This is a genomic window from Latilactobacillus sp. VITA-14 (genome assembly GCF_046580785.1).
GTDB classification, from domain to species: Bacteria; Bacillota; Bacilli; order Lactobacillales; family Lactobacillaceae; genus Latilactobacillus; species Latilactobacillus curvatus.
The window spans coordinates 1-57,671 of the sequence record NZ_JBJKTM010000013.1 but is presented as its reverse complement, the minus strand read 5'-3'; the positions used below and the strand labels follow the sequence as shown (position 1 = coordinate 57,671).

49 protein-coding genes and 2 pseudogenes (1 of these 51 running past the window's edge) are annotated in these 57,671 nt (G+C 41.1%); 39 read left to right on the top strand and 12 right to left on the bottom strand.

Annotation, left to right across the window (positions count from 1 at the left end; all coding sequences use genetic code 11):
• The 3 genes from ACF1X7_RS06815 to ACF1X7_RS06805 form a co-directional block, all read left to right on the top strand.
• Positions 1 to 1,488, top strand: the 3' portion of a protein-coding gene (locus tag ACF1X7_RS06815; RefSeq protein WP_411162590.1) for an Nramp family divalent metal transporter. 81 nt of this gene lie to the left of the window's left edge; 1,488 of the gene's 1,569 nt are visible here — the last part of the coding sequence; its start codon lies off the left edge, out of view; the stop codon is at positions 1,486 to 1,488.
• Between the two features lie 15 nt (positions 1,489 to 1,503).
• Positions 1,504 to 1,938, top strand: a complete 435-nt coding sequence (locus ACF1X7_RS06810; protein WP_411162589.1) for a universal stress protein — start codon at positions 1,504 to 1,506, stop codon at positions 1,936 to 1,938.
• 238 nt (positions 1,939 to 2,176) lie between these two features.
• Positions 2,177 to 2,923, top strand: coding sequence for a class I SAM-dependent methyltransferase (locus ACF1X7_RS06805; protein WP_411162588.1), 747 nt, complete (start codon positions 2,177 to 2,179; stop codon positions 2,921 to 2,923).
• 3 nt (positions 2,924 to 2,926) lie between these two features.
• Here the strand turns inward: ACF1X7_RS06805 and ACF1X7_RS06800 are convergent, their stop codons facing one another.
• Positions 2,927 to 3,991, bottom strand: coding sequence for a hypothetical protein (locus tag ACF1X7_RS06800; protein WP_004270442.1), 1,065 nt, complete (start codon positions 3,989 to 3,991; stop codon positions 2,927 to 2,929).
• A gap of 160 nt (positions 3,992 to 4,151) precedes the next feature.
• Between ACF1X7_RS06800 and ACF1X7_RS06795 the strand changes: the two genes are divergently transcribed.
• Together ACF1X7_RS06795 and efp are read left to right on the top strand one after the other, a co-directional pair.
• Positions 4,152 to 4,943, top strand: a complete 792-nt coding sequence (locus ACF1X7_RS06795) for a hypothetical protein (RefSeq protein ID WP_064776868.1) — start codon at positions 4,152 to 4,154, stop codon at positions 4,941 to 4,943.
• A gap of 87 nt (positions 4,944 to 5,030) precedes the next feature.
• Complete coding sequence (gene efp / locus ACF1X7_RS06790) at positions 5,031 to 5,594, top strand: elongation factor P (protein WP_004270462.1); 564 nt, start codon at positions 5,031 to 5,033, stop codon at positions 5,592 to 5,594.
• 203 nt (positions 5,595 to 5,797) lie between these two features.
• Here efp and ACF1X7_RS06785 read toward each other — a convergent pair whose 3' ends face one another.
• Positions 5,798 to 6,112: a SemiSWEET family transporter gene (locus ACF1X7_RS06785; RefSeq protein WP_004270447.1), complete on the bottom strand. Its 315-nt coding sequence runs from the start codon at positions 6,110 to 6,112 to the stop codon at positions 5,798 to 5,800.
• 108 nt (positions 6,113 to 6,220) lie between these two features.
• On the opposite strand from ACF1X7_RS06785, the gene ACF1X7_RS06780 reads away from it, so the two are divergent.
• Together ACF1X7_RS06780 and ACF1X7_RS06775 are read left to right on the top strand one after the other, a co-directional pair.
• Positions 6,221 to 7,156, top strand: coding sequence for a nucleoside hydrolase (locus ACF1X7_RS06780; RefSeq protein WP_064776870.1), 936 nt, complete (start codon positions 6,221 to 6,223; stop codon positions 7,154 to 7,156).
• Between the two features lie 35 nt (positions 7,157 to 7,191).
• Positions 7,192 to 8,178, top strand: a pseudogene (locus ACF1X7_RS06775) (aldo/keto reductase).
• Positions 8,179 to 8,226: 48 nt separating this feature from the next.
• On the opposite strand, the gene ACF1X7_RS06770 reads toward ACF1X7_RS06775, so the two are convergent.
• The 3 genes from ACF1X7_RS06770 to ACF1X7_RS06760 form a co-directional block, all read right to left on the bottom strand.
• Positions 8,227 to 8,694: a DUF2798 domain-containing protein gene (locus ACF1X7_RS06770; RefSeq protein ID WP_064776871.1), complete on the bottom strand. Its 468-nt coding sequence runs from the start codon at positions 8,692 to 8,694 to the stop codon at positions 8,227 to 8,229.
• A gap of 74 nt (positions 8,695 to 8,768) precedes the next feature.
• Positions 8,769 to 10,265, bottom strand: coding sequence for a BCCT family transporter (locus ACF1X7_RS06765; RefSeq protein WP_064776872.1), 1,497 nt, complete (start codon positions 10,263 to 10,265; stop codon positions 8,769 to 8,771).
• Positions 10,266 to 10,496: 231 nt separating this feature from the next.
• Positions 10,497 to 11,030 (bottom strand): PadR family transcriptional regulator, encoded by a 534-nt coding sequence (locus tag ACF1X7_RS06760; RefSeq protein WP_004270471.1) that lies wholly within the window; start codon positions 11,028 to 11,030, stop codon positions 10,497 to 10,499.
• Positions 11,031 to 11,413: 383 nt separating this feature from the next.
• Between ACF1X7_RS06760 and rpsN the strand changes: the two genes are divergently transcribed.
• A complete protein-coding gene (gene rpsN, locus ACF1X7_RS06755) occupies positions 11,414 to 11,683 on the top strand; it encodes a 30S ribosomal protein S14 (protein ID WP_039098299.1) in 270 nt (89 codons plus the stop codon).
• A gap of 466 nt (positions 11,684 to 12,149) precedes the next feature.
• A pseudogene (locus ACF1X7_RS06750) lies at positions 12,150 to 13,218 on the top strand (multidrug effflux MFS transporter).
• Positions 13,219 to 13,262: 44 nt separating this feature from the next.
• On the opposite strand, the gene ACF1X7_RS06745 reads toward ACF1X7_RS06750, so the two are convergent.
• Positions 13,263 to 13,931 (bottom strand): TetR/AcrR family transcriptional regulator C-terminal domain-containing protein, encoded by a 669-nt coding sequence (locus ACF1X7_RS06745; RefSeq protein WP_064776873.1) that lies wholly within the window; start codon positions 13,929 to 13,931, stop codon positions 13,263 to 13,265.
• A 141-nt stretch (positions 13,932 to 14,072) separates the two neighbouring features.
• On the opposite strand from ACF1X7_RS06745, the gene ACF1X7_RS06740 reads away from it, so the two are divergent.
• Entirely contained in the window at positions 14,073 to 15,785 is a 1,713-nt protein-coding gene (locus ACF1X7_RS06740; protein ID WP_411162587.1) for an ABC transporter ATP-binding protein, read from the top strand.
• A gap of 3 nt (positions 15,786 to 15,788) precedes the next feature.
• Positions 15,789 to 17,582, top strand: coding sequence for an ABC transporter ATP-binding protein (locus tag ACF1X7_RS06735; protein ID WP_069468451.1), 1,794 nt, complete (start codon positions 15,789 to 15,791; stop codon positions 17,580 to 17,582).
• A 57-nt stretch (positions 17,583 to 17,639) separates the two neighbouring features.
• Here the strand turns inward: ACF1X7_RS06735 and ACF1X7_RS06730 are convergent, their stop codons facing one another.
• From ACF1X7_RS06730 to ACF1X7_RS06715, 4 genes are all read right to left on the bottom strand, one after another.
• A complete protein-coding gene (locus ACF1X7_RS06730; RefSeq protein ID WP_411162586.1) occupies positions 17,640 to 17,894 on the bottom strand; it encodes an ATP-binding domain-containing protein in 255 nt (84 codons plus the stop codon).
• Between the two features lie 158 nt (positions 17,895 to 18,052).
• Complete coding sequence (locus ACF1X7_RS06725; protein WP_411162585.1) at positions 18,053 to 19,306, bottom strand: UvrD-helicase domain-containing protein; 1,254 nt, start codon at positions 19,304 to 19,306, stop codon at positions 18,053 to 18,055.
• A gap of 12 nt (positions 19,307 to 19,318) precedes the next feature.
• Positions 19,319 to 19,690, bottom strand: coding sequence for a hypothetical protein (locus tag ACF1X7_RS06720; protein WP_411162584.1), 372 nt, complete (start codon positions 19,688 to 19,690; stop codon positions 19,319 to 19,321).
• 213 nt (positions 19,691 to 19,903) lie between these two features.
• Positions 19,904 to 20,845 (bottom strand): nucleoside hydrolase, encoded by a 942-nt coding sequence (locus tag ACF1X7_RS06715; protein WP_039098305.1) that lies wholly within the window; start codon positions 20,843 to 20,845, stop codon positions 19,904 to 19,906.
• Positions 20,846 to 21,019: 174 nt separating this feature from the next.
• Here ACF1X7_RS06715 and ACF1X7_RS06710 point away from each other — a divergent pair, with 174 nt between their 5' ends.
• The 4 genes from ACF1X7_RS06710 (at position 21,020) to ACF1X7_RS06695 (ending at position 25,675) form a co-directional block, all read left to right on the top strand.
• Positions 21,020 to 22,042, top strand: a complete 1,023-nt coding sequence (locus ACF1X7_RS06710) for a BMP family protein (protein WP_064776877.1) — start codon at positions 21,020 to 21,022, stop codon at positions 22,040 to 22,042.
• A 74-nt stretch (positions 22,043 to 22,116) separates the two neighbouring features.
• On the top strand, positions 22,117 to 23,640 hold the full coding sequence (locus ACF1X7_RS06705; RefSeq protein WP_411162583.1) for an ABC transporter ATP-binding protein: 1,524 nt from the start codon (positions 22,117 to 22,119) through the stop codon (positions 23,638 to 23,640).
• Positions 23,637 to 24,716, top strand: a complete 1,080-nt coding sequence (locus ACF1X7_RS06700; protein ID WP_411162582.1) for an ABC transporter permease — start codon at positions 23,637 to 23,639, stop codon at positions 24,714 to 24,716. Before ACF1X7_RS06705 ends, ACF1X7_RS06700 begins: the two co-directional genes overlap by 4 nt.
• The gene (locus ACF1X7_RS06695; protein ID WP_411162581.1) at positions 24,716 to 25,675 is read left to right on the top strand and encodes an ABC transporter permease; all 960 of its coding nucleotides are present in this window, start codon (positions 24,716 to 24,718) and stop codon (positions 25,673 to 25,675) included. The genes ACF1X7_RS06700 and ACF1X7_RS06695 overlap by 1 nt, the downstream gene beginning before the upstream one ends.
• A gap of 84 nt (positions 25,676 to 25,759) precedes the next feature.
• Here ACF1X7_RS06695 and ACF1X7_RS06690 read toward each other — a convergent pair whose 3' ends face one another.
• Positions 25,760 to 26,557 carry a tyrosine-protein phosphatase gene (locus ACF1X7_RS06690; RefSeq protein ID WP_039098310.1) on the bottom strand — a complete coding sequence of 266 codons (798 nt, stop codon included), beginning with the start codon at positions 26,555 to 26,557 and terminating at the stop codon, positions 25,760 to 25,762.
• Positions 26,558 to 26,806: 249 nt separating this feature from the next.
• Here ACF1X7_RS06690 and guaB point away from each other — a divergent pair, with 249 nt between their 5' ends.
• The 16 genes from guaB to ACF1X7_RS06610 all read left to right on the top strand — a co-directional run bounded on the left by guaB (position 26,807) and on the right by ACF1X7_RS06610 (position 44,498).
• Positions 26,807 to 28,288, top strand: coding sequence for an IMP dehydrogenase (guaB, locus tag ACF1X7_RS06685; RefSeq protein WP_004265151.1), 1,482 nt, complete (start codon positions 26,807 to 26,809; stop codon positions 28,286 to 28,288).
• A gap of 173 nt (positions 28,289 to 28,461) precedes the next feature.
• On the top strand, positions 28,462 to 29,148 hold the full coding sequence (locus ACF1X7_RS06680) for a response regulator transcription factor (protein ID WP_411162594.1): 687 nt from the start codon (positions 28,462 to 28,464) through the stop codon (positions 29,146 to 29,148).
• Positions 29,148 to 30,353 (top strand): sensor histidine kinase, encoded by a 1,206-nt coding sequence (locus ACF1X7_RS06675; RefSeq protein WP_039098312.1) that lies wholly within the window; start codon positions 29,148 to 29,150, stop codon positions 30,351 to 30,353. The genes ACF1X7_RS06680 and ACF1X7_RS06675 overlap by 1 nt, the downstream gene beginning before the upstream one ends.
• 4 nt (positions 30,354 to 30,357) lie before the next feature.
• Positions 30,358 to 31,683, top strand: a complete 1,326-nt coding sequence (locus ACF1X7_RS06670) for a serine hydrolase (protein ID WP_411162580.1) — start codon at positions 30,358 to 30,360, stop codon at positions 31,681 to 31,683.
• A gap of 130 nt (positions 31,684 to 31,813) precedes the next feature.
• Positions 31,814 to 33,355, top strand: a complete 1,542-nt coding sequence (locus ACF1X7_RS06665) for a UDP-N-acetylmuramoyl-L-alanyl-D-glutamate--2,6-diaminopimelate ligase (RefSeq protein WP_065825206.1) — start codon at positions 31,814 to 31,816, stop codon at positions 33,353 to 33,355.
• A 105-nt stretch (positions 33,356 to 33,460) separates the two neighbouring features.
• Positions 33,461 to 34,039: a hypothetical protein gene (locus tag ACF1X7_RS06660; RefSeq protein ID WP_039098314.1), complete on the top strand. Its 579-nt coding sequence runs from the start codon at positions 33,461 to 33,463 to the stop codon at positions 34,037 to 34,039.
• A gap of 273 nt (positions 34,040 to 34,312) precedes the next feature.
• Positions 34,313 to 35,200, top strand: coding sequence for a metal ABC transporter solute-binding protein, Zn/Mn family (locus ACF1X7_RS06655; protein ID WP_411162579.1), 888 nt, complete (start codon positions 34,313 to 34,315; stop codon positions 35,198 to 35,200).
• Complete coding sequence (locus tag ACF1X7_RS06650) at positions 35,197 to 35,877, top strand: metal ABC transporter ATP-binding protein (protein ID WP_004265149.1); 681 nt, start codon at positions 35,197 to 35,199, stop codon at positions 35,875 to 35,877. Before ACF1X7_RS06655 ends, ACF1X7_RS06650 begins: the two co-directional genes overlap by 4 nt.
• Before the next feature lie 34 nt (positions 35,878 to 35,911).
• Positions 35,912 to 36,688 carry a metal ABC transporter permease gene (locus tag ACF1X7_RS06645; RefSeq protein ID WP_411162593.1) on the top strand — a complete coding sequence of 259 codons (777 nt, stop codon included), beginning with the start codon at positions 35,912 to 35,914 and terminating at the stop codon, positions 36,686 to 36,688.
• Positions 36,689 to 36,837: 149 nt separating this feature from the next.
• A complete protein-coding gene (rpoN, locus tag ACF1X7_RS06640) occupies positions 36,838 to 38,151 on the top strand; it encodes an RNA polymerase factor sigma-54 (RefSeq protein WP_265678651.1) in 1,314 nt (437 codons plus the stop codon).
• On the top strand, positions 38,148 to 40,859 hold the full coding sequence (locus tag ACF1X7_RS06635) for a sigma 54-interacting transcriptional regulator (RefSeq protein WP_265678650.1): 2,712 nt from the start codon (positions 38,148 to 38,150) through the stop codon (positions 40,857 to 40,859). Before rpoN ends, ACF1X7_RS06635 begins: the two co-directional genes overlap by 4 nt.
• Positions 40,860 to 40,922: 63 nt before the next feature.
• Positions 40,923 to 41,336 (top strand): PTS sugar transporter subunit IIA, encoded by a 414-nt coding sequence (locus tag ACF1X7_RS06630; protein WP_265678649.1) that lies wholly within the window; start codon positions 40,923 to 40,925, stop codon positions 41,334 to 41,336.
• The gene (locus tag ACF1X7_RS06625; RefSeq protein WP_265678648.1) at positions 41,333 to 41,818 is read left to right on the top strand and encodes a PTS sugar transporter subunit IIB; all 486 of its coding nucleotides are present in this window, start codon (positions 41,333 to 41,335) and stop codon (positions 41,816 to 41,818) included. Before ACF1X7_RS06630 ends, ACF1X7_RS06625 begins: the two co-directional genes overlap by 4 nt.
• Positions 41,819 to 41,820: 2 nt before the next feature.
• Positions 41,821 to 42,624 (top strand): PTS mannose/fructose/sorbose/N-acetylgalactosamine transporter subunit IIC, encoded by an 804-nt coding sequence (locus ACF1X7_RS06620; RefSeq protein ID WP_265678647.1) that lies wholly within the window; start codon positions 41,821 to 41,823, stop codon positions 42,622 to 42,624.
• The gene (locus ACF1X7_RS06615; RefSeq protein WP_265678646.1) at positions 42,617 to 43,423 is read left to right on the top strand and encodes a PTS system mannose/fructose/sorbose family transporter subunit IID; all 807 of its coding nucleotides are present in this window, start codon (positions 42,617 to 42,619) and stop codon (positions 43,421 to 43,423) included. Before ACF1X7_RS06620 ends, ACF1X7_RS06615 begins: the two co-directional genes overlap by 8 nt.
• Positions 43,424 to 43,439: 16 nt before the next feature.
• Positions 43,440 to 44,498 carry an SIS domain-containing protein gene (locus ACF1X7_RS06610; RefSeq protein ID WP_265678645.1) on the top strand — a complete coding sequence of 353 codons (1,059 nt, stop codon included), beginning with the start codon at positions 43,440 to 43,442 and terminating at the stop codon, positions 44,496 to 44,498.
• A 70-nt stretch (positions 44,499 to 44,568) separates the two neighbouring features.
• Here ACF1X7_RS06610 and pepF read toward each other — a convergent pair whose 3' ends face one another.
• Positions 44,569 to 46,377 (bottom strand): oligoendopeptidase F, encoded by a 1,809-nt coding sequence (gene pepF / locus ACF1X7_RS06605; RefSeq protein WP_411162578.1) that lies wholly within the window; start codon positions 46,375 to 46,377, stop codon positions 44,569 to 44,571.
• Positions 46,378 to 46,573: 196 nt separating this feature from the next.
• Here pepF and ACF1X7_RS06600 point away from each other — a divergent pair, with 196 nt between their 5' ends.
• From ACF1X7_RS06600 to ACF1X7_RS06565, 8 genes are all read left to right on the top strand, one after another.
• Positions 46,574 to 47,782: an LCP family protein gene (locus ACF1X7_RS06600; RefSeq protein WP_411162577.1), complete on the top strand. Its 1,209-nt coding sequence runs from the start codon at positions 46,574 to 46,576 to the stop codon at positions 47,780 to 47,782.
• Between the two features lie 178 nt (positions 47,783 to 47,960).
• Entirely contained in the window at positions 47,961 to 49,199 is a 1,239-nt protein-coding gene (locus ACF1X7_RS06595; protein ID WP_080752751.1) for a NupC/NupG family nucleoside CNT transporter, read from the top strand.
• 375 nt (positions 49,200 to 49,574) lie between these two features.
• Positions 49,575 to 51,353 carry an aspartate--tRNA ligase gene (gene aspS, locus ACF1X7_RS06590; protein ID WP_221276755.1) on the top strand — a complete coding sequence of 593 codons (1,779 nt, stop codon included), beginning with the start codon at positions 49,575 to 49,577 and terminating at the stop codon, positions 51,351 to 51,353.
• A gap of 45 nt (positions 51,354 to 51,398) precedes the next feature.
• Positions 51,399 to 52,097 (top strand): aspartate/glutamate racemase family protein, encoded by a 699-nt coding sequence (locus ACF1X7_RS06585; RefSeq protein ID WP_126133149.1) that lies wholly within the window; start codon positions 51,399 to 51,401, stop codon positions 52,095 to 52,097.
• A gap of 140 nt (positions 52,098 to 52,237) precedes the next feature.
• Positions 52,238 to 53,491 carry a carboxylate--amine ligase gene (locus ACF1X7_RS06580; RefSeq protein ID WP_126133150.1) on the top strand — a complete coding sequence of 418 codons (1,254 nt, stop codon included), beginning with the start codon at positions 52,238 to 52,240 and terminating at the stop codon, positions 53,489 to 53,491.
• 273 nt (positions 53,492 to 53,764) lie between these two features.
• Complete coding sequence (locus ACF1X7_RS06575; RefSeq protein ID WP_411162576.1) at positions 53,765 to 55,363, top strand: bifunctional aspartate transaminase/aspartate 4-decarboxylase; 1,599 nt, start codon at positions 53,765 to 53,767, stop codon at positions 55,361 to 55,363.
• A 32-nt stretch (positions 55,364 to 55,395) separates the two neighbouring features.
• Complete coding sequence (gene aspT, locus ACF1X7_RS06570; protein ID WP_411162575.1) at positions 55,396 to 57,030, top strand: aspartate-alanine antiporter; 1,635 nt, start codon at positions 55,396 to 55,398, stop codon at positions 57,028 to 57,030.
• Positions 57,031 to 57,383: 353 nt separating this feature from the next.
• Positions 57,384 to 57,671, top strand: a 288-nt coding sequence (locus ACF1X7_RS06565; RefSeq protein ID WP_411162574.1) for a transposase, incomplete at its 3' end; no start/stop codon positions are given.

Genomic DNA, 57,671 nt, shown 5'->3' with positions numbered 1-57,671 from the left:
GTCGAAGTACCAGAGGGCAAAGGCTTTTGGAAGATGTTACTAGCGTATTCAGGACCGGGTGCATTGGTGGCAGTGGGTTATATGGATCCAGGAAATTGGTCAACATCGATTACTGGTGGTCAGAGTTTTCAATACCTGTTAATGTCCGTGATTTTGGTGTCTAGTTTAATCGCGATGTTATTACAATATATGGCGGCTAAACTAGGCATTGTAACTCAGATGGACTTAGCACAGGCAATTCGCGCACGGACGAGTAAACCGTTGGGCATTGTCTTGTGGATTTTGACAGAATTAGCGATTATGGCAACCGATATTGCCGAAGTTATTGGGGCGGCAATTGCTTTGTACTTATTATTTAAGATTCCACTGCTGATTGCAGTATTCATTACGATTTTAGATGTCATGCTATTATTACTCTTAACGAAAATTGGTTTTCGTAAGATTGAAGCAATCGTTGTCGCACTAATTGTCGTGATTTTTGTGGTTTTTGCTTATGAAGTAGCACTCTCAGATCCTGATTGGGCAGGGGTGATTGTTGGGCTAGTACCAACTGCTAAGACCTTTGCCACCGGGCCAGCTGTTGGTGGACTAACCCCATTGACTGGTGCGTTAGGGATTATCGGGGCAACTGTTATGCCACATAATCTATATTTACACTCTGCGATTTCGCAAACACGGAAGATTGATCGCAAGAACGAAGCACAGGTTGCACAAACAGTGCGCTTTGCCACTTGGGATTCAAACATTCAACTCACGATGGCATTTTTCGTTAATGCGTTGTTATTAATCATGGGGGTTGCAGTTTTTAAGACGGGAACGGTTAAAGATCCATCATTCTTCGGGTTATTTGAAGCTTTGTCAGATACCTCAACAATGAGTAACGGAATTCTTGCAAGTGTTGCCCGGACCGGAATCTTATCAACTTTGTTTGCCGTTGCATTGCTCGCTTCTGGGCAAAATTCAACGATTACCGGGACGTTAACTGGCCAAGTCATCATGGAAGGGTTCATTCACTTGAGAATGCCATTGTGGTTGCGGCGTTTGGTAACCCGCTTGTTATCGGTGATTCCGGTATTAATCTGCGTCATGATGACCAGCAATAAACCAGCCTTGGAAGAGCATGAGGCGCTCAATACCTTGATGAATAATTCCCAAGTTTTCTTAGCGTTTGCCTTACCATTTTCAATGCTGCCACTGTTGATGTTTACCGACAGCCGGGTTGAGATGGGGGATCGCTTCAAGAATAGTTGGTTGATTAAAAGCTTAGGTTGGTTATCGGTCGTTGGCTTGACCTATTTGAATATGATGGGGTTGCCAGGACAAATCGAAGCTTTCTATGGTGATCACGCAAGTGCTGCACAATTGGCTACTGCTGATCGCATTGCATATGTGTTGATTGCTGGTGTGATGGCATTATTGGTTTGGATGATTATTGAATTGTATAAAGGCAATAAGCGGTTTGAACAGCAATTAGCAACTGAAAATTAATTGGAGGTTGGTCACATGTCAGTTTTAGAAATTAAACGAATTTTAGTCGGGGTCGATGACTCAGAGGATGCGTTATTAGCGTTTGATTATGCAATTGAGCGGGCTAAACGTGAGGATTTAGAATTAGTCATTGTATCGGTATTGGAAAATGACGAAATGAACGTCTATCAAGCATTGAACAAGGATTTTATCCACGGCCAATATGAGGATCTTGAAAACCACCTACGAGAATATCAAGATCAAGCCTATGTGCGCGGTGTGAATCATGTGCGAACAGTAATTGCAGAAGGCGAACCAGGCGAAGCGATTATCGAAGATGCGATTCCTAAGGTTAAACCCGATTTGTTAATTGTCGGTTCGAAATCACAAAAGGGCGTTGCTAAATATTTCGGCAGCCAAGCCGCCTACATGGCAAAATACGCACCAATCCCAGTGCTGGTAGTGAGATAAAGAGTGCGAAAATCGCCGGAGATATTCTGAGGATTAGCCTAACAACGGAAGAATATGGCGATTGCAGCACGTTTAAAAAAGCGTGTGTTCGGTCGCGGATAGCAACTGAGTATTTTAGATTAAGCGGAGGTTGGTGCAACCAAAAAGCACGTTTCAAAAAGATGTCGATAATTTATTTTGTCGGCATCTTTTTTATATGCTAAGCTGAGAAAATAAAGGTTTAAGCGGAGGATAGATTGTGGATAATGAAGTCGCAGCTTTTTGGGATGATTTTGCAGCGGAATACTATCAGATTCAACAAGAGTCACAGGTGTCGATTGTCACTGACGTTGTGGCTTTTTTACAGGATCGGCGATTACTGCCTGTTGAGACAGTGGCTGACTTAGGTGGTGGTAGCGGCCGTTATTTGCCACCTCTAGCGCAAAACAGTCAGGCTTATACGATTATCGACATCTCGGCGCAAATGCTCCAGTATGCACAACAAGAAGCTAAACAGCATGTACCAGACCAACAGATTGCTTATCAACAGCAGTCTGTGGCTGACTTTATGGCGCAAACGCCACAAAAAAGCTATGATTTAATTTGGATGGCGTTAAATCCGGCAATCGAAGCCAATCAAGCATTACTGACGATTAGCGAAAAGAGCCGTCAGTGGTGTGCATTCTTACGGCTCACTAAAAACGAGGACGACTTGTTCACACCGCTTGAACGTTATTTTGGGATTGAACAGCAAGATCCCAACACTACACCGGAAATCATCCCAGCTGTGGAAAACGTGTTAAAAGATGCGGGCTACCAAGTTAGTCAACAAATTTTTCAATATCAAACAAGTGAAGTTTTCGACAGGCCATTTTTGGAGGCCTATTACGAAGAATTACCAACGGACCAACTGGCAGCTTATCTAGATCAAGTATTTGCAACTCAAAAAACACGGACCAGTACAACAACGCTTGAATATACGTTGCTGTATTGGCACGTGTTTTAAGAGTTAAATTCCCATCGCCACCAGTCCTGTCGGAATATTTTCAACTGGTACTGGGTAGAATGGCAGGCCGGTTTGGATGGCCGCAATCATCATGTGATTAAGATCCATGATTTGATCGGCGCTGATTGTTGCTGATGGTGCAAGTGCAGTTGGGATAATGAGTGCTGTTAGTTGGCGATTGTTAATGCGTGAAAGAATAATCTCAGGATCACCAAGGTTTGAATCGCCGTGATACGCACTAGCGGCCCGTTCTGCTAATCCGAGCGCTTTTTGTCGGAGTTCATGACGCGCATTTGTGAGTAACTTGTCGAGTAAGTCGTCATCTGAAAGAGAATCAGGGGAAGTTTGGATGGCTTGATCCATCCGGTAGTTTGGATTAACGACGAGTTCCTTGAAGAGATTTAAGTTGCCGGGTAATGTGACCACGTAAATCGGTGCTTTTTCAGGCAGCAAGTCATCAAGATAGCGGCCAATCACGCGGAAATAGTTAGTTTGATCGATAAGTTGTTCATTTTCTTTTACAACAAAACTGTGGGTTGGACTTGAGAAGCCTTGGACGACTTCGCCTTTACGCTCTGTGCCAATCCCAATTTCAATGGTTGTTGGGGCGTCTTTAGGTAAAGGATAATCCCGAATGACATTTTGTTGAATGGATTTCAAACTAAAAGTAGTCTTGTTGAGACAGAGAATGGTTCCGTTCAGACTCAGACTTAATTCCGAACTGAGTGGACGCAGGTCGGGTTGATCAGCAATTAGAAAATATTCAGTCGTGATCGGATAATGAAGGGGTTGGCTGTAGTGACCAGCAGCTGTGATGTAAAACGCAACTGACTGTATATGTGCTAATTCTTGGGGAGCGGTACTTAGTAAGTCCTCAAGTTGGTTGAGTAAGGTTTTTTCTTCAGGATAGTCGGTGGTTAACTGTTCACGGATTTGCTTAGAAAAACTATTGAGCTTAATCTTGTTCGCATTAATGGCTTGTCCGCCAGTCTCTAAGTTAATGAATAACGAGATGACTGGCTGATTTGAATCGGCGAGTAATTGAGTTAAACTTTCTGGATATAACATATCGACACCTCCGTTTGATTAACTTCACCTTATCATATTGAACAGCTACCTTTGAAGAAAGATGCCTTTGTAAAAAATAAGCCAACGAGGGACTTTTAATCAACTTGATGGAAACGGTATGCTAAAATGGTAAGTAGGTTAACAAGGGAGGATTTATGGTATGGGAGATAAGACGAACGTGGTAACACCCACGAAGATTAGCAAAAGTATTCGGACCCGTTTTTTTGTACTACAAATGGTTGTGATTCTAATCCTTGGCGCGCTCACAATTAAACTTGTGAGCGGCTTTAGTCCATTATTGACGGATTCAGAAATTCTAAAAAATACAATTTTGACAGCTTTTGGGGCAACCTTAGTCGCGCTTGTAGTGTGGTACCTATCGTATAAGATTATTGCAATGCGCATTCGGCGCCAAATCATGAATAAAGAGCTAGAGGATGGCTACACTTTTAGTTTGAATCATGCTGCTAGCAGTCTTAGCTTACATATTGTGTACTTTATCAGTATGTTGGTGATTGTCTGGTTGATGTTGAGTGCTCAAAACGTGCGCCAGTCGCTAGATGGTTTACACCTTTTCAAAGGTGATCAACCGATTGTCCGGCTGGTCGATAATCACAGCATGAAGCAAATCGAGCAATTCTATCAAGCTGATAAGCAACAAAAGATGACGTATCTTGGCAGCAATCGAGATGTTGCTTATTTCAAGATTAATAATGCAACGATTAGCTTACCATTAGCCAAGATTCAATTCTATGGTCAAGATGAAGCACCGACTGGCCATCAGAAACAAGTGATTCAACATTATCACTTAAAAGATGTGCAAAATAAGAAATACCTCAAACCTAATATTTATATTAGTGAATCAGGCTTACCTAAGGTGGCCATTACGAAGATGTACCAACATTATGAGCCACAACCAACGGATAATATTCATAAACTCGACATTAAATAGGATAACTACCACAGGAGGGCTGGATTAAACGGCTTTCATTTGGTACAGTTAGAGATGAATATTTTTTTAAATAAAGGAGATCAAGTCATGATTGAAGCAGTAAACCTCAGAGCAGGAATGACGTTTGAACAAGACGGCAAGTTAATCAAAGTTTTAGAAGCTAACCATCATAAACCGGGTAAGGGAAACACGGTTATGCGTGTTAAGTTGCGTGACTTACGGACTGGCTCAATTGTTGAAACAACAATGCGCCCAGAAGTTAAAGTTGAACAAGCAATGATTGATACAAAAGATGTTCAATACTTATACACACAAGATAACGTGGCATTCTTCATGGATCTTGAAACTTACGAACAATATGAAATTCAAACAGCTGCTATTGAAGCTGAATTAAAATACTTATTAGAAAACATGAACTGCAAGATTCAATTCTTCGGTTCAGAAGTGATCGGGGTTACTTTACCAACTACTGTTAACTTACGGGTCGTTGAAACACAACCTTCGATTAAAGGCGCAACAGTGACTGGTTCAGGTAAACCTGCAACGATGGAAACTGGTTTAGTCGTTAGTGTCCCTGATTTCATCAGCGCTGACGAAGTCCTTGAAATCAACACACAAGAAGGCACATACGTTAAACGAGCAGCAAAATAACAAGATTAAGGCCGACTAGTCCCATAGTCGGTACTTCAAAGTGAAGCCAAGATGGTTTTCTTTCGATAAAAGAAGGAATCACCTTGGCTTTTTATGTTTGGGTAAAGGGACAAAAAAATAACAGAGAAGCAACTTATGATGGATTGCTTTTCTGTTAGTTATCAAAAATTATTTGACGCAAATCGTGGCTTTAACAAACAATTTTAGTGAATATAAACAGTTATTACGGTAACGAGTCCGAAAATAACGCCAGGGATGTTAGAAATAATAACCGGCCAATCTTTATAGGTTTTATTCCAGCCATAGGCGGTCCATAGACACCCATTAATTGTTGCGACTAAGGGCTGTAAAGGTGAGACAGGTGACCCTGAAAAATTAGCGATAATTTGGGGGATGTATGAAACATACATCGTAATACAGGTGATTGTTGCAACCTTGCTAAGTAATTTTAAACGTTTAACTTTCTTAGGGTGGACGGCGTTTTCGCCGGTAGGGTATTCGCCAGTATCAATGCGCATAATAGACTCCATTTCATGATTGAATTTTATTATATATGGTTGACTTGAAATCGCTTAAATTCTATAGTGATAGTATGCACGAAGTGAAAGAGAGTGGAGGTTTTACGAATGGCAAAGAAAATAATTCTTGATTGTGATCCAGGCCATGATGATGCTGTTGCAATGATGTTAGCATACGGCAATCCAGAAATCGATTTGTTGGCAGTGACAACGGTGGCTGCCAATCAGACGTTAACGAAAGTGACGCGCAATGCCCTCGCAGTTGCGACCATGATCGGCATGCACGATGTACCGATTGCTGCTGGGTGTTCGCGACCATTAATTGAAGAAATTAAAGTAGCAGCTGATATCCATGGGGAGACTGGCCTTGACGGGGTTGTTCTTCCAGAACCAACGGTGGCGCTTGAAAAGAGTCATGCAGTTGATTTAATCATTGATTTAATTATGACGCATCCAGCTAATACAATTACATTAGTGCCAACAGGTGCGTTGACCAACATCGCAATGGCGGTACGCAAAGAACCTAAGATTGTTGAACGCGTTAAAGAAGTCGTTCTAATGGGTGGCGGTTATCACGAAGCGAATGCGAGTGCAGTGGCCGAATTTAACATTAAATTTGATCCAGAAGCGGCCAAGATTGTATTCAATGCCGGCTGGGATGTCACAATGGTTGGTTTGGATTTGACGCATCAAGCGTTAGCGACACCAGATATTGTTGAACAAATTGAAGGCATTCATACTGAAACGTCTCAGTTCGTGGTTGATTTGTTAGCCTTTTTCCGCGATATGTACAAGAAGGGGCAAAATTTCGATGTACCGCCCGTTCATGATCCGTGTGCCGTGGCTTACGTGATTGATTCAAGTGTGATGACCACTAAGAAAGTGCCCGTTGATATCGAACTCAATGGAACATTGACGCGTGGGATGACGGTCGCCGATTTTAGATTCCCAATTCCAACAGACTGTCACACATCAGTCGCTGTAAAACTCGATCATCAGAAGTTCTGGGGATTAGTGGAAGACGCAATTAAGACGATCGGCTAAATAGTCAAAATACTTGAGTAGAGAAGGCGTTGTACATGTATCACGCATTAGAAACCCGTTATCAAGGGATGCAATATAACCGCGTCGGACATTCTGGGTTGAAATTACCAGCGATTTCATTAGGGTTATGGCATAACTTTGGTGAAACCGATAAGATGGCGACTCAAAAGGAAACGATTTTTGGCGCGTTCGATATGGGCATCACTCATTTCGATTTGGCGAATAATTAGGGGCCACCAGCGGGCAGCGCCGAGGAAAACTTTGGGCGGATTTTACATGATAATCTGCGTCGCTATCGTGATGAAATGATTATTTCATCGAAGGCTGGCTATTATATGTGGCCCGGTCCCTATAGTGAGTGGGGCTCTAAGAAGAATATTATCGCTAGCTGTGATCAGTCACTAAAACGACTTCAGTCAGATTACGTCGATATTTTCTATCATCACCGACCAGATCCAGATACGCCGATTGAAGAAACAGCTCGGGCCCTAGATTTATTGGTGCAACAAGGAAAGGCGCTATATATTGGGATTTCGAATTATTCGGCAGAACAAACCAAAGCGATTACGAAGGTTTTCAGAGCGCTCGGGACACCCTTTATTATTCATCAACCACGTTATAACATGCTCGATCGATGGATTGAAGATGGACTAACGGATGTCTTGGCGGATGAAGGTATCGGTGCAATTACGTTTAGTCCGTTGGCACAGGGATTATTGACCAATCGTTATTTAAACGGGATTCCAGCCGATTCGCGGGTAGCTCGTCCAGATAGTCCCTTCCTATCACCTGAAAAGGTTGATCAAACAATCAGTACGGTTCAAGAATTGAACAAAATTGCGCAACAACGTGGGCAATCATTGTCTGAAATGGCGCTTGCGTGGAATTTACAACAGCCGACTGTAGCCAGTGTGTTAGTTGGTGCTTCGCGCTTGAGTCAATTACAAGACAGTGTGCATGCACTAGATAACTTAACGTTTACGGCCGAAGAATTAGCGGCTATTCAAAAAATATTAGCATAATTAAAACGACGACTAGCTACGTAAGCTAGTCGTCGTTTTTTTTTGTTTTTATTCAGCTGTTTCAGTTGCGGCTACGTTTGCTTGGATTTTACCAAGAATGGCGCGTGAGAAAGGTCCCACGATGATCAGTTGTAATGGTAATGCGACGATAACATTCATCAACCATGTGTGACGATAGACACTACCTAAGTGGTCAGGGATACCACCTTCGATGAGAATTCCGAAAAGTGACATACATGTGACCATGCCGAGAATCATTAAACATGAAATTGTGAGAATCATGACTAATTTATTTTCTTTGTTCAATGGTAAGCTAAATGCGATTTTTTTAGCAATTGTACCGACAACGAATACATCTAGAATAAATGCGACGATGAAACCTGGAATTAAACCGGTAGACAAAGCACCCCATGATAGACTATCATGTAAAACTAAGTTATAGATACTCATTCCAAGTACCATGCAAAAACACATTAATGTCGTAAAAATAATACCTTCTTTTTTATTGGTTGGCATTTTAAATTCCTTCTCTCTGAAAAGTTAACAGATATAACCGTATCACATAAAAAATTTCGGCGTAAGCTTTTTTTTCAGAAAATGAGAAGTTTCTTCTTTTTCAATTTCAATGGAATCTCGCCATCATGAACGGCGTGAAAAATCGAAACGAGCAATAATGCGCAGACAAAAATCAATGGGAACCCAGCAATCACGCAAACGGCTTGAATGGTTTGGAAACTACCGACAAGTACAATTCCAAGTGAAAATAGAATGAAAATGATCACCCAAGCCATCCGATTCCAACGATTAGGTTGTTCTCCGATTTTCAATTCAAGACTGGTAAATGATGAGACGATGAAGGCCGAAGAAGAGATCGTTGTCGCCAGGAAAATGAAACATGACAGACAGAAAATTGCTAACATGATAATTTTGAACGGTAAGGTCGTGATGACCGCCGCGATGACAGCGGCTTGTCCTTGGGTATTCAATAGATGAACAAGATCGATTTGACCGGAACGTTGTAAGAAGAGCGCATAACCGCCAAGTACAGCGTAAAAGCTCATACAACTAAATGCGCCGTATGTCGCCATTCCCAATAAAACTTGGCGAATGGTTCGGCCGCGTGAAATCCGAGCGATGAATAAGCCCATGACAGGCATGTAAGATAACCACCATCCCCAGTAAAAGAGGGTTTCGTGTTGTGCGAACGCACTGTGTGCACCAGTCTGATTTAAACTTAAACGCCCGAAGTTACCAAAGAGATGGAAGACATCGCGGCCTTCAGCGCCAATTAGCTTGAATGTCGGACCGATTAGTAAGACGAGTAATAAAAAGCCAATGGCAGTATAGATATGCCAAGCACTGAGCTTCTTAATGCCTTTATCTAAGCCGGCATATACCGTGAGGGTGAATAGCACCAGTAAGATAATGAAGAGGGCAAGTTTAAGCCAGATGGTATCATTCAAACCGGTCATTGTGCTCAAGACTTTTGAAATCACGGGAATTTCCATTCCGATTGATGAGCCGATGCCCCCCATAATGCCGAAAACAACGGTAAAGTCGATTAATTTGCGAATTATTTTTTTGTAAGGTTGTGGTCCTTCTAATAGGTCGATTGCAGCGCTTAAACGTTGTACCCGTAAGTTCTTAACATAGAGAGCGTAGCCAATTGCGACAGTCGCGGTGGCAAAAATCATCCATGCCATGGGTCCCCAGTGAAATTGCCCACAGACGTTGGCGTAGCGGTATGCTTCAGCCGAGAAAGGTTTAGCGCCAAATGGTGGGTTCTGTAAGTATTGCAGTGGATCAGTGGTACTAAGCATTAAGATGCTAGCGTCAATCCCAGTTGCAAAAACCATACTCCCCCATTGGAAGTCGTTATATTCTGGCTTTTCATTTGGTTGGCCGAGGCGGATATGGCCATAGTGACTACACCCCAACCAAAATAGGAAAATAAAATTAATGATATAAATACCAATGTAAAGCCATTTAGAATGTGCCGTCATCACATCAAGTAGTTGTGAAATCGACTGCTGAAGCGTGTCACCCCCCAACATTAAAAATGCGGAGACAATCCCGAACAGTAACATCGTGGGGATGAAGACGACTTTATCAACATTCTTGCGCTTTAAAATAATATTCCTCCTGAATTTGTTAAAGTCTAGGTTGCTGGATCAAACAAAAAAAGCGCCCATACAATTGGTCAACTGACCACCTGTACAAGCGCGTTATTATAACGTATACAAATGAAGAAACAGCCTAACTTGATTTACTTCTTACTAATAGGATAGCACTTATCTCAAATTTGTTAAGGGTCGATTTTACGGCCGTGCGGTTGTTAACCAATTAAGATAGTCTTGTTCGCGGTTAATCGCGTGTTCTAAAATAAGATAATGACCATAGTGCGCATCCACCGCAGCTTGTTGGCTGAAAAGGGTTTGACGCCGGTCGAGTAGGTGATCTAGTTTGGCTTGGTGTAAGGTTTTTTGTTCGGTGAACATTGCGTCTAAATGAGCATCATTTTTTGAGTCGATAAAGTATAGCTTCAAAATAAATTCGTCTTTGCTGGCAATAATTTCGCTGGTTGGGGAGTATCGCCACTCGTCAAAAAAGGCAATCCCATCTGCAGTGATTGAATACTGCTTCTTTTTTAATTTTGTTCCGGCGATCAATTCGACGTGGGTGATCCGATCAGCCTGTTCGAGTCGCTTGAGTTCAGGATAGATTTGGCTGTGTTGGGCTTGCCAGAACTCACCGATATCATCTTCAAAGACGCGTTTTAAATCATAACCGGTTTTGGGAGACTGATTTAACAGCCCGAGAATTAAGTATTGGAGAATGTTTTTTTGGGCCATCTGAAAGTGCCCCTTTCTGTGAAATCAACTTAGATTAAGTATAGCACAGGCCAGTGTTGAAAAATGGTTACTTTTTATAAGTCTTTTTAATTGCATTTCATAAATAGTTAGCGTATGCTATTTCAATCGGGGAAAAGTGCGTTCAAGCTTAATCAACTTTTGAGTATTAGTACGGGGAAGCGAATTAGAGACGAAGTCGATGATTTGATTCACGGTGCTAAGCGCAGAAGTCTGCGAATTAAAAGCACGTTAAAGAAAATGAGTGCGTCAAAAGTGGTTATCCTGTGAGGATTAGCCAAATTAGCGGCGTAACCGATTGTTTGGCTAATGTAGCTAACCGGAACAGGATGCTTTTGAAAGCACGGTAAAAAGGAGTTTTATCAATGGCAAAAAAATCAAAAGTGGCAAAATTAGCAAAACAACGCGCATTAGTAGCGAAATACGCTGACTTGCGCGCAGAATTAAAAGCAAAGGGCGATTACTTAGCCCTTTCTCAATTACCCAAGGATTCTAGCCCAGTGCGATTGCGGAACCGCGATGCAATCGATGGTCGACCAAGAAGTTTCATGCGGCAATTTGGTATGAGCCGCATCAACTTTCGCGAATTAGCCCATAAAGGCCAAATCCCAGGCGTCAAAAAAGCAAGCTGGTAAAAAAATGAGTGCGTTAATTCGCGGTTAGCCTTTGAGCACTTGCCTAATCAGAAGGATAAGCGCCAAGGGCGATTGTCTGGCTGATGTAGCAAGGCGCAGAAGGTTGCGAATTAAAAGCACGTTAAAGAAATAGAAGCGCGTTTGAAACGGTTTGACTTCGAGCACTAGCCTAAATCTGTAAATGAGCGACGTAGTCGATTGTTTACGGATTGGAGCTAAGCACAGAAGTCAGTTTCAAAAAGCGCGTTAAAGCTAGAACCCCACAAAAGAAGAGGTCGTCCCACGGCCTCTTTTCTTGTGTCTTGAAACGAATCAGGTTATTTGCTATATTAATAGGAATTGTTTAACAAGTTAACTATGAAATCAATGGAGGTTATCAGATGAGTTATGCACAGTTTATCCAAAGTGCCACTGTAAGTGACTAAAGACGTTTTTCAGCAGATTAAATTAATTAGGAGTTTTAAAAATGAAAAACGTCTCAAAAAAAAGCCCATCAATTTTATTAATGATTGTATTGGTGGGATTTCCACAAATTAGTGAATCCATTTTTACCCCTGTATTACCGCAATTAAGCCGGGCATTACGGGTGAGTGCACAAACCGTACAACTGACGATGAGCACTTACTTCATCGCCTTTGCAGTTGGTGTTTTATTCTGGGGCTGGTTATCCGATCGAATCGGGCGACGGCAGGCAATGTTACTGGGAATTGTCGTCTATTTAATCGGTAACTGTGGGTTATTGGTTGCGCCACACTTTAACTGGTTAATCCTCGCGCGCCTCGTTCAAGCATTTGGTGCGAGTGTTGGTTCAGTCGTGATCCAAACAATTATGCGTGAATCCTTTAGTGGCGTGCGCGGTGCGCAAGTCTTTGCTAAAGTGGGTGCGGCGATGGCCTTAGCATCAGCATTAGGACCACTAGTTGGCGGATTGGTCCAAACGTATTTTGGTTATCGCAATGTCTTTTCAGCGCTGATCGTGATGGCAGTCGCCGCATTGTTATACGCAGGCGCTAGTTTACCGGAAACGCGTGTTGCGACAACTGGGCAAGTCAATGTGTGGTAAGTCACAAAACGTTTATTGACTGATCGTACGGTCTGGATTTACGGTTTAGTGATTAGTGGCATCAATGGGATTTTGTTCAGTTATTATGCTGAAGCACCGTTTATTTTTATCAATCACTTTCAAATGAGTACAGTCCAGTATGGTTGGCGCATTAATCGGTGGGTTTGGCCTGTTGGTTGCAAGTTTTACGAATCAGTTATGGTTGATGGTTGGTTTAATCTTCATTGTCTTTTGGGGATTGAATACGACCTTACCGGTGGTCTTGAATTTAGCGTTAGTGGGTTACGAAGATGTGATCGGAACGGCCAGCGGGTTGTTTAGTTTTGGCTACTACCTCGCAATCAGCGCCTTAACGTACGGCATGAGTCTATTGCATACGGGATCGAATACTCGATTACCGTTATACATGATCATGATTGTCGGCGTGATGGCTCTGAGTTATGGATTCGGGATTCGTTCAAAAGCAGTTTAAATGTAAAAAGTGCGCAGACAATCAGTTGTCTGCGCGCTTTTTATTTAAGCAAGTTGTTGTTGCAAACCAGCGAGGAAAATATCGATGCCTAGCATGAATTTTTCCAGTGAGCGTTGTTGTTGGTGCCGATGATGTTCAAAAGTTCTTAAGAAAGCATTGTAATGATTGTCAGTCGCAATCTGTTGCATTTTAAGCGGTAACTGTGCAAGATAAGTGTCTTTATGTTGTGAGACGCGATGTTTCATCTCAAGCTCACCGGTGATGTCAGTGAAGAGACCGGACATGAAGTGATCGATGGATTCAATCGCTAGGCTTGCTTGTTCTGGCGTGAAACCGGCATCCAAAAGGATTTGAATTAAGTGGTTGATAAGACCTAGGCGGGCCTTAGTTGCAGGGACGGTCCGCATCATCAACTCAGCGGCATAGGGCTGTGCTATGTAAGTGGTGTAAATGGCGCTAAAAATTTGGCGAATTTGGTCTGTCCATTCTAAGGTTGTGTTACATGGCTCAATCTCAATTTGTTGAATAATGTTATCGGCCATCGCCTGTAGGAGGGTTTGTTTGTTTTCGAAATGCCAGTAAAATGTGGCCGCCCCGATGTCTAATTGATTGGCAATTTTACGAATTGAAAGGGCATCGACGGTCCCGGATGCTTGTAAAATTTCAAACGCGGCAGTGATGATTTGCTCGGCAGAGATTGACTGTTTTACCATATTAATGAAGCTCCTTCACTTTTTATGAAAAGATGATTGTAATTCGTTTTAAAATTTGATAAAGTAGTAACTCGAACACTGTTCGATTATACTGTACAGGATTTGTACAGGAGATTCAACTACAGAAAAAGAGGGATGCTCATGTCGATACTTAAACAGCACTTAAAGCCTTATTGGGGCGTGTTTAGTCTTTCCATTTTAGCGACGGTTATTTCTGTTGCGTCTTCACTATGGCAACCAAAACTATTACAAGATGTTTTGGAAGGGATTATGAAAGGCGATCAAGATAAGGTACGTCAAATTGGAATTTATTTGATTGTAATTGCCGTGGTTGGTTTAATTGCGGGCGTGGTCAACACCATTACGTCGGCGATGACGGCGCAGGGAATGACTGCCGATATGCGGGAAACTACTTTCCGGAAGATACAGACTTTCTCATTTGCCAATATTGAAAAATTCTCAGTTGGGAATTTATCCGTGCGTTTGACCAATGATATGACCCAGGTTCAAAACGTCATTATGATGACGCTCCAAACGATTTTTAGAATCCCGATTTTATTTGTCGGCAGTTTCATCCTTGCGATGAATTCGATTCCGAGTTTATGGTGGATTATCGTGCTCTTAGTGATCTCGGTCTTCATCATTACATTCTTATCAATGGGTTCGATGGGGAAACGCTTCGGTGCCATCCAAAATTTAATCGATAAGATTAATAACCTCGCTAAAGAAAATTTAATGGGCACGCGGATTGTGAAGTCTTTTGTTCAAGAAGATAACGAAATCAGTCGCTTCTCAAAAACAAGCAATCAATTAGAACACCATACGACAATCGTCGGGATGCTTTTTTCTGTGATGATTCCAGCGTTCATGTTGGTGGCGAACTTAGCGGTTGTCGCATCAATCTATTTCGTTGGGAACTTAGTCGATACGGATCCAGAAGCGATTGCGGCGATTGCCTCATTTATGAATTACTTAATGCAAATCATGATGTCGATCATCATGGGCGGCATGATGATGATGATGGCATCTCGTGGGGCAGTTTCGTTGAAGCGACTCCAAGAAATTCTTTCAACAGAGCCTGATATCGTTTATCCAGATGTCCCTGATCAAGACTTAGCGGGGACGTTGGAATTCGATCACGTCAGCTTCCGTTATCCAGAAGACGATCGTAACACGTTAACAGATATTAATTTCAAAATTAACGCTGGTGAAATGATTGGGATTGTCGGCGCAACTGGGGCCGGTAAGTCAACGATGGCGCAATTGATTCCGCGCTTGTTCGATCCGACTGAAGGGCAGATTAAAATTGGCGGCGTGCCAATCAAAGATTTAAACGAACATAATTTACACAGCGCCGTTTCATTTGTCCTCCAAAAAGCGATTTTATTCTCCGGCACAATCGCCCAAAACTTGAAGCACGGGAAAAAAGATGCGGATGACGCCGATATGGACCGCGCAACGGGGATTGCCCAAGCCAAAGAGTTCATCGAAAAGCTTGCTGATCAATATGATGCAACCGTCGAAGAACGCAGTGCGAACTTCTCTGGTGGTCAAAAACAACGGCTCTCAATTTCACGGGGGGTAATCGGGCAACCGAAGATTCTGATTTTGGATGATAGTACCAGTGCCTTAGATGCCCGGTCTGAAAAATTAGTTAAAGAGGCGTTAGACCGTGAATTAGCTGGCACAACAACACTAATTATCGCGCAAAAGATTTCATCTGTGGTCAACGCGGATCGGATTTTAGTGTTAGATGAAGGTTGTTTAGTCGGTGTTGGTAACCATCATGAATTACTTGAAACCAGTGATGTCTATCGAGAAATCTTTGAAACGCAAAAAGGAAAGCGAGGATAACCAATGCGAGAATTTAACCGAGCAATGAAGTTCTTTTTCCATTATCTAAAGCGGTATAAACCTTCTTTTGCAATTATCCTCGTGATGACTGTGATTGCGACTTATCTTCAGGTGAAAGCACCCGAATATATCGGGGACGCGCTCAATGAGTTAGTCAAATATGCAACGAAATTTCAAATTTTAAAAGCCCAACATTTGCCAACCAGTGGGGCATCTAAAGACGCCTTCGTAGAGGTGATTGTATCGTTGATTTTATTCTACGTCTTTAGTTCAGCAGCGACGTTGGTATCAGGCGCGGTTTTCTCACGCGTTAACGCGTTATCAACCAACCGGATGCGGATTGGGTTATTCAATAAGCTCCAAAAAATGCAGATTAAATATTTCGACCGTCATTCAGATGGCGATATTCTCAGCCGCTTTACGAGTGACTTAGATAATATTTACAATGCGATGAATCAAGTGTTGAGCCAACTTGTATCAGGCACGGCGCTCTTAATTGGTTTATTGATTATGATGTTTAGAAAAGATGTGCAGCTCGCTTGGGTGACAATTGCTTCCGTCCCAATTTCATTCATCCTTGCTTGGATCATCATTAATAAAGCGCAAAAATACGTTAATGTGCAACAAGATGAAGTCGGGAAACTCAATGGCTACATTAACGAAAAAATCACGGGCCAAAAAGTGATTATTACTAACAGCCTTCAAGAAGAAACGATTGATGGCTTCATTGAACATAATGAAAATGTCCGCAAGGCGACTTTAAAAGGTCAGATTTATTCTGGGATGATCTTTCCGTTGATGCAAGGGATGTCGTTGGTGAATACCGCAATTGTGATTTCCTATGGTAGCTGGTTAGCGGTGAACGGTGACATTAAAAAGTCGATCGCTTTGGGATTAGTTGTAACATTCGTTCAATATTCACAACAATTCTATAACCAGATCGCACAACTTTCATCGAGTTACAGCATGATTCAATTGGCAATTACCGGTGCCCGCCGAGTGAATGAAGTGTTTGATGAAGACGATGAAGTGCGTCCAACCGACGGTGTGCAATTTGAGGGCATTGAACGCTCCGTGACCATGGAACATGTCGACTTTAGCTATTTACCAGGTAAGCAAATTTTGCATGATGTGAATATCGAAGTGGATAAGGGCCAAATGATTGCGTTGGTTGGTCCAACTGGTTCTGGGAAGACAACCGTCATGAACTTGATGAATCGGTTCTATGATGTTGATCAAGGCGCAGTCAAGATTGATGACATTGATATCCGTGAAATGGATTTGGATGCATTACGCTCGCACGTCGGCATCGTGTTGCAAGAATCCGTGCTTTTCTCAGGAACGATTCGCGACAACATTGTCTTCGGGAAACCCGATGCAACAGATGAAGAAGTGGTGGCAGCTGCCCAGCAAGCCCACATTCATGACTTCATCATGACGTTAGATGATGGTTATCAAACGGCTGTCAGTGAGGAAGATAACATCTTCAGTACCGGTCAGAAACAATTGATCAGTATCGCTCGGACGATTATCACCGATCCAGCGCTCTTAATTTTGGATGAAGCGACAAGTAACGTCGATACGGTGACTGAAAGTCATATCCAAAAAGCGATGGACAACGTTATCCAAGGCCGAACCAGTTTCGTGATTGCCCATCGTTTAAAGACGATTCTCAATGCGGATCGCATTATCGTCCTCAAAGACGGTCGCATCATCGAAGAAGGCAGTCACCAAGAATTACTAGACGAAAAAGGCTTCTACGCCGAACTGTACAACAATCAGTTTGTATTTGAATAGAGTGCGACAGCGAGCGTTTATATTTTGAGGACTAGCCTAGTCAGTCAAATGACCAATTTATTGGCCATTTAATTCAACCGGCAACTTGCCCAGTGCGCTGAGCGTCAATTGATGCGTTGCCCGCGAAATGGCGGTATAGAGGCGGTTGTGGCCGACAGTTGGCTCGGTATAATAGTCGTTGGCTAGATCGTACAACAAAACATTATCAAATTCTAACCCTTTAGCCAGCGTCAGCGGTAAAGTGAAGGCGCCGGTTTCGGGGAGGTTCGTTGTTTCTGTGGATAAGTGGTGGACATTTTTGAGGCCAGTCAACCGTTCGTCAAAATCACCAGCAGGTGTGATGATGGCTAAGGTCTGGTCAGTTGGTAGTTGGTCAATCTGAGCTTGGATTTGGGTGAGGTAGTCGTTAAAATCAGTCGCACAAATCGTCGTTGGCCGCTTGCCTGCTGGTTGAACGGCATGGACATCTGTTAAATCGGTGAATAGCTGACTAAATAACGTCGTGATTGCACCGGATGAGCGGTAACTTGTGCGCAGTGCCGCAGTTTGTAGTTGTGGAAAAATGGTGGGTAATTGTTCGAATTGTACTTTATGCGGGGTAATACTTTGATGCTGATCACTGAAAACCGTGAACTGTGCTTTGGGAAAAGTTGTTTAAAAAGAGATAACGTGCTTGCGTGATAGTCCTGCACTTCATCGATAAAGACCTGCTTAACGTTTGGGAAGACGTGATGCGTTAAATAAGCATAAATCTGAGCTGCAATAACAGCATCAATCGGTGTTTGACGGGCAATTATTTGATCAAAAGCAAGCCATTGATAACCGCTTAGCTGATCAGCTAAGTCTTGGTAATCATGACGGATCATTTTGCGTGCTAGCGGTGCTAGTGGTTCATCTTCGCGAATTAAGCGGTCGAATAAGCGCTGTTGCTCGGTTTCAGTGAGGCTTTCAAGTCGAGTTAAAGCATCTGCTGATTGGGCTTCATTTGTGATGCTTTCCTGTAGACAACTTGTGAGTTGTTGCTGAGTTGCTTGTATTCGTTTATCAAGCGGGGTATCCACTGGTGTTTTTAAGAAGAATTGGTAGCTTGTTGCGGCATCAATCGTCAGCGGTAAACCAGGGCTTAAAGATTGGAAATCGCTCGCCTGCAACGTTAATTGTGTGATGGTCAAAGTAGCTGGTTGATCAGCGATGGGGAGTGCGGCTAGATCAGAAGGTAACAATTGCGCCAATAGTTGTTGTAGGGTTAAGTTGACTGGTGTTTGTTCACCTAAGTCTGGTAAAACTTGGGCGATATAGTATTGAAATAGGCGATTAAGTGAAATCATCAGGACTTCGTTCAATGCGAGTTCTTTGCGTTGCCGATAGAGTAGATAGGCGATGCGTTGAAAAATGACCGATGTTTTACCACTGCCCGCAATCCCATCGATGAGTAAATGGTCAGTCGTTTGTTGCCGAATAATCGCGTTTTGTTCCTTTTGAATCGTCGTGGTAATGGCGCTCATTTGCGTTGTTTTGGCTTCTTTTAAAGTGGCTAATAACAAGGGATCTTCGATGGCAATCTGCGTATCAAAGAAATCGATTAGCTGATCAGCTTGAATTTGGAACTGGCGTCGTCGGTCGAGATTGACCGCAATGGCGCGACCGTTAGCTTGATAACTGGTGGGGCCGAATGTTTGCTGGTAATAAACATCGGCGATAGGTGAACGCCAATCGTAAATCACAGGATCGCCGGCTTAGTTTGTGAAGCTAGCTGAACCAAGGTAAAAATCTTCGGCGTCTATTTCCTCAGGAAAAGTCAGCGTGATTTTTGCAAAGTAGGGTTGCTCTAACAGCCGTAAGGTCTCATCATGACGTGCAACGAGCGAATCGGTTTTCAGGTTGAGCATATCGATTTCCTTGTTGATACTTTCTAAAGCAGCGAATGTATCAAGATTATCAGCGTATGAATCGAAATTGAGTTTGGCTTCACCGGTGATCTGCGCTTTGATGGTGTTGCCGTTTTTCTGGTTTTGCGATTGGGCATCATTGATGGCCGTCAAAGTGGTGGTTAATTGTTGATAAACAGTGGATAGATGCGCTTGTTCTTGATTGAAATCAGTCGTCATTCAAACAGCCCCTTTACAAAGTTGTTCCCCTAGTTTAGCAAGCACGTTCAAAAAAGGAGTGCGTCATCAACGGGTAGCTTCTGAGCATTTGCCTAACTTAGCGAATTGGCGCTGCAAGCACCGCTTTGCTAAGTGTAGCAAAGCACAGGAAGCTGTTGATGAAAGCACGTTCAAAAAGGAGCACTGACTGATAAGTCGGTGCTCCTTTTTGCGTTAGTCTGCTTTTATGATGGTTTCAATTAGATCAAAAAATCCAGCTGCATCAACGTCGTAGACGAGTTTAGCCGGACGTCCGTTTTTAGTTAAGAACGTGCGCCCGCCGGCAATTCCGTTTGGAATGACATCACATACAATGGCTTTTGTTTTAACGATTGTTGGATCAAGAAGGTAACAAGTTGTTAAAACGTCCCATAAATAATAAGTTGAATTAGTTTTGAAATGGACCAGTTGAGGAACAAAGGCGTAACAGGTGCCGATAAAGTCCATCATGGCATTGGCACGTTTGCTAGCCCAACGTTGGCGAATCGCCGGCGTTAAGGGAACATTATTCGTACTTTCGAGCCCGATTAATTCAATAGGGATTTGTGTATCGAAGACAGTTTTCACTGCTTCGGGATCCCAGAAGGCATTCCATTCAGCAGTACCATCAGAATCGGGTTCAGCAACGTTGCCTTGTTCAAGAAAAGAACCGCCCATCCAAAGAAGTTTAGCGATTTTATATTCGATGCTTGGATTGATGGCGAGTGCGCGTGCCAAGTCAGTTAATGGGCCGGTAAAGAGCAATGTGACGGGTTCGGTTGCTTGATTGAGTTTAGTGATTAGATCGAGATGTGCGGCTTCAGGACTCAGAGGCGTTTGAACGGTGCCACGTTCATTGAGCACGGGAAGTGCATCGACTGAGTAAGCGTCAGTTCGCCATTCTTTTGGAAAAGGATGGACTGCGCGTGAGTCAGAAGCGGCCACAGCTAACCGCGCTGATTGATCTGAAAACGTATCAATGATTTTACGACTCGCGCTAACGGCTGGTTCGACATATGAATCAGCGCCAATTACGCCGACGCCAAGTAGTTTGATTGTCGGCATTTGTAGGAGCAGAGTTAATGAAATCAAATCATCAACACCGCCATCATGATTAAAATAGACTTGTGTTTGCATGGTTCGCCTCCTGATTGTTCGTTATTTATCAATTAATATTAGCATTATCTATACTTCTTAGCAACAAATACAATATAAACGAACAATATTTTATAAAATGAAATCAATGTATTGATTTTATGTCGATAACGTGTTTATAATAAATTATCAAATTTATTGACGGAGGCTTATTTCATGAAAAAAAGTTTGGTCGTACTTTTCTCGACAGTCCTTGTATTAGGTGGCGTGTTAGCCGGGTGCGGGAGTCAAAAGACAGCATCAAAGAAAGCAACGCACACAGCCGCTTTAGTCACTGATGGTGGTGGGATTGATGATAAATCTTTTAACCAATCTGCCTGGGAAGGTTTGGAAAAATGGGGTGCTAGTCATGATCTTAAAAAAGGGGTCAATGGTTACAATTACGCACAATCGAGTTCTGATGCGGACTTTTTCCCGAACATTAATAAGTTAATCAAGGCAAAATACCAAACGATTTTTGCGATTGGCTATAAGTTAGATAACGCGGTCAGCCAATCTGCAAAGAATAATCCAAATGTTAACTTTGCAATCATCGATTCAAACGTTAAGAATCGGAAAAACGTCGCGTCCGTCAATTTTAAAACAGAACAATCATCATTCCTAGCCGGGGTTGCCGCTGCGAAAACCACTAAGACGAATAAAGTCGGCTTTGTCGGTGGAATTGATAGTGCCGTCGTGAAAACATTCGAAGCTGGTTTTAAACAAGGGGTGAAAGCCGTTAACCCAGCAATCACCGTTGATGTGAAATATGCTGGTTCATTTACGAAAGCCGATGTCGGCCAATCATTGGCAACCGCGATGTACAACAACGGCGCGGATGTTATTTATCACGCTGCTGGTGGCACTGGCGCTGGCGTCTTTACCGCTGCTAAGAACATTTCTAAGGGTGGTCAAAAAGTCTGGGTGATTGGTGTTGATCAAGATCAAAAAGCCGATGGGAAATATGATGGTGGCAACGTCACATTAGCATCTGCCGTTAAACAAGTTGGCACAGCAGTGGAAGATCTTGCTAACCAAGCTAAGAATGATAAATTCCCTGGTGGCAAAACCGTCACATATGATTTGAAAGACAAAGGCGTTGCCTTAGTGAACGACAATGCTTCCCCTGAAACATGGCAAGCAGTCAAAGAATATCAACAAAAAATTGAAGCAGGCACCATTAAAGTTGCTGCAGAATAACGACTATTGAATGCTAAAGGATGGCAGCAGTTATCAGCCATCCTTTTTGTATGCTTAATGAATGGAGCGTAAAAATGGCAAAAACTGTGATAGAAATGCAGCACATTACAAAACGGTTCGGCGCCTTTACCGCCAATGATGATATTTCATTAACCTTGCAACAGGGTGAAATCCTTGCCTTGCTTGGTGAAAATGGTGCGGGGAAATCAACCCTGATGGGTGTTTTGACCGGACAATTAAAGCCGACTGCGGGGCAATTACTGGTGAACGGACAAGCAGTGACCTTAAATGGCCCTCGACATGCAAAAGCCCTCGGGATTGGGATGGTACACCAACATTTCATGTTAATTCCGGCTTTTACGGTCTTAGAAAACATTATCCTGGGTGACGAACCAACTAAACAGGGCCGGATTGACTATGCAACGGCGCGGCAAAAGGTCACGGCTTTAGTCGATAAATACCAACTGGCGCTCGACCTTGATCGAAAAATCGCTGATATTTCGGTCGGGATGCAACAGCGGGTTGAGATTATCAAGGCACTTTACCGAGAAGCAACGACATTGATTTTTGATGAACCGACTGCAGCTTTGACACCGAATGAAATTCAAGCCTTGCTTGCCATTTTTGAGAAGTTAAAGGCGGAAGGGAAGTCGTTGATTTTTATCACGCATAAACTAAAGGAAATTAAACAAGTTGCTGATCGGTGCGTCGTGATTCGTGCCGGACGTGTGATTGATACGGTACTAGTCGCACAAACGGATCCGACAAAATTAGCGGAAATGATGGTTGGCCGTCCGCAACAAGCCCCCACACCGAAAATGGCTAATCAAGGCGCTGTGATGCTATCGGTGGAACGTGTCGTTGCTCGTGTTGCTAAACGCACTGTTCTAGATGATCTGGGATTGACCGTGCATGCGGGAGAAATTGTTGGAATTGCTGGGATTGATGGCAACGGGCAGAGTGAGTTAATTCAGGTTTTAACCGGACAATTAAAACCGCAGTCTGGAAAAATTGAATTAGGAAGTCAGTCATTATTGAAACGGACACCACGCCAAATTAGTGAACAAAGCTTAGGGTGCATTCCAGAAGATCGCCAGAATATCGGTTTGATTTTGCCACTGTCGATTGCTGAAAATTTAGCGCTGAAGGATTATTACCATCAACCGTATAGTCATCTAGGCTGGCTTAATTATCGGGTGATCAATCAAACGGCGCAGAAACTGATTAAACGATTCGACATTCGGACGCAATCTGAACAAACGCTTGCCGGAGAACTTTCAGGTGGCAATCAGCAAAAAGTGGTGGTTGCGCGCGAAATCGCCAAACAACCAAAAGTCTTAATTGCTGCCAATCCGACCCGCGGTGTTGATGTAGGTGCGATTGAATACATTCATCAGAGCTTGATTGAACAACGGAACCAAGGCTGTGGGATTTTACTTGTTAGTTTTGAATTAGATGAAATTTTAAAGTTAGCTGACCGAGTACTTGTAATGCACGCCGGTCAAATTGTTGGTGAAGTTGATCCACAAACCACAACGAGTCAGACGCTCGGATTATTAATGGCCGGGCAACAACCAGTAGGAGGGCGAGACGAGTGAATAAACAACAATCTTCAGGATTAATCATTGCAATCCTATCCGTTGTGGCGGGACTGTTAGTGGGCGGAGTTGTGATGTTGGTTTTTGGATATTCGCCTATTCAAAATTACAGTAACCTCTTTAATGGCGCATTCGGCGATATCTATTCGATTGGCGAGACATTACGCAATGCGACTCCGTTAATTTTGACAGCCCTTGGCTTTTCAATTGCGAGCAAAGCCGGCTTTTTCAATATTGGTGGGTCGGGTCAGCTATTAGTGGGCTGGTTTGGCGCGATTGTCTTTGCACTCCACTTTAAAAATTTAGCGGAGATTCTCTTGATTCTTGGCGCGATTTTAGCGGGGATGCTGCTCGGTGGCTTTTGGTCTTGGTTGGCCGGTTTTTTACGGGCATACTTTGGGACCAGTGAAGTGATCACAACCATCATGTTGAACTACATCGCATTGTATTTCGTCAATTTTGCGATTAAACGTTGGTTGGCGCCAAAAGGCAGCGACTCATCGGCCAACATTGTCCCTAAAGCAAGCTTGCGGACCCCTTTTTTGGAACAGATTACCAATCACTCAACGTTTCACTGGGGCTTTTTCATCGCGTTAGTCTTGGTGATTGTGATGTGGTGGTATTTGAAACGGTCGAAGACTGGATTTGAAATTAAGGCAGTTGGATTGAACGAACAAGCTGCACGTTACGCGGGGATGAATACGAAACAAACGATTATGTGGGCAATGCTATTATCTGGACTACTAGCTGGGTTAGCGGGGGCTGTCGATGGTCTAGGGAATTATCAAAATATCTCCGTTTCAAATGCCTTACCAGATATCGGCTTTAATGGAATGGCGGTCGCGTTATTAGCGAATGGGCATCCAATCGGGATTATCTTTGCGGCGATTTTATTCTCTGCTTTACAGATTGGTGGCTTAAGCATTTCCGTCTACTCAACAACTCCGACAGAAATCGTCAATATCGTGATTGCATCGATTATCTTCTTCGTGGGTGTGCGCTTCTTATTTGAACAATTACTCAATCACCGCTTACTGAAAAAACACGCGTTGATGAAAGAGAGGCTTGAAAAATAATGACAATCACAATGATTTTAATGACGATTTGTGCGACCACGTTAGTTTACGCGGCGCCATTGATTTTTACAGCCTTGGGTGGTGCTTTTTCAGAGCATAGCGGTGTGATTAATGTTGGTTTAGAAGGGATCATGATTGTTGGGGCTTTCAGCAGTGCCGTCTTTACCCTTCAATTTAGTACGGTTTTTGGCGGATTGACGCCGTGGATTGCCTTATTGGTTGGTGGACTGTTTGGTGCACTGTTCTCCTTATTACATGCTTTAGCGACCGTAACATTGCGCGCTAATCACATTATTAGTGGGACGGTGTTAAACCTATTGGCGCCTGCATTGTGTGTCTTCTTAACCCGTGTGCTGTATAGCGGTAAGGGGCAAACGCCGGTGATTAATCAAAGCATCGGTAACTTCACATTCCCCGGCTTGGCCCAAATTCCAGTGATTGGCCCCATTTTATTTACGAAGACGTCGTTAGTGGCTTACGCTGCGGTTTTGGTCGGCATTATCAGTTGGTATGTGCTGTATAAAACACGATTTGGGCTGCGCTTGCGGTCAGTCGGTGAAAATCCAGCGGCAGCCGATACACTGGGCATCAATGTGAGTCGTTACCGGTATATCGGGGTCATGTTGTCTGGTTTGTTAGGCGGCATTGGTGGCGCGGTGATGGCGCAGTCGATTACGTTAAACTTCAGCGTAGCGACGATTTCAGGTCAGGGCTTCATGGCATTGGCGGCGATGATTTTTGGTAAGTGGCATCCAATTGGCGCGACAGGTGCATCGATTTTCTTCGGACTCGCACAAAGTTTGCCGATTATCGGCGGCTACATCCCAATACTGGCCGGTGTGAATAGTGTCTGGTTCCAGATTGCACCATACGCGATTACGATTATTATTCTGGTGATTTTCTTGGGCAAGGCCGTCGCACCAGCAGCGGATGGCGAAAATTATATTAAGAGTCATTAAAAGATCATTCAAAAAGGCGAACACAATTGCTTGTGTTCGCCTTTTTAGGCTAATCCTCAGCGGATAACCATTTGCAGTCGCACGCTATTCTAAGTAGTCCTCTTTTAATTGTTTGATTTCTTCTGGTTTGAGGGCCATTGCCTTTGATAGGTAGTTTTCGATGTTGCCGTATTCTTGATTAATCGTGTCGCGGACAAGTTCTAGATTAGCCTGTGTAATGCTCTTAGCGTTCATTGAAGCGACCTGGCTATCGTTACTTGAAATTCGGGTTGGGGTTGCTGAGCTGAGGCCTAGGACCTCATTTGAGAGGACATAGTCGGCAACGATTGTTTTCCAGTCGACGCCGAGAGCACTTAGAATTAAAAAAGTTGCGACACCAGTGCGATCTTTACCGGCTGAGCAATGGTAAAGGACTGCACCGTTTGTATCGTGATTATTTAATAGTACGGTAAATAAATCGCGATAAGCTGCTTGAGCATGGGAGTCGGTGACCAATTGTTGGTACATCCGGCCCATACTTGATCGTTCGGGAGTAGCAGCTTCTTTTTTACCAAAAAGCCGCATTAGGCCTTTTTTGGCTGGCTTTTTAGGGGTATCGGCTTGGTCAGTGAATGGAAATACCGAAAGACGATGGTAGGTTAGTTGGTTGTCATCAAATGGGTCGGGGGCGACCTTGATTTCATGACGTGAACGGAAATCGACATCGTAAGCAACACCGTAATTTAAGAGATCCTCAATATCAGTTGCGGTTAGCGCGTTCAAACTACCTGAACGTAATAATTTGTGCCATTTAACGGACTTGCCATCAACCGTTTGGTAACCGCCTAATTCGCGTAGGTTATAACTTCGTGTTAAATCTAGAACCCGTTGTTGTTCTTGCATGCCAATCCATCCTTTATAATCAGTTATTTCTATTGTATAACGAAGCTGGGTGGTGTGCACCCTTATTTTAAATGTTCGTGATTCATTCGTACACGATATTGATGAAAATGAATTTTCAATAAGAGTTTATTGACGTTTGCAGAAAAATCTGCTAATATTTTATCAAATTTTAAACTGGTTATCGATTAAAGATAATACGAACAATCGATGGGTCGGCGGTTAATTTAGTTCACAAATTGGAGGAAGATTATGTCTGCATGGGAATCAAAGTTTACAAAAAAAGGGTTTACGTTCGATGATGTTTTATTAATACCTGCGGAGAGTCATGTACTCCCCAACGAAGTCGATTTAGGGGTGCAACTTGCAAAGAATATCAAGTTAAACACACCAATTATGAGTGCTAGCATGGATACCGTTACGGAAGCACCCATGGCAATCGCTATGGCGCGTCAAGGTGGTTTAGGCGTGATTCATAAGAATATGAGTATTGAACGTCAAGCAGATGAAGTCTTGAAGGTTAAACGTTCAGAAAATGGCGTTATTATTGATCCATTTTATTTAACAGCGGATAAACCCGTTAGTGCTGCTGAAGATTTGATGCGTAAATATCGTATTAGTGGTGTCCCAATCGTTTCAAATCTCGATGATCTAAAATTAGTCGGCATTATTACGAACCGTGATTTACGTTTTATCTCTGATTTCTCTGCTGAAATCGGAACCGTGATGACGCACGAAGCACTTGTAACCGCACCTGTCGGCACTTCTTTAGAAGAAGCTGAACAAATCCTCCAACAAAACAGAATTGAAAAGTTACCTTTAGTTGGTGATGACGGTCGCTTAGCCGGATTAATCACAATTAAGGATATTGAAAAAGTGCAAGAATTCCCGAATGCGGCTAAGGATCAATATGGTCGCTTATTAGTTGCTGCCGCTGTTGGCGTCACAAGCGATACTTTTGAACGGGCTGCAGCCTTATTGAAAGCAGGGGCTGATGCGATCATTATCGATACTGCGCATGGTCATTCAGCTGGTGTGTTACGTAAGATTAGTGAAATTCGCGAACGCTTCCCTGAAGCAACCTTGATTGCTGGGAATGTCGCAACTGCAGAAGGCACAAAAGCCTTGTATGATGCTGGGGTTGATGTCGTTAAAGTGGGGATTGGCCCTGGTTCAATCTGTACAACTCGGATTGTGGCTGGTGTCGGTGTACCACAATTAACAGCCATCTACGATGCTGCCAGTGTTGCCCGCGAATATGGCAAAACCATCATTGCTGATGGTGGGATTAAATATTCTGGGGACATCGTTAAAGCTCTTGCAGCCGGTGGAAACGTTGTGATGCTTGGTAGTATGTTAGCTGGGACTGACGAAGCACCTGGCGAATTTGAAATCTATCAAGGACGTCGTTTCAAAACATACCGTGGGATGGGCAGCTTGGCTGCTATGTCGCATGGTTCATCAGACCGTTACTTCCAAAGTGGTGTGAATGAAGCCAACAAGTTAGTCCCAGAAGGCATCGAAGGTCGTGTGGCTGCCAAAGGCGCACTCGGCGATGTAATTTACCAATTACTTGGTGGCTTACGTTCAGGGATGGGCTACGTTGGTGCTGCTAATTTACAGGACCTACAAGATAATGCACAATTTGTCCAAATCTCAAATGCTGGTTTGACAGAATCACATCCACATGATGTGCAAATTACCAAAGAAGCACCTAACTATTCAGCACGTTAATTCAAATCATTTCTATCAGGGTTTAAGTCGAGCGTTTTGCACGACTTAAATCCTTTTTTTGTGGTTAAATGATGGGGAGGATTTAAAGAATTCTTTAACCCTAAGTAGAAGATAGTTTGTTACAATGAAAGCGAATCATGCAAAATGATGTTAAATTAAACGAGGTAACGATTATGAAAATTCTAATTGTAGACGATGATAAAGAAATTGTTGAATTATTAAGTATTTATGTTAAAAACGAAGATTACGAACCCATTCAAGCCTTCACGGGTAAAGAAGCCCTGACTAAAATTGCCACGAATCCCGATATTGATTTGATGATCTTGGATATTATGATGCCGAATATGAGTGGTATCGAAGTCATTAAGGCGGTCCGTAAGGATTCACAAGTGCCCATTATTGTGGTGTCTGCCAAGACAACTGATATGGACAAGATTCAAGGCCTCCTAACCGGTGCAGATGACTACGTTTCAAAACCATTCAATCCATTAGAAGTGATGGCGCGGGTGAAGTCATTGTTACGGCGGAGCCAACAACAAGTGGCCAACGAAGTGCCGGATGTCTTAGAAGTTGGTCCGCTTATCATTAAGCGCGACTCACATGAAGTGACGACGATTAATAACAAGCAAATCCAACTCACCGCACTTGAATTTGGGATTTTATACTTACTTGCCAGTCACCCCAACCGGGTCTTTTCAGCGGACGATATTTTTGAACGGGTCTGGAAACAAGAAAGTATCGTCTCTGCCAAGACGGTCATGGTCCATGTAAGTCATTTGCGCGACAAAATTGAAGAAGCAACCGATGGTGAAAAAGTGATTGAAACCGTCTGGGGTGTTGGGTATAAGGTAGAAGTTTAATGGCTGACTATCAAGGAGAAAAGAACCTGCAAAAAGTGGCACTAACCGCTAAGGAAAAGAGCGAACTCTTTGCCGAGGGTATCATCACGGTTATTTTGTTATTACTATTAAATTTATCAATCATGGTGCTGTTACAACAGGCGATTGTGAATAATCCGCAACTAAGCGGCGGCGTATGGATGATTAAAAACGCCATTACAATTGGTCCGAATGAATGGCATATTTGGAGTTGGCAAAATTGGTTTGTCATCTTGATGGGGGTTGCCGATGTGTTAGTCGTCTATTGGCGGCTTATTCGGCGTTACCATCAAATGCAGATGTGGCACGTGATTGGTGAGTTGCATTACATTGCCGATGGTCATTTGGACCACCGGATTAATTTGCGTGTCAACCGTGATTTGCAACGCGTGATCGATAGTGTGAACACGCTGGTTGATAGTACTGTGCGTTCAATGGAAGAAGAACGCAAGATTGAAAAGAGTAAGGACGAATTGATTACCAATGTCAGTCATGATTTGCGGACGCCGCTGACTTCAATCATCGGATATCTTGGTTTAATTGAAGATAATCAGTATCAAACCAAGGAAGAACTAACCAAATATACGCATACCGCTTTCGTGAAGGCGCAACAAATGAAGGTCTTAGTCGAGGATTTATTTGAATACACGAAGGTGCGGCAAACATCGACCCCCATTACCAAGACAACGTTTGATATGGAGCAGATGTTAGATCAATTAGCGGCCAGTTTTGAGTTAGAAGCGAATAAGAAGGGGATGCAGATTAATGTAACTTGTAATCCTGCACCACTGATGATGGAAGCCGATACTGAAAAGCTTGGTCGAGTCTTCAATAATTTAATTGCTAATGCTTTGAAATATGGCAAGGGTGGCAAACAAATTACGTTGGCGGCTGAAAAAATCGGTCAAGAGGCGATTATTAAAGTGTCAAATGATGGTCAACAAATTCCAAGTGATTCATTGAACCAACTCTTTGACCGCTTTTATCGCGTTGAAGCATCGCGTTCACAAGAAACAGGTGGCACTGGACTTGGGTTAGCAATTACCCAAAGTATTGTCGCGTTACATGGCGGTTATATTTATGCTGATTCGACGCCAGAATTAACCAGTTTTGTGATACACTTACCTTTGAAGTTAGGTCGGCGGATTGATCCTCAAACTGCTGGCGCAAAATCAGTTAAGGAGTAATGTTGTGTTTAAAAAATTAGTACAATATGTAATGGTCGGCCTATTGGTAATTGCACCCGTGGGCGGTCTTTTGAGTGCCCAGACTACCAAAGTCGCAGCGGCAAGTACGCCGGTGAGTTTGCCGACCGCCCCTCAAATCGATGCGAGTGCAGCAATTGCGCTCGACCCAGCAACTGGACAAGTCTTATACGAACAAAATGCGGATCAGGCGTTGCCAATCGCTTCGATGACAAAGATGATTACAGCCTACATCGTGTTAGCGCAAATTAAGCAAGGTAAGTTAACGTGGGAACAAACGGTGAAGCCCGATGATCTCATTTATCAATTGAGTCAAAATAAGGATTTAACGAATGTGCCTCTACAAGCGGACGGACAATATACCGTCAAGGCACTTTTCCAAGCCATGATGGTCGCTTCGGCGAATGATGCAGCTATGATGCTCGCCAACCAAGTGGCCGGTTCACAAAAGGATTTTGTCGATTTAATGCGGCAAAAAGTGGCGGATTGGGGCATTCAAGACGCACAACTTTATTCAGTGTCCGGCTTGAACAATGAATTCCTCGGCGCTGAAGTTTATCCAGACAGTCCGGCTGATGCTGAAAATGAAATGAGTGCGGCAGATGTCGCACTTGTAGCGCAAAAGTTGTTGGCTGATTATCCTGAAATTCTTGAAACAACCAAGCAAGCGCATTTTACATTTGGCGCCCAAACAAGTGATGAAACGGCCATGTCAACGTGGAACTTAATGTTACCTGGCGAAAATAATGCACCGCAAGACTACGTGGTCGATGGTTTAAAAACTGGGACAACGGACAAAGCAGGCGATTGTTTTACCGGAACTGCGACGAAAGATGGGCAACGGATTCTAACAGTGGTGATGCATGCCAATGGTGAAGATACAGGTCGGCGGTTCATTGAGACCAACAAGCTAATGCAATATGTCTTCGATGGTTGGGAACAAAAACAATTAGCACAAGCCAATCAGAGTCTCGCACCTTATAAGACAGCGACGGTTAAATATGGTCGCCAAAAGACAGTGCAATTGATTACGAACAAAGCTATTTCAATGTGGGTGCCAAAAGGAACCACAGCAGCCAACATTGACTGGCATTACCAAGCAGTCAAAGGTGGTGCAAAACGCCAATTGGAAGCACCTATTAAAAAGAATGTGCAAATTGGTCAAGTGATGCCCCAATTGAACGGTGTCACTACGCGGTATATCGGACAAGCGCCACAATCACAATTACGCACTAAAACGGCGGACCCCAAAGCCAATTTATTTGTTTTAATCGGTGAAGGGATCAAAGAATTTTTCACGAACCTATTTTAGTTGGAATCGAAACGCGACACTTAACGGTGGCGCGTTTTTTTATGGCTACGATTATAAGCCGGTTCAAGCGCAGCATGATTAAATCGTGCTATAATTAAAACAATTCACAAGGATTTTGAGGAGGACGAAAATGGCTTTAACATTAGATGCATGTACGTTAATTCTAAAAGAGCATCATTTATTGAAAAGTGTGGCGCTTAATGGTGACCCGACTTTAAATATGACCGGAATCGCGTATGATTCACGGCAGGTAACTGAGGACACGCTCTTTTTCTGTAAAGGGAATTTTCGTCCCGTCTATTTAACAAATGCAAAAGAATTAGGGGCCGTAACATATGTTGCCGAACAAGCGATTGTTGAAGGCAACGGGATGAACGCCTTAATCGTCACGAACGTCCAAAAAGCGATGGCGGTTTTATCAGCGGCTTTTTATGATTACCCACAAGATGATTTATTTATCGTGGCTTACACTGGGACCAAAGGCAAGACAACTGCGGCCTACTTTACTCAATCGATTTTACAAGCGACGACCCGTCAAAAAACAGCATTATTTTCAACAATTGATCGTGTCTTAGGGCCTAAACCAGAAGATCGCTTCAAATCGAATTTAACGACACCAGAAAGTTTGGATTTATTCCGCGACATGCGCAAAGCAGTTGAAAACGGGATGACGCACTTAGTGATGGAAGTTTCGTCACAGGCGTATAAGAAAAACCGAGTGTACGGCTTAACGTTCGATGTTGGCTTCTTCCTAAACATTTCGCCTGATCACGTCGGACCAAATGAACATCCTAATTTTGAAGATTATTTACACTGCAAATTACAATTATTGGTCAACTCACGACACTGTGTGATTAACGCGCAAACGCAATATTTTGCGGATGTGTATGCTGCAGCAACTACGACGACTGCTCCGGAATCAATTTACTTATTTGCCGAAACGGATTATCAACCTACAATTCCGGTGGCGGTTGATTTCCGCTTTGAAAATCTAGAAACGGGCTTAGCAGAAAGTCGGTTTAAAGTTACCGCGGCTTCTGAACGAGCCATTCAGCTTGGTGTTTCTGGTGATTACCAATTGCGTTTAATTGGGGATTTCAATGAAAGTAACGCGACAGCTGCAGTGATTGGTGCCGGTTTGGCAGGGGCGGATTTAATCGCAGCTCAACAAGGGATTCGCGACTTGCAGATTCCAGGACGGATGGAAACCTTAGCCGTTCCAGGACATGGTCAAGTATATGTTGATTACGCGCATAATTATGCCAGCATGAAGGCGCTCTTGAGTTTCTTGCAAAAGGAATACAATCAACCACGCCTACTAGTTGTTGTCGGTAGTCCTGGCGATAAAGGTGTTTCTAGACGTGCTGGGTTTGCGCAAGTCCTTAATGAATATGCAGATCGGGCCATTTTGACGACTGATGATCCAGGATTTGAAGATCCAGCAGCCATTGCCGCTGAAATTTTGGCCGGGATTGACCAGGATAAGGTGACAACCACCATCGAAATTGATCGTCCAACAGCGATTGAACAGGCGATTACGGAAAGTAAACCGGGCGAAATTGTTGTCTTAGCGGCTAAAGGGGCCGATGCTTATCAGAAAGTACGCGGGGTCGATACACCATATCCAACTGATATGGTGATTGCCAAGCAAGTGGCTGCTAAGTTAAGCTAATCAGCGTGTTTCTTAAAGATTTTTAAATCAGATATGGATTTAATTGCTATTCTGAGGTGTGTCTCGTAGAATAAAGATGAATCAATAGGAGTTGGAGGGGTTATTATGAAAAAGATGGTTACAGTTAGTACAGTTTTGGTATCAGGACTACTATTATTAGGGGCTTGTGGTCAAAGTAGTACGGCAAATCAAGATGCTGATGCCAAGCAAAGTTCAACCACGGCTAGTCTCAAAGCACGTGAAAGTAGCGTTGCAAAACGCGAAAGTGAACTTTCAAGTAGTGCAAGCCAATTAAAAGCGAGCTCCAAAGCGGCGATGGCATCTTCAACTAAAGTAGAGTCCCCACAAGCAAGTTCATCAACTGCAAGTGTTGCTGAATCATCATCAACTGCTACAACGGCAAGTAGCAGTAGTCAATCTGCGAGCCAATCTAGCAGCAGTGCAACAACGACTACCACGACACCACAACAAACAACTGCCGTAGATGGCAACCAAGCGATTAAATTGGTGGTTCAACAAGTTGGCTCACAATTTGGTCAAACCGCATCGTATTTGAATAATGGCTTAATCACACGCGGTGGACAACAAGGCTATCTCATTAATACTTACGTACCAAACGAAGATCAACCACGGGCAGGTTATTTTGTTGTCCAAGCAACAGGTGCAGTGGAACAAATCTGGTAATTAAAGAGTGTGGCGTAAGTCGGGATGCTCCGAGGATTAACACAGAGCGTGAATAATTGTAGTAATTGTTTGCGACTCAGGGTTAACCGGAGGAGAATGACTTACAGAACACGTTTAAAGTTCAACAATTCAAAAAAGGGGTTAGGGCAAAAGCAATCTTTGTCCCAATCCCTTTTTAAGTGTTTTCAGAAAAATGATTGACAATTAGTGAGACTCGTGTAAAATATTTTTAATAAAACGTAATAATTACGATTTAGAAAAGAGGAGAAAAAGATGCGTAAAAAAGGTTTGGAAATCATGGGGGGAATCTTACTGCTAATGCTATTAGTGGCTGGTTGTGGTCAGAGTACGAAAAAGGCGAGTGGGATTCAAGTTGTATCATCACTCGATTTTTATGGTGAGGCCGCACAAGCGGTTTTAGGTAATCAAGGTCACGTGACGTCGATTATCAATAGTCCCAGTTTAGATCCACATTCATACGAAGCAACAACCAATGATGCTAAACTCGTGGCTAAAGCGGATGTTGTGATTCAAAACGGGCTTGGTTACGACAGCTGGTTAAACAAAGTCGTTAAGAGTGCCCAACCAGATGACCAAACTGTGTTGACAGTCAGTCAATTAATGAAACAATCTAATGGCGCTAACGAACATTTATGGTATGATTTAAAGACGATGCCAACATTGACCAAGCGATTAGTGACTGAATTTAGCAAGCGCGATCCGAAACATAAGGCAACGTATCAGCAAAATGGTGCGGTGTATCTTAAAAAGTTAGCTTCGTTAGACGCACAACTCCAACAACTAAAGGCGCAGGCCAGAGGAAAACAAGTGGCTGTTAGTGAACCCGTTTTTGACTATGCATTGGCTGAAATGGGTTACAAAGTCGCTAACCAACACTTTGCCAAAGCAATTGAAGATGGGACCGATCCATCACCAAAAGATATTACAACGATGCGGGATTTAATTAAAACCCATCAGATTGCCTTTTTAGTGATTAATAAGCAAGAAGAAAGTCCCATTATTAAACAAATGCACGAACTAGCGGATAAAGAAGGGGTGCCAGTTGTACAAGTAACTGAAACACTACCCGCTAAAAAAACATATTTAACATGGATGCAACAGCAATTTGATGCAGTTAGAAAGGCTCAGGATTCAAAATGACAGAATTAGTGAATGCACAACATTTAGGGCTTGCCTTTAGTAATCGACAAGTACTAAAAGATCTCAGTTTTACGATCGAACGTGGTAGCATGACGAGTTTAATCGGTCCAAACGGGGTTGGTAAAACAACTTTGGTGCGCCTATTAATCGGTAATTTACAACCGACAGAAGGACAACTCGTTTTTAACCCGGATAAGCAAAAGCTAAACATCGGTTATGTGCCACAGTTTAGAAATTTAGAAGCTGAATATCCGTTGTCCATTCGTAGTTTTGTGAGTTTGAATCAACTTGATAGCCACTTACCGTGGAAATCGCGCAAAGAACGCCAAGCGCTTGATCAAATTTTAGAACAGACCCATCTAACCGCGTTGCAAAAGACGACCGTGGGGAATGCTTCTGGTGGTGAAAAGCAAAAGGCGTATTTAGCCCAAGCATTAATCAGTAAACCAGACTTGTTGATTTTAGACGAATCGACAGCGAGTTTGGATATTGAAACTAAAGAAGAAGTGATGGCCTTGGTTGCAGAGTTGAACCGGGAACATGGTTTGACGGTTATTTTTGTGACCCACGATTTAGAATTGGCCCGGAAATACACGGATCAATACCTATTTTTAAAACGAGGTCAATATGAAGCCGGACCAATGAGTCAGTTGGATCCCAATTTGGAATTAGATTAAAGCGGAGGATAAGCGAGTGTTAACTTTTGATTTTATGCGGCATGCCTTTGTCGCCAGTACTTTTATCGCAATTACCTGCGGTTTAATCGGGGTATTTGTTGTTGCGCGGAACATGTCATTTCTAGCGCATACCCTATCTGAAATTGGATTTGCCGGAGCCTCATTTGGGGTTTTCATGGGAATTGCACCATTGAATGGGATGTTATTGTTCACGTTACTCAGTTCAATCACGATTGGTCAGATGAGTGCCAAAGAATCACGGCGAGAAGCGTCGATTAGTGCGATTTCAAGTCTGTTTGTCGGTTTTGGGATTCTCTTTTTATCCCTTTCAAACCGAAATGCTAGTTATGCTACCAATATTTTATTTGGTTCGATTATTGGCATTAGCTTAGCAGATGTTTATCAATTAATCATCTTATCTGGGGCAATTATGATTGGGCTGTTGATCTTTTACCGGTACTTGGTATTTGATTCATATGATCCGATTGGCGCTCAAGCACAAGGTTTAAAGACCAACTTACTATCGATTTATTTCTTAATTTTATTGGCCGTCAGTGTCAGCATTGCTGCTCAGATTGTTGGGTCATTACTAGTATTCATCTTAGTGACGATTCCGGCGTTCATTGCTAAATATTTAGCGAAGAGCGTACCTGGAATGTTAGTAATCTCGGTTACCGCAGCGTTATTAGGGGTTTGGCTCGGGTTATGGCTTGGTTATCTAACGAACTGGCCAGTAACCTTCTTCATCGCCACGATTGAGTTTGGCTTTTACTTTATTGCATTGTTATATCATCGACGAATCAGCCGTTAAAAAAAGTTAACTGCGAAAAAATTTAGAAAGCATTCTATTCGTTTTTCTCGAATGGAATGCTATTTATTTGGCATTTACAAAGAAAACGCTTTTACAAAATGCTGTTTTGTAGGTACAATGTAATTAAACTTTTTTCAGAGGTGTTAGTAATGAGATTAGTACAACAATCTAGTTTGAGGCATCAACAGGTTCAAAAAATGATGTTGTCCCAGAGTATGCAACAATCAGTCATGATGTTACAACAGGACAACCTCAGTTTGCTAACATTTCTTAAAGAGAAAAGCATGGAAAATCCATTATTTGAGGTGCGTTCAAACATTGAGCGTTATTATGAAACAAGATTGATGAAAGAAAATTATCAAATTAAAGACGATTCCGAGTCGTTATTTGATGCGTTATTGACACAAGTAAGTCTGATTAATTGTGATGAGCATACGCGAAGTGTCGTTAGATATTTAATTCAACAACTTGATTCTAATGGTTATCTTGAATGTGACGAGCAAGAATTGATGGCAACCCTAGCGATAACGAAAGTGCAGTTTGATGATGGGTTGAAATTATTACAAAGTTTGGAGCCAATCGGTATTGGAGCACGCTCATTGCAAGAGAGTTTATTGATTCAACTGGCGGATAAACAGGATAATCAAACTGCAAAAAGAATACTGATAAAATGTTATTCCGAATTAATTAATAAGGAATGGGAAAAAATTCAGAAAAAGTTAAAGTTGAGTCAGCAAAATGTATTACAAGGTCTTCGCTTGATTCAGCAGTTAACACCGTATCCAGCCCAACAATATCAACAAGTAAGTACACCGTATATAGTACCTGAACTGATTGTTAAACGAGATGGACAAGCACTGAGTGTTCATCTAAATCAGGCTGGAAAAATACGGCTTATTTTTGATAATGAATCATACGAGCAAATTGTTAAAGATAATCACCAAGAAGTGAATGAGTATTTATATTTGAAGCAGCGCGAATACCAAGAATTAGAGGCTAGCCTAAAAAGACGTGGCGCGACGATTGAGCTAGTTGGGCGAAGTATCGTTGAAAGACAACATGCCTTTTTTACTCAGCAAAGTACGGTGCTTAAGCCGCTATTGCTAAAAGATTTAGCGAATAAATTAGAATTAAGTGAATCGACGATTAGTCGTGCGATTCGAGGAAAGTATGTACAAACGGAATTTGGGATATTTGAGTTATCTCGCTTTTTCGCTAAGAAGAGTTACGCAGCCAATCAAGTTAACGCGAATCTATCTGTTGATCAAGTTTTAATGTTGATTAGGACGTTGATTGAAGAAGAGGATAGTTCAAAACCGTTGAGTGATGAACGGCTCGTTCAGCTGTTAGCAGAGCGTCAGTTGGTGCTTGCGCGACGAACCGTTGCTAAATATAGAAAGCAATTGGGCATTCCGAATGCACATGGGCGTAAATTACTTAAGTTGGATGGAGGCGCGATATGAGTAATGTTGAAAAAGTACATGCATTATTAATAAAAGAAACACAGGTTTTTATCAAGCATTTTGATGTTGAATTAGCACCGACAACGCCATTATTATGTGACAAATTGGCGCTCGATAGAACTCAGTTAAGTAAAATTCTAAATGAACTTTATCAGAATAACGCCGTCATTAAGATTAATACGAGACCCGTTATTTATTTAAGTTTAGATACAAAGTTACAAAATAAGTTGACGGCAACTTTCACGGACCTTGCAACATTTAAAACAGCCTATAATAAGCTTAACGAAGTTAATCATCTACAGAAAATGATTGGTTGGAATGGTAGCCTACGGGAACCAATTGATCAAATGAAAGCAGGGCTGTTATATCCCAATCATGGATTACCGATTATTATATTTGGACCATCAGGAGTCGGTAAGAGTTTTTTTATTAAAGAGTCGTATCAATATGCTAAGCAACTTAAAGTAATAGAAGCTGAGGCGCCGTTAGTAGTGGTTAATTGTGCACAGTATGCAAATAATCCGGAACTGTTATCAAGTATATTATTTGGATATGTTAAAGGTGCGTTTACTGGGGCACAAGCTGATAAGCAAGGTGCTTTGGAGTCCGCGGATGGTGGTATATTATTTTTGGATGAAGTGCATAGATTGAGTGCTGAAGGGCAAGAAAAATTATTTACGTACTTAGACAATGGTTATTTTTCACCTTTAGGGAACGATGCAAAGAAAATTAGAGTAAATGTCAGATTAATGTTCGCTACAACAGCATCAAGAGATAATTTTTTGGAGACTTTTTTACGAAGGGTCCCGATTAAAATTGATTTACAGTCCTTGGAGAAAAGAGGGACGACTGAAAAACGTCAAATCATTGATAGTTTTCTTTATAAAGAAAGTAAACAAATTGATAAACCGATTGAGATTACGCGCAAGGCGTTGGCTTTTTTATATCAACATGAATATTCTGCTAATATTGGTGAAGCCAAGAACTTAGTAAAATATAGTGTGGCTAATGCGTATACGAAACACCTAGACAGTGAAATCGTCTCGGTTAATACGCATAATTTTCCACAGGCAATTTATCAACAACGTTCAACTGAGTTAGAGCAACGTATTTTTATTTACGGCGATAAGAAAGTGTTTGAGCCAACTGGAGAAGTTGATGCTAAGCAAAATGACATGATGACTGAGCATATTTCAAAGACATGGCATTATATCGAAAAGATGGCTTCGCAGAATATTTTAGTGCGCGATAAATACATTTCGATTATCAATAATATGATGGACTATTGGTATTTTTCGATTATAGAAGCAGACGATGTTATATTCAAATCAATCGTCAGAGAGGTTCAAAATATCTTCAAATTATTAAATTATGACGGTAAATTCTATAATAATCATAATTTAATATATGGGATTGCTTGTTATGTCTATTATATTTTGGATTCCAAGAATTACCGATTAAACTTAGAACAGATTAAAAACAAAGAATTGATTGCGTTATTTAACCCAGAGGAACGGTTTGTTGGTAAATTAGTGATATATATTCAGAAACAATTTGAAATTAATTTATCTGAGATGGATATTCTTTGGTTATCTATGTTGGTTGCAGGGTCGAAAGTTGCCAGTGATTTGATAGGCATTTCTGCGATTATTCTAGCACATGGGTATGCGACAGCCTCAAGTATTGCAGATACATGTAATCGCATGTTGCAATACCCAATTTATAATAGTGTCGATATGTTGCCGGATTCGACTTCGGATGAAATAGCAGAATCACTTAAATGTTTAATTCAAAATGTCGATCCGGTTGAAGGTTTAGTGATTATGATTGATATGGGGTCATTATCTAGTATCGCAGAGCAGGTGATTAAAGATTTAAGATGCGCAGTGTTGTTAATTGATCAAGTCAGCACACCGATTGCCTTAGAGATTGGTGAACAGATTCGTCAAAAGAAGAATATCGCTCAGATTAAGGAACATTATGAAAGAATGGATAATACGCCTAAGTTATTATTCCATGAGCCAGCAGATTCCAAGAAAAATGTGATTATTTCAACGTGCATGACGGGCTTGGGGGCCGCTGAGCAAGTTAAGACGTTATTGAATGATAGTTTTACTGGCATAATTGATGTGACAGTCTTATCTTGTGAGTTTGATTTACTAAAACGCCAAGGTGCTGAAGCTAAGATGGTTTCTGATTATAATATATTAGCTGTGATTGGGATTGATAATCCAGATATAAAGGGCATCCCTTATTTAGGATTAGAGGATATTATTTCGGGAACTAAAATTACAGAATTGCGCAATATTTTATTACAGATAGCTGATATCGAGCGGATAAAACAAGTTGAGCGCTTATTGATGAAGAACTTCTCGTTAACACGAATTATGGATACGTTGACAATTATTTCACCTAATAAAGTGATCAATGTTGTTGAATTGTTTATTGAAACTTTAATTAAAGCGGATCATCTTGAAATTAACAGTAAGGTCAAAATTTCTTTATACATCCACATTGCCAATATGATCGAGCGGATTATTCGAAAGGAACCAGTAGCATATCATAGTGGCACGAATCAGCAAATTGAGCGGGATACTATTTTTAGTGTGGTAAAAAAAGAAATTAGTGTGATTGAAGATGCCTTTATAATAAAAGTTGATGATGCGGAGATTGCCTATATATGTGACATTATTCGTAATTTAAAATAAGCATGCCAAAAGTTGGCATGCTTTTTGCTTATATAAAAGTGTAAGTATAGGAGGTGACCGACAATGAAAAAAATATTGATTGCAACGCATGGTGATCTAGCATTTTCATTGAAAAAAACAGTAGAACTAATCGCTGGTCCAACAGACGTAGAATGTTTTGGGATGACAAGTGATAAAACAGGGGAACAGGGGAAACGAGAGTTAAATGCAATTATTGATCGATACCAAAAAGATGAATTACTTGTATTAACAGACCTTTTTGGTGGAAGCCCAGCTAATATTTGTACTGAGCTCTTGTTAAGAGGCGCTGATTTTAAATTAATTTCAGGTGTTAATTTACCGATGCTACTCACGTTACTCACCCTGGATATTGAAAGCATGTCCATGCAAGAAGTAATCGATAAGATAATTAATTCTGGTAATGAAGGCATTATTAATATCAACAGTATTTTAACGAAGGGAGATCCAATATTATGATTCAGTTAGTTAGAATTGATGATCGATTAGTCCATGGACAAGTTGCGATTGGATGGACATCATCAGTAGGTGCAAACACAATATTAGTAGTAAACGACGAGGCACAACAAGATAAAATCAAAGCTATGGCACTCGACTTGGCTAAACCAAGTGGTGTAAAGATGTATATTCGTTCCGTAGCTGAAGCTGGAGAGATTGTACCGAAGTTTGCGGAATCCAAGAAATCGCAAGTATTGATTTTAGTTAAGACAACAGATGATGCACTAGCTTTAATTGAAAACTCGGCTGGGACAGTTAAAACATTGAATGTCGGTGGCCTACGATTTGAAGAAGGTAAGCAAAAATTAAATGATTTTATTGCGGTATCCGAAAAGGATGTCGAGAATTTTAAAAAAATTGAAGCAATGGGTGTTGAATTAGATTTTAGAATGTTACCGCGAGATAAACAGTTGGGCTTTTCTGATTTAGTAAAAGGACGGTGATTATGATGACGCAAGCTTTATTGATAGGGCTTATTGCGGGGATGGGTATTTTAGATGAACGAATTTTTGGAGTCACACTATTTGGCCGACCAATTGTATTGAGTGTATTTGTTGGATTGGCATTAGGGGATATTAAACAAGGGATTATCATCGGCGCTCAGTTAGAACTTGTGTGGATGGGGATTGCTGGCATCGGTGCTTCGACACCGCCAGATTATGTGACTGGGGGGGTCATTGGGACTGCACTAGCAATTATTTCCCAAAAAGGGCTGGGTGTCGCGTTGGCAATTGCCGTGCCAGTTGCCGTGTTAGCTTCCTTCCTAGGCGTATTAGTTCGAATTGTTAATCTGTATTTTGCACACAAAGCAGAATATTATGCAGAACACGCTAATTTCAAAGGATTAAACATAACGATGTGGGTGCCAGTTGGCTTATTCTTCCTAAGTACTTTTTTCCCAGCTTTTCTTGCGATTTTATTAGGTGCATCGAAGATCAATCTGTTATTGGATATGGTCCCTAAGACTATTTTAGACGGTCTGACAATTGCGGGGAATTTATTACCAGCAATTGGATTTGCATTATTATTGGACATGCTTTTTTCAAAGAAAATGTTTGTCTTTTTTTTCTTAGGATTTTTACTAGCGTCTTATTTGAAGATCGATGTAACCGCCGTCGCTTTAATTGGTACTTGTCTAGCAATCATTATTAGTTTATTTACAGGCAAGAATGATGCTGGAGATAACAACCAATCTGGTGGGAACCAGGCTGTTGATTCTTTAACGGAAGGGGAGATTGATTTTGAGTAATTCAATTACAAAAAAAGAACTGCGTTCAATTTTTTGGCGTTCATTCGCTTTGCAAGGTGCATTTAACTACGAAAAAATGCAAAACATTGGTTATGCATGGTCGATGATTCCGGTGATTAGGAAGTTGTATCAACGAGAAGAAGACCAAGCAGCTGCATTAAAACGACATTTAGCTATCTATAACTCAACGCCGTGCGTAACACCGATGATTATGGGGATTAGTGCAGCGATGGAAGAACAAAATGCAAATGCACCAGAACGGTTTGATGCAAGTTCTATTAATGCTGTTAAAGCAGCATTAATGGCACCGATTGCGGGAATTGGCGATTCGTTATTTTGGGGCACGTTTAGAGTGATTGCAGCTGGTGTTGGGATTTCCTTAGCTAAACAAGGCAATATGCTAGGCCCAATTTTATTTTTAGCCCTATATAATATCCCGAATTTCTTAGTTAGAGGTTACGGCTTGAAGTATGGTTATAAAGTCGGTGTTAGTTCTTTAGAAAGAATTCAACGTGAAGGCTTAATGGATCGAATTATGTCGATTGTTACTATTATTGGGATGATGGTTGTCGGTAGTATGGTGGCAACAATGTTAACGGTTAAAACACCATTGGCTTTTAGTATGACTGGTGCAACGGTGAAATTACAAAGTATCTTGAATCAAATTATGCCAAACCTACTACCGATTACGTTTACCTTGCTTATTTTCTGGCTTATTCGTAAAAAGGTAAGTATTTCATGGCTGACCATTGGTATTTTAATTATGGGAATTGTGTTGCATGTATTACATGTTTTATAAAAAAGGAGTGGAAAATATGAATTCAATTCAACAATATATTCAAGAAACACCAAAACAATTAACCAAATTAATGGCAGGTGCGGATGATCTATTCAAAAAGATTAGCCAAGTAGCCATTAAACGTATTATTATCACAGGGTCAGGGACGAGTTATCATTCAGGTTTAGAAATGGCTGAAGTAATGCGCCAAAAGAGTGGTTTAGCAGTTGAAGCAATCTATCCATTTATGTTAACGAATGAATTTTTAAATAATGTTGGTGCTGACACACTAGTAATTGGTATCTCACAAGGTGGAAGTAGTTTTACAACCTACGAAGCAATGGGACGTGCGAAAGAAAAAGGATGTCTCATCGCTACAATGGCAGGGGAAGAGAATGCTTATATCGATGGCTTAGCAGACTATGTTCTCACTGTTAATATTGGCGAAGAAACAGCTGGTGCCAAGACTAAGGGGTACTATGCAACGAAGCTGAACTTGTTACTATTGGCGGAGTATCTCGGACTTGCTAGTGGTCATATTTCAAAAGCAACATTTGATCAAGATTTACAATCGATTGAAAAGATTCTGGTTGAGTTTCCTAAGGCATATCAAAGTGCTGAAAAATGGTTAGACGAAAATAAGGCTAAACTTGCTAAGGCGAAGGAAATCAGAATTGTTGGTCCCGCTAATTTATATGGCGATACATTAGAATCAGCGTTAAAAATATTAGAGACATGTCGAATTCCAGTTACCGGCTATGAATTTGATGAATTTATCCATGGTATTTACAATGCCATCAATGAAGATTCAACTGTAATCTTCTTCGATGATGGTAGTGAACCACGGCTACAAAGAATGGTAGAAGTACTAGGCGAATGGACAAATGAATTATATGTGGTCGGCATGGAGAAATCGGACAAACAACAACAGCTAGGATATGCGGTTGACGTCGACAAACAATTTGAAACATTTATCTACCCAATCGCATTGCAACTAGTTGCTGCTGTATTACCGGTAGTGAATGGCTATGATCCAAGTAGTCCCAAAGATCCACAATTCCATATGAAGTTACAAAGTAAGAAATTTAATCACTAATCCTTAAAACAAAAAAATGTTATCAATATCTTAACGATGTTGATAACATTTTTTGATTTAAAATAGTTTGTTAATTAAATGTTGCCAATAATGTTTCTAATTGATCTAGCCGTTCTTCAAAAACAGCAAAAGCGCGTTCAAGATAGTCAGCGTTTGTCATGTCGACGCCGGCTTGTTGCATAATTTCAATTGGGTAAGCTGAGCTCCCCGCTTTTAAGTAATCTAGGTAGTGTTCAAGAGCGCCGGGCTGGTTGGTGCTAATACCGTCAGCGAGAGTCGTTGCAGCAGCAAAGCCGGTTGCGTATTGGTAAACATAATAGTTCATGTAGAAATGGGGAATCCGGGTCCATTCGAGGGCAATCTGTGGATCGTTAACGACGGCAGGTCCGTAGTAGCGGCGATTAATGTCCGCATATTGTTGTGACATGAACTCGGCAGTTAGTGGCTGACCATTGGCAGCGGCAGCGTGCATCGCATGTTCGAACTCAGCGAATTGCGTTTGCCGGAAAACAGTGCCTTTAAAACCATCCAAATAGTAGTTCAATAGATAGGCCTGGACCTGAGGATCAGACTGGGTTTGCAATAAATATTCCGTTAAGAGATTTTCATTGGTTGTTGACGCAATTTCGGCCACGAAAATGGGATAGTCGCCATAAACATAATCTTGAGTCTGACGGGTGAAGGCACTGTGGACACTATGCCCCGTTTCATGGACTAATGTGTATAAGTTGTTTAAATCATCTTGCCAGTTTAATAAAATGAAGGGGTTGGTGTCATAAGCGCCACCAGAATAGGCGCCACTCCGTTTCCCTTGATTTTCACAAACATCGATTAAGCGGTCATCAAAAATATGGGTAACTTGTTTGGCGTAATCGGGTCCTAGGATCGACAACGCCTCTTTGGCAGTTGCTTGCGCCTGCTCATAAGTGTAGATTAATGCGGGTTTTCCTAGAAGTGGTGTGTAGAGATCAAACATGTGTAACTCAGATAAATTCAGTTGCTTTTTGCGTAATTCAGTATAGCGATGTAAAAGTGGTAAGTGTTGGTTCACTTGATCAACTAAGGTTGTATAGACAGCTTCTGGAATCGCTTTGGGCGCAAGTGCTGCTTGGCGTGCACTATCGTAGTGATGGACTTGAGCTAAGTAATTGTGACCTTTAATTTCAGTGGCAAGCGTCGTCGCAAATGTATTTTTGAATTGGCCATAGGTTTTGTAAAGTGCTTCGAAGGCTGCTTGGCGGACGGATCGGTTGGTTGATTGCAAAAGTTGGCTGTAGACCCCGTCTGAAAGCTGCAACGTTTGCCCGTTTTCGTCAGTCACTTCTGGGAATTGTAAATCCGAGTTGTCTAAGACGCTGAAGGTTTGACTAGCAGCACTGAAGATATCACCGGCAGCAGCTAACAAGGCTTCTTCTTGCCCAGATAAGACATGGTCTCGACTATCAGTAATGGTTTGAATGAAATGGCTGTAAACTGCTAAAGTTGGTGTCTTAGCAAGCCAATCTGCTAATTGCCCAGCTGGAATAGCAAGAATCGCAGGCTCTAAAAAGGCCGCTGCTGCTGAAACTTCGGCAGCCAGTGCGTCAACTTGAGCCTGGTAGCCTTGATAAGTTGCGTTAGCAGTATCCTGATCATTTTTCATGCTAGCATAAACGTAAATTATTTCGAGTTGGCGGAAAGTGGCTAAGATTTGTTTGATTGTAGCGACTAATTGATCAGCCGATTCAAACGGACGATCAAGTGTTTTGAGTGTGGGTAATTGCGTTTTAACTTTCTTAAAGGCTACTTCAAAAGCTGCATCATTTTTGAAAATCGTGGTTAAGTCCCATGTGAGCTTTTCTGGAACAGCATCGCGGGTGGGGAGTTGTTGAGTTGACATATGAAACCTCCATAATTAAGACTAATTGCTTATATTTTAGCATAAAAGCGATTAGGAAAGTGTTGTTCAACAATTGAAGGAATTATTAAAATTGTGTAACTTTTCTTAAAAGGCGTTGTTTGAAATGATAATTCCGCTATAATAGCAACATAACATTATGAATACCGGTATGATACATAATAGAAGGGAAACACCTATGCAGAATTCTAAATTTTTCGGATCTCGAGAAGCAAACTACAAAAAAGTTAAAAAGCATCGCACGATGAAAGTTTTGATACTCATTCTAACGCTAGTCCTCTTCGGTGGTGGCGCATATGCATTACGCATCAGTAATCAAGTGAAGTCTGCAGCGAATAAAATTTATAAACCAAATGCGACTAAAAAAGCCGCTAAAACGATTAAACATAAAAAACCATTCTCTATTTTATTACTCGGAGTGGATACTGGTGCTGAGGGCCGGGTTGATAAAGGAAATTCCGATACAATGATTGTGGCGACAGTCAATCCAGATAAAGAGCAGGTCAAGTTGGTCAGTATTCCTCGGGATACGCTAGCGCAATTACAAGGCGCAGAGAAGTTCGACATGCAAAAAATCAATGCTGCCTATAATGTTGGTGGCTCTGATATGGCAATGTCGACGGTTGAAAAGATGTTCGATGTCCCAATTGATTACTATGTCACGGTTAACATGGGGGGCTTATCGAAGATTGTTGACGCTGTCGGTGGCGTTGATGTTGACGTACCATTTACGTTCGAATGGAACGGGAGCGAGTTTACTAAGGGCAAGATGCATCTGAAAGGAAAAGCCGCTTTAGACTACTCACGAATGCGTTACGATGATCCAGAAGGCGATTATGGCCGTCAAAAACGGCAAAAACAAGTTATCACGTCGATGATTAATTCTGCAGTCTCGCTTAAATCTTTGACCAACTTTGAATCTATCTTAGACTCCTTGTCAGATAGTGTTGCCACTAACCTCAGTTTTGATGACATGGTAGCGATTCAAGAAAATTATCGAAAGGCAGCTAAATCAATTGAGTCTGATGTTTTAACTGGACGTAATGCTGATATTGATGGTAGTTCGTATCAGATTCCAACCAATGAAGAAATCCAACGCGTTTCAGATGTCTTGAGAATGTCACTGGGATTAGAGAAAACAACGATTAACAACGCAGAAACCAAACAAAACGATTTGAATACCAACTTTACAGGTGAAGAAAATCATCAAGAGTTTACGGTTTATTCTGAAAGTGTCATGAATGGTGAAAAGAGTGCTGCAACGACGACGCAAAGTAACTATGGCTACTCGAACAGTGCAACTTATAGTGGTAACAACGATTACAGTAACACGACCAATACTTGGCAAACGCAACAGTCTACAAATCAGTGGAATGCGGGCTATTAAAAATGAATGGAAAAGCGGTCCTTTGCAAAAGGGGACCGCTTTTTTTGTGGACTAATTTAGTTGCGTTTAACAAGTGATTATTTATGTAATTAGGGGGTGAACAATAGTTTACATTTACAAGGGGGAACGGTATTATTTAAAGCGGTACGAAAAAGACAAATGAAGGATGTGGCGTGTCGTGTATTTGCTTGTAAATGTTGTTGGATTACTGATTTTTATTGGAGTCGGCTTTCTGTTCTCAAAGAAAAAGAAAGAAATCGATTGGCGCTCCGTCTTAATCATGTTAGTGATTAACTTAGTGCTTGCTTGGTTTTTAACGAGTTTTTCAATCGGGCGGGATATTGTTTTAGGTGCAGCAAACGGCTTTAACTGGTTAGTGCAAGTTGCCTATACTGGGATTGCTTTTGCACTACCAAGTTGGGTCAATGTGAAACAAATGGATTTCGTTGCTAGCGTGTTATTACCAATCTTGATGATTATCCCATTATTCGATATCTTAACGTATATCGGGGTCTTGCCTTGGGTGATTAAATGGTTAGGCCGTGGGTTAGCTAAGATTACGGGACAACCAAAGTTTGAATCATTCTTTGCAGTTGAAATGATGTTTTTAGGCAATACCGAAGCATTAGCTGTTTCAAGCTTACAATTGAAACAAATGAAAGCAGAACGAACATTAACACTTGCGATGATGTCAATGAGCTGTGTGACAGCTTCCATCATCGGCGCATATACACAAATGATGCCGGGCCAATTTATTTTAACGGCGATTCCGGTCAACATTATTAACGCTATTATTGTCACCAATATTTTAAACCCAGTGAAAGTCACACCCGAAGAAGATACGATTGCTAAAATGGGTGGGAGTGGTTCCGCAGCTGTTGAAGCAACCGAAATGGTTGAAGGCAAAGTGGAACGTGAACCATTCTTCTCATTCTTAGGTGATTCAATCTTAAATGCTGGTAAATTAGTTTTAATTATCACGGCAAACGTCATCGCCTTTGTTGCGTTGGCTGCCTTGATCGACAAGGTGCTTCAATTAGTGAACCCTTGGATTACCCTTGAACATTTACTTGGAATCGTGATGTTCCCATTCGCATGGTTAATGGGACTTGATGTGCACCACGCTTTTGAATTTGCACAATTCATGGGGACGAAGTTGGTGACCAACGAATTCGTTGTCATGGGTAAAGTCCAACATTCAATCGGGAGCTTCGCACCACATTACCAAGCTGTCTTAACGGTCTTCGTGACATCATTTGCCAACTTCTCAACAGTCGGCATGATCATTGGCGCCTTCAAAGGCCTTGTGGACCGTGAAAAGAACGACATGATTGCCAAAAACGTCGGCTACATGTTGCTATCAGGAATCTTAGTATCACTTCTTTCAGCAGCAACTGTGGGATTGTTTGTATGGTAATTTAAGACCAAATAGCATTAAGTATTTGAACGGTTGGAGCGCAAGGGATGATACCCGAAACGCCGCAATTAATTTAATTAATAATAAATTCTTGACAGATAAAATACCTTGTGATATATTGTGGTCATTATAATAAAAGTAGCCATCGATAAAGTATTTAATTTTACAATCAATTGCAGAGAGAGTAACCTAGCTGAAAGTTACTTATTGATTATCAGTTGTGACAGCTTTTGAGGCTTGGATGAAAATCCCGCTAGCAGATAGCGTTAACAACAGCTGAAATTAAAGGTGGTACCGTGCATAAAGCACCCTTGTCGAAAGACGAGGGTGCTTTTTTTATTTATAATAAATTGTATATAGAGGGGAATGTTGGGTATGAAAACAAGAACGAGAACAACGTATTGTGGATTAGTAGGAGAAGAATTAATCAATAAAGAAGTTATTTTACATGGTTGGGTTCAAAATAAACGTAACTTCGGGAATTTAATCTTTGTTGATTTAAGAGACCGTGAAGGAATTGTTCAATTAGTGTTTAATCAAGACACTGATGCAGCAATCTTCCAATTAGCAAGTGAATTAAAGAGCGAATATGTTGTTGAAATCCAAGGAACCGTAATGGCTCGTGATACAGCAACTGTTAACCCAGACATGAAGACTGGGAAGATTGAAGTCATCGTGAATGACTTAGTTGTTTTAAATAAGTCAGAGGCACTCCCATTTGAAATTTCAGATAACAACACGGCATCTGAAGATGTTAAATTAAAATATCGTTATTTAGATCTTAGAAGACCAGAAATGCAAAAAGCCATTAGAACTCGTTCAGCGATCACACGGGCAGTGCATAGTTACTATGATAATCATGGCTATTTAGATATTGAAACACCTGATTTAACAAGTTCAACGCCGGAAGGGGCCCGTGATTACTTGGTACCTTCACGGGTTTACCCAGGTAGCTTTTATGCATTACCACAATCACCCCAATTATTTAAACAATTATTAATGGCCGCTGGATTTGATAAATATTATCAAATTGCTCGTTGCTTTAGAGATGAAGATTTACGTGGTGACCGGCAACCAGAATTTACACAGATTGATATTGAAACAACTTTCTTATCAGATGTTGAAATTCAAACTGAAACAGAAGGTCTGTTCAAACAAGTTATGAAGGATGTAAAAGGCATCGATGTCCAAACACCATTCCCTCGTTTGAAATGGCAAGATGCAATGGATAAATACGGCTCAGACAAACCAGACTTACGGTTTGGTATGGAAATCCAAGATATTTCAGAAGTTGTCAAAGACTCTGAATTCAAGCCATTTGCTGAAGCAGCGGGTGAAGGACAATTTGTCCGAGCCATTGTTGTGAATCATGCGGCCGCTAAATACTCACGTAAAGATTTAGACGCTCAACAAAAATATATCGAACGGTATGGTGCCAAATCATTATTATGGGCTAAATACAATGATGATGAATTAAAGGGTGCGGCAGCCAAAGGCTTAGCAGATGTTAAAGAAGCATTAGTTGAACGCTTAAATTTAACCGATGATGACTTAATTTTAATTGTTGCAGGTAAATTCCAAGTTGTTTGTGATAGCTTAGGCTACTTGCGGAAACAATTTGCCAAAGAAATGGACATGATTGACAAGAATCGATATGCTTATGCATGGATTGTGGACTGGCCATTATTTGAATATGATGAAGGCTTTGGCAAATGGATTGCAGCTCACCATCCATTCACCCGTCCAAGAGATGAAGATATTCCATTGTTAGATACTGATCCGCATAAGGCACATGCGATTTCATACGATATCATCTTAAACGGTTATGAATTGGGCGGCGGTTCACTTCGTATCTTTGATCCAGATGTTCAACGTAAAATGTTATCCGTATTAGGGGTCTCACCAGAAAAAGCCCAAGAACGCTTTGGTCATTTATTAAATGCCATGAAATTTGGTTTCCCACCATCAGGCGGTATCGCAATCGGATTAGATCGTTTTGCGATGTTACTTGCCGGTCGTGACAATATTCGTGACGTGATTGCTTTCCCTAAGAATTCACGGGCAACAGAACCAATGACCAATGCACCAAGTGAAGTTACAAAAGAACAATTAGACGAATTAGGCATTGAAGTTATTCCTCAAAATAAAAACTAAATAATGTGTTAAAAAAGCATTATGCAACCGCAAAGGAGAATTTGAATGGAAGATATGTTTACAATTCTAGGTGGTATGGGGACGGCAGCAACCGAAACCTTTGTTCATATGATTGATGAACTAACCCCCGCCGAAAAAGATCAAGACTATCTGAATTATATCGTTTTTAATCACGCAACGATTCCTGACAGAACGGCCTACATTCTTGGTAATAGCACGGAAAATCCATTACCAATTATGTTAAAAGACGTTCAACAAATGAATTTATTAGCACCAAAATTCATGATCATGACGTGCAACACGGCCCATTATTTTTACGATGAATTACAAGCCGCCGCTGATTTTGATATTATCCACATGCCAAGAGAAACGGTTAAACACATGAAAAAAAATATTCCGGGCCTCAAGAAAATTGGCGTTTTAAGCACAACTGGCACACGACAAGCAGGTATTTATCAAAAAGCCATTGAGAATTTTGGCCTTGAAAGTGTGGTTCCAAATCAAGAAATTCAAGATGCGACCATGAGCTTGATCTATGATGACATCAAAGCAACTGGTAAATTTAGTCACGAAAAGTACAAGCATATCGTCGATACGATGTTGAATGATTATGATTGTGATGCGGTCATCTTGGGCTGTACTGAATTGAGTGTGGCACAAGAAGAATATCCATTGTATACCGAAAAAGTGATTGATCCGATGAAGGTTGTGAGTCAAAATATCGTTGATGGGTTGTACAACTAAAGTAGCACGCGATTATCGTGAAGGTTAATTAGGTAATAGCGCAGGTTAAATTTTAATAAACATTAAGGGGTTATCAGCTACACATCTAGCTAAAATGTTATACTTAATAACGTTAAAAACTGATATAGAAGGTGAATAGCATGCAAGCAAATGGCAAAAATTTCACCCCCATTTTATTGGGGAGCGACTTTAACGTCTACGGTATGGCGCGGTCATTTTATGAAATGTATCATGAACCAGTAAAGGCCTATGCAAGTAAGGAATTAGCACCTACTCGTTTTACAAAAATTGTCGATCTAGAAATTTTACCAGGTTTTAGTGAAGATCCAGGCTTTATCACTGAAATGCGTCGATTGAAAGAGGTTTATCGTGACAGCGATGGCCCTGTAATTTTAATTGGCTGTGGTGATGGCTATGCGAGTTTAATTTCAGAACATAAAGCTGAATTGGAAGACGTTTTCGTTTGTCCATACATCGATCATAAGTTATTAGAAGATTTAACTTATAAAGAAACGTTCTATGAAATTTGTGAAAAGTATGGCTTACCTTATCCTAAGACGCAAATTATTACGAAACAAATGGTTGAAGAAAATAAAGTTGAACAACCATTTGAATATCCAGTGGCTTTAAAACCAGCTGATTCAGTAGAATGGCTTGATGTTCAATTTGAAGGTCGTAAAAAAGCTTTCACCATTAAAACGGAAGCTGAATTCCAAGATATCATGAAAAAAGTTTATGATAATGGCTACCAATCAGATATGATTTTACAAGACTTCATTCCTGGTGACGACAGTCGAATGCACGTAATTAACATCTACGTTGATCAATATCATAAGGTTAAAATGATGTGTTTGGGCCATCCATTGTTGGAAGATCCGGCACCAGCGGCTATCGGAAATTACGTGGCAATCTTGCCAGAGTATAACGAACAAATTTATCAACAAATTCAGAAGTTCCTCGAAGATATTGAATACACTGGGTATGCCAACTTGGATATGAAATACGATGAACGGGATCATACTTATAAATTGTTTGATATCAATTTACGCATGGGGCGAAGCAGTTTCTTTGTTACCTTGAATGGTTACAACTTAGCTCAATGGGTTGTTAAAGATTATGTTACCAAAGATCTTAAAGACCAGCCGGTTGTTTGGGCCAACAAAGACGATGAAAATCCAGCTCTTTGGATGGGTGTTTCAGCGGATGTTTTTGAAAAATATGCACGTAATAACGAAGAAAAAACCAAAGCGATGGCACTCATTAAGCGAAAACGTTATGGAACAACCTTTGAATACAGCAAGGATATGAATTTTAGACGCTGGCTATTAATCAAGTGGATGTTGCATAATTACCGGAAGAATTTCAATAAATTTTTCAAAGAAAACAAAGAATAATCAAAAAGCGGTGAACTGTAATGAACAGTTCACCGCTTTTTGCTGTTTTAAAATTATATTAAGTAAATATTACATTTGTAATATTAGACTGATAATTATTAAAAAATCTCATAATAAAACGGATTAAATGAGAAAAAATTATCTTTAGATAAGAAATTTGAATAAATTATTTCTTTCGAGTGTTGGTCTATGTTAAAATAAATTTGTAAGCGGTTGATACTGTACTAGTTGATACTGTACTAAGTACTAAATAAACAAAAAGGTGGAAGAATAATGGAATCATTAGATATTGAACAATTAAAAGGTATGTCGAACTTTGAAGTTGCTGCCCTTTTCTTGGAAAATTCAGAAAAAAACACAATGCACAATACACCAATTAACGTTGGTCGTGGGAACCCTAACTGGATTAACACACGTGCGCGTTTAGCATTTAACAAAATTGTTGAATTCGGTATTGACGAATCAGCAAAAACAATTGACGAAGCTGATGGCGATATGGCTGGCTATGTTGAAAAAGAAGGCATCGCACAACGTCTTCATGATTATTTAGATGCAAACGACAAAACTGATAAATTTATCTTAGATTTCTTAGCATATACAGAAAATAATATGCACTTAAACCAAGATGATTTAGTTCATGAATTTGTTGATGGCGCTATTGGTAACCATTATCCAGTTCCATCAAGAAGTCTTGTTAATGTTGAAAAAATCTTGAACAAGTATCTTGAAGTATCACTTTATAATGGCGAAAAATTAGCCGATCATACCAATGTTTTCCCTACTGAAGGGGGGACAGCAGCTATGGTTTACTTATTCAACGAATTGAAAATCAGTCACATCTTAGAAGCTGGTGACACGATTGCAATCAATATACCAATCTTCACACCATATTTACAAATTCCTGAATTAAGTGAATTCAAATTAAAAGAATTTGATGTTAGCTCAGTTGAAGATGATAACTGGCAAATGCTAGATGCTAAATTTGAAGAATTGAAAGATCCTTCAGTTAAAGCATTCTTCGTTGTTAACCCAACTAACCCAACATCACGTGCCTTTAGCCAACATGCTTTAGACAAAATCAAGGAAGTTGTTGCAGCTAACCCAGAAATTATCATTATTACTGATGATGTTTATGGCACATTTGTTAATAATTTCCAAACAATTTACTCAGTAGCACCAAAGAATACTTTATTAGTTTACTCATATTCAAAACTTTATGGTGCAACAGGCCACCGTCTAGGCCTAATTGCAACTCACGAAGATAACGTCTTTGACGAAATCATCGCTAAACGGACTGCTGAAAACGCCGCAATCAAAGAAGAATTTGAAAAACGTTATTCATTAGTAGTAGCTAACCCATTAGACATGAAGTTCATCGACAGAACTGTTGCTGATAGTCGTGAAATCGGCTTGTATCATACTTCAGGTCTTTCAACACCACAACAAGTCTTAATGACATTGTTCAGTTTAACGCACTTAATCCATGAAGGCGAAAAAGATCCATACATCGAAGCTTCTAAGAAAGTTGTTGACGTTCGCTACAACACATTCTGGAAATCAATGGGTATGGAAGGCGATCATTCAGCTGAAAATGCAGAATATTATACAGTATTTAATATTTATGAACTTGCTGAAAAGAAATATGGCAAAGACTTCCGTGATTACTTCGAAAATAACTTTAGCTACCTTGAATTTGAAGGCGAATTGGCCGGCAAATATGGTGTTGTCGTTATGGACGGCGCTGGTATGGGTACTGAAGAAGGCTACTTACGAATATCATTGGCTAACCAACCAGCTGAAAACTATGCAATTACAGGTAAACGGATTGCTGAATTATTAGCTGAATACTATGATAAATTCCAACAAAAATAAAAAATAATATAATATTAAGGTGGTTTTAAACGATGAATGCAATTGGTAATTTCCTTGTGGGAACTCCTGTCTTTGCTATTTTCATTTGTTTGGCATTAGGTTATTTGTTAGGTAAGTTGAAAATTGGTTCATTTAAACTTGGCGCAACCGTCGGTGTTTTGATTGTTGCTTTATTAATTGGCCAATTAGGTGTCTTCACCCGTGATACACTTTTAGGTGATATCTTCTTCGACTTCTTTATGTTTGCAATTGGTTACCGTGTTGGGCCTACCTTCATCTCAAGTATGAAGAAATTTGGGGCCAAGATTGTTTATGCGACATTAATTTTCTTAGTATCAGCGTTTATCGTTGCATACGCATGTTTCAAAATGTTCCACATCGGACCCGGAATTGCAGCTGGGATTATTGCTGGTGGATTAACACAATCTGCTGTTATTGGTAGTTCTTTAGAAACAATTTCTAAATTGCAAATTTCAGATCATTTGAAGACTTTATACTCAAACCAAATTCCAATCGTATATGCTTTAACATATGTTTTTGGGACTATCGGGGTTTTAATCTTCTTACGTGATATTATGCCAAAATTAATGCACATCGATTTAAAGAAACAAGCTGTTAAAACAGCCAAGGAATTGGATATGATTCCTGTGCCTGTTATCGTTGCTAGCACGCATTTCTACACAATTAACGATGGTTCATCATTAATTGGTCAAACCTTAGGTACTGTTAACACTAAATTTGCTAAAGGTTTAGTAGCAGCTGGCTTGAATGATTCTGCTGATATGGCATCAGTTATTAATGCCGGCGATATTCTTGCAATTAGTGGTGGGATTGATGAAATCGGTCGTGCTGTGCAAGAATTTAACTTGCTTGAAGTAACTGGTAAGACAAAAGCTTATGTTTCAAAACAAGTTGTCTTGAAGAAGAACTTTTCTGCTGACGTTCTAAAAAACGCTCAAGACAAAGGGGTTTTAGTGGCGACATTGGCCGGTGACGTAATGGATCCAGCACAGTTCAGTACTTTAAAACCTGCTGAAAGTGTAACATTAGTTGGTCAAAAAGACGTCGTTAGTGAAGTCCAAAGCCAATTAGGTCGTCTCCGTGCTGCTGAGAATATTATTAACTATTCATGGTTTGCACTTGGGATTGCTTTGAGTGCTGCCCTTGGGATAGTTGGAACTAAAGTTAGTGGTGTGCCAATCGCCTTAGGTGGTGGGACTGCTAGTTTAATCGTCGGTTTAGTACAAAGTATTTACCGTGATAAACATGCTCATATGGACACGATTCCTGATAGTTTATTGGAATTCTTCCAAAGTATTGGTTTGAACTTATTTATCGCTACGGTTGGTTTATCAGCTGCTAAGACATTTATTAGCGCTATCCAATCAATGGGAATCTCTGTATTATTAATTGGTGCAGTAATTTCTATCTTGCCACATATCATTACTTTCGTAATTTGTTACTATTTAATGAAAATGGAACCCATCTCAATTATTGGGGCACAAACTGGTGCTGATACATTGTCAGCTGCTTTGAATGATATCTCAGAACGTGTTGGTTCTGATGCTAGCCCATTCTTTGCCGCTGCAGTTGCACCTGCATATGCTATTGGTAATATTTTCTTAACCTTAATGGGACCAATCTTTATCGTGTTACTTAGCAAATAAGTAATTTAAAAAAACCGTGAAAATTTATATTTTCACGGTTTTTTTGTCTTGAATTATCAAATTAAGTGCAACACTTTCTGATGAAAAATCGCGTATGGTGTTTTCCGGTCTAAAAATTTTCTAGGTCTCTTATTTAGTTTTTCTGTCTATTCACGAAGATAGTCATCATCCAGCGGCTGTCTTTACAAACATCATTTTACAAGATTTTAATTATGAGTTTTTTGTTGCGCTTAAAGTGTAAATTCAAGGTAAATGGTAGATTGTAAAATTAATCCGAACGCTGTTCGGACAAAAAAGATCAGCTTCCTTTAAAATGGTGTTTACCACAAACCCATCTTTTAGGAGCTGATCTTTTGTCTAGTATAACCTATTCCGAACGAATTAAAATCGAAACCTTTTGTGAACTAGGGCTGTCCAATATCCAAATGGGCGTTCGGCTGAACCGATCACCGTCAACAATTTCTTATGAATTATCTCGATGTCAACCTTATCAGACTGAATTAGCACAAACAGATGCCGAATACAAGCGATCACGATGTGGTCGGAAAACTAAGCTGAGCGATGAGTTAAAGCAAAAAATTCTCAACCATTTACGTCTAAGCTGGTCACCAGGAATGATTGCTCACGAATTTAAACTAGCT

Coding starts and splice junctions, on each gene's coding strand:
- ACF1X7_RS06780 (WP_064776870.1), top strand. CDS start 6,221: ATGGCAAAGAAAATAATTCTTGATTGTGATCCAGGCCATGATGATGCT.
- ACF1X7_RS06695 (WP_411162581.1), top strand. CDS start 24,716: ATGACAATCACAATGATTTTAATGACGATTTGTGCGACCACGTTAGTT.
- ACF1X7_RS06710 (WP_064776877.1), top strand. CDS start 21,020: ATGAAAAAAAGTTTGGTCGTACTTTTCTCGACAGTCCTTGTATTAGGT.
- ACF1X7_RS06660 (WP_039098314.1), top strand. CDS start 33,461: ATGAAAAAGATGGTTACAGTTAGTACAGTTTTGGTATCAGGACTACTA.
- ACF1X7_RS06765 (WP_064776872.1), bottom strand. CDS start 10,265: ATGTTACTGTTCGGGATTGTCTCCGCATTTTTAATGTTGGGGGGTGAC.
- ACF1X7_RS06630 (WP_265678649.1), top strand. CDS start 40,923: ATGAAAAAAATATTGATTGCAACGCATGGTGATCTAGCATTTTCATTG.
- ACF1X7_RS06810 (WP_411162589.1), top strand. CDS start 1,504: ATGTCAGTTTTAGAAATTAAACGAATTTTAGTCGGGGTCGATGACTCA.
- ACF1X7_RS06740 (WP_411162587.1), top strand. CDS start 14,073: ATGTCGATACTTAAACAGCACTTAAAGCCTTATTGGGGCGTGTTTAGT.
- ACF1X7_RS06585 (WP_126133149.1), top strand. CDS start 51,399: ATGGAAGATATGTTTACAATTCTAGGTGGTATGGGGACGGCAGCAACC.
- ACF1X7_RS06650 (WP_004265149.1), top strand. CDS start 35,197: ATGACAGAATTAGTGAATGCACAACATTTAGGGCTTGCCTTTAGTAAT.
- ACF1X7_RS06720 (WP_411162584.1), bottom strand. CDS start 19,690: ATGACGACTGATTTCAATCAAGAACAAGCGCATCTATCCACTGTTTAT.
- ACF1X7_RS06655 (WP_411162579.1), top strand. CDS start 34,313: ATGCGTAAAAAAGGTTTGGAAATCATGGGGGGAATCTTACTGCTAATG.
- pepF (WP_411162578.1), bottom strand. CDS start 46,377: ATGTCAACTCAACAACTCCCCACCCGCGATGCTGTTCCAGAAAAGCTC.
- ACF1X7_RS06680 (WP_411162594.1), top strand. CDS start 28,462: ATGAAAATTCTAATTGTAGACGATGATAAAGAAATTGTTGAATTATTA.
- ACF1X7_RS06620 (WP_265678647.1), top strand. CDS start 41,821: ATGATGACGCAAGCTTTATTGATAGGGCTTATTGCGGGGATGGGTATT.
- aspT (WP_411162575.1), top strand. CDS start 55,396: ATGAATGCAATTGGTAATTTCCTTGTGGGAACTCCTGTCTTTGCTATT.
- ACF1X7_RS06770 (WP_064776871.1), bottom strand. CDS start 8,694: ATGCCAACCAATAAAAAAGAAGGTATTATTTTTACGACATTAATGTGT.
- rpoN (WP_265678651.1), top strand. CDS start 36,838: ATGAGATTAGTACAACAATCTAGTTTGAGGCATCAACAGGTTCAAAAA.
- ACF1X7_RS06600 (WP_411162577.1), top strand. CDS start 46,574: ATGCAGAATTCTAAATTTTTCGGATCTCGAGAAGCAAACTACAAAAAA.
- ACF1X7_RS06645 (WP_411162593.1), top strand. CDS start 35,912: ATGCGGCATGCCTTTGTCGCCAGTACTTTTATCGCAATTACCTGCGGT.
- guaB (WP_004265151.1), top strand. CDS start 26,807: ATGTCTGCATGGGAATCAAAGTTTACAAAAAAAGGGTTTACGTTCGAT.
- rpsN (WP_039098299.1), top strand. CDS start 11,414: ATGGCAAAAAAATCAAAAGTGGCAAAATTAGCAAAACAACGCGCATTA.
- ACF1X7_RS06785 (WP_004270447.1), bottom strand. CDS start 6,112: ATGCGCATTGATACTGGCGAATACCCTACCGGCGAAAACGCCGTCCAC.
- ACF1X7_RS06665 (WP_065825206.1), top strand. CDS start 31,814: ATGGCTTTAACATTAGATGCATGTACGTTAATTCTAAAAGAGCATCAT.
- ACF1X7_RS06705 (WP_411162583.1), top strand. CDS start 22,117: ATGGCAAAAACTGTGATAGAAATGCAGCACATTACAAAACGGTTCGGC.
- ACF1X7_RS06625 (WP_265678648.1), top strand. CDS start 41,333: ATGATTCAGTTAGTTAGAATTGATGATCGATTAGTCCATGGACAAGTT.
- aspS (WP_221276755.1), top strand. CDS start 49,575: ATGAAAACAAGAACGAGAACAACGTATTGTGGATTAGTAGGAGAAGAA.
- ACF1X7_RS06760 (WP_004270471.1), bottom strand. CDS start 11,030: ATGGCCCAAAAAAACATTCTCCAATACTTAATTCTCGGGCTGTTAAAT.
- ACF1X7_RS06635 (WP_265678650.1), top strand. CDS start 38,148: ATGAGTAATGTTGAAAAAGTACATGCATTATTAATAAAAGAAACACAG.
- ACF1X7_RS06715 (WP_039098305.1), bottom strand. CDS start 20,845: ATGCAAACACAAGTCTATTTTAATCATGATGGCGGTGTTGATGATTTG.
- ACF1X7_RS06575 (WP_411162576.1), top strand. CDS start 53,765: ATGGAATCATTAGATATTGAACAATTAAAAGGTATGTCGAACTTTGAA.
- ACF1X7_RS06745 (WP_064776873.1), bottom strand. CDS start 13,931: ATGGTAAAACAGTCAATCTCTGCCGAGCAAATCATCACTGCCGCGTTT.
- ACF1X7_RS06675 (WP_039098312.1), top strand. CDS start 29,148: ATGGCTGACTATCAAGGAGAAAAGAACCTGCAAAAAGTGGCACTAACC.
- ACF1X7_RS06580 (WP_126133150.1), top strand. CDS start 52,238: ATGCAAGCAAATGGCAAAAATTTCACCCCCATTTTATTGGGGAGCGAC.
- ACF1X7_RS06610 (WP_265678645.1), top strand. CDS start 43,440: ATGAATTCAATTCAACAATATATTCAAGAAACACCAAAACAATTAACC.
- ACF1X7_RS06735 (WP_069468451.1), top strand. CDS start 15,789: ATGCGAGAATTTAACCGAGCAATGAAGTTCTTTTTCCATTATCTAAAG.
- ACF1X7_RS06800 (WP_004270442.1), bottom strand. CDS start 3,991: ATGTTATATCCAGAAAGTTTAACTCAATTACTCGCCGATTCAAATCAG.
- efp (WP_004270462.1), top strand. CDS start 5,031: ATGATTGAAGCAGTAAACCTCAGAGCAGGAATGACGTTTGAACAAGAC.
- ACF1X7_RS06690 (WP_039098310.1), bottom strand. CDS start 26,557: ATGCAAGAACAACAACGGGTTCTAGATTTAACACGAAGTTATAACCTA.
- ACF1X7_RS06795 (WP_064776868.1), top strand. CDS start 4,152: ATGGGAGATAAGACGAACGTGGTAACACCCACGAAGATTAGCAAAAGT.